Annotated in this window: 48 protein-coding genes (1 of these 48 running past the window's edge); 26 read left to right on the top strand and 22 right to left on the bottom strand. The window is 35.9% G+C overall.

All coding sequences use genetic code 11. The annotated features are described in order from the left end of the window. The first annotated feature begins 212 nt into the window (after window positions 1-212). Complete coding sequence (gene recQ, locus ALGA_RS06700) at window positions 213-2,390, top strand: DNA helicase RecQ (protein WP_096428596.1); 2,178 nt, start codon at window positions 213-215, stop codon at window positions 2,388-2,390. A gap of 48 nt (window positions 2,391-2,438) precedes the next feature. Here the strand turns inward: recQ and ALGA_RS06695 are convergent, their stop codons facing one another. Both ALGA_RS06695 and ALGA_RS06690 read right to left on the bottom strand, forming a co-directional pair. Then, on the bottom strand, window positions 2,439-3,620 hold the full coding sequence (locus ALGA_RS06695) for a hypothetical protein (protein ID WP_096428595.1): 1,182 nt from the start codon (window positions 3,618-3,620) through the stop codon (window positions 2,439-2,441). A 1-nt stretch (window position 3,621) separates the two neighbouring features. Beyond that, entirely contained in the window at window positions 3,622-4,641 is a 1,020-nt protein-coding gene (locus ALGA_RS06690; RefSeq protein ID WP_096428594.1) for a lysylphosphatidylglycerol synthase transmembrane domain-containing protein, read from the bottom strand. Between the two features lie 218 nt (window positions 4,642-4,859). Between ALGA_RS06690 and rsmA the strand changes: the two genes are divergently transcribed. The 8 genes from rsmA (at window position 4,860) to rodA (ending at window position 14,586) form a co-directional block, all read left to right on the top strand. Continuing rightward, window positions 4,860-5,651: a 16S rRNA (adenine(1518)-N(6)/adenine(1519)-N(6))-dimethyltransferase RsmA gene (gene rsmA, locus ALGA_RS06685; RefSeq protein WP_096428593.1), complete on the top strand. Its 792-nt coding sequence runs from the start codon at window positions 4,860-4,862 to the stop codon at window positions 5,649-5,651. A gap of 22 nt (window positions 5,652-5,673) precedes the next feature. Further along, the gene (mgtE, locus tag ALGA_RS06680; protein WP_096428592.1) at window positions 5,674-7,032 is read left to right on the top strand and encodes a magnesium transporter; all 1,359 of its coding nucleotides are present in this window, start codon (window positions 5,674-5,676) and stop codon (window positions 7,030-7,032) included. A 282-nt stretch (window positions 7,033-7,314) separates the two neighbouring features. Then, the gene (purH, locus tag ALGA_RS06675; protein ID WP_173803996.1) at window positions 7,315-8,847 is read left to right on the top strand and encodes a bifunctional phosphoribosylaminoimidazolecarboxamide formyltransferase/IMP cyclohydrolase; all 1,533 of its coding nucleotides are present in this window, start codon (window positions 7,315-7,317) and stop codon (window positions 8,845-8,847) included. A 28-nt stretch (window positions 8,848-8,875) separates the two neighbouring features. Beyond that, a complete protein-coding gene (locus tag ALGA_RS06670; RefSeq protein WP_096428590.1) occupies window positions 8,876-9,898 on the top strand; it encodes a rod shape-determining protein in 1,023 nt (340 codons plus the stop codon). Between the two features lie 46 nt (window positions 9,899-9,944). Next, window positions 9,945-10,769 carry a rod shape-determining protein MreC gene (gene mreC, locus ALGA_RS06665; protein ID WP_096428589.1) on the top strand — a complete coding sequence of 275 codons (825 nt, stop codon included), beginning with the start codon at window positions 9,945-9,947 and terminating at the stop codon, window positions 10,767-10,769. Then, a complete protein-coding gene (mreD, locus tag ALGA_RS06660; protein ID WP_231706073.1) occupies window positions 10,769-11,272 on the top strand; it encodes a rod shape-determining protein MreD in 504 nt (167 codons plus the stop codon). The genes mreC and mreD overlap by 1 nt, the downstream gene beginning before the upstream one ends. Before the next feature lie 18 nt (window positions 11,273-11,290). After that, on the top strand, window positions 11,291-13,147 hold the full coding sequence (gene mrdA / locus ALGA_RS06655) for a penicillin-binding protein 2 (protein ID WP_096428587.1): 1,857 nt from the start codon (window positions 11,291-11,293) through the stop codon (window positions 13,145-13,147). A 14-nt stretch (window positions 13,148-13,161) separates the two neighbouring features. Continuing rightward, window positions 13,162-14,586 carry a rod shape-determining protein RodA gene (rodA, locus tag ALGA_RS06650; protein ID WP_096428586.1) on the top strand — a complete coding sequence of 475 codons (1,425 nt, stop codon included), beginning with the start codon at window positions 13,162-13,164 and terminating at the stop codon, window positions 14,584-14,586. Here the strand turns inward: rodA and ALGA_RS06645 are convergent. Next, the gene (locus ALGA_RS06645) at window positions 14,525-15,163 is read right to left on the bottom strand and encodes an acyl carrier protein phosphodiesterase (protein ID WP_096428585.1); all 639 of its coding nucleotides are present in this window, start codon (window positions 15,161-15,163) and stop codon (window positions 14,525-14,527) included. The genes rodA and ALGA_RS06645 overlap by 62 nt on opposite strands. Window positions 15,164-15,460: 297 nt before the next feature. Here ALGA_RS06645 and ALGA_RS06640 point away from each other — a divergent pair, with 297 nt between their 5' ends. Together ALGA_RS06640 and ALGA_RS06635 are read left to right on the top strand one after the other, a co-directional pair. Continuing rightward, window positions 15,461-16,813, top strand: coding sequence for a cyclic 2,3-diphosphoglycerate synthase (locus tag ALGA_RS06640; RefSeq protein ID WP_096428584.1), 1,353 nt, complete (start codon window positions 15,461-15,463; stop codon window positions 16,811-16,813). Window positions 16,814-17,014: 201 nt separating this feature from the next. Further along, window positions 17,015-19,510, top strand: a complete 2,496-nt coding sequence (locus ALGA_RS06635; RefSeq protein ID WP_096428583.1) for a PAS domain S-box protein — start codon at window positions 17,015-17,017, stop codon at window positions 19,508-19,510. On the opposite strand, the gene ALGA_RS06630 is transcribed toward ALGA_RS06635, so the two are convergent. Beyond that, window positions 19,507-20,409: a DMT family transporter gene (locus ALGA_RS06630; protein WP_096428582.1), complete on the bottom strand. Its 903-nt coding sequence runs from the start codon at window positions 20,407-20,409 to the stop codon at window positions 19,507-19,509. The two genes, ALGA_RS06635 and ALGA_RS06630, sit on opposite strands and share 4 nt — an antisense overlap. Before the next feature lie 103 nt (window positions 20,410-20,512). Between ALGA_RS06630 and ALGA_RS06625 the strand changes: the two genes are divergently transcribed. Continuing rightward, the gene (locus tag ALGA_RS06625; protein WP_188115970.1) at window positions 20,513-20,818 is read left to right on the top strand and encodes a hypothetical protein; all 306 of its coding nucleotides are present in this window, start codon (window positions 20,513-20,515) and stop codon (window positions 20,816-20,818) included. A 34-nt stretch (window positions 20,819-20,852) separates the two neighbouring features. On the opposite strand, the gene ALGA_RS06620 is transcribed toward ALGA_RS06625, so the two are convergent. The 3 genes from ALGA_RS06620 to lysS form a co-directional block, all read right to left on the bottom strand. Next, a complete protein-coding gene (locus ALGA_RS06620) occupies window positions 20,853-22,193 on the bottom strand; it encodes a glucose-6-phosphate isomerase (protein WP_096428581.1) in 1,341 nt (446 codons plus the stop codon). A 223-nt stretch (window positions 22,194-22,416) separates the two neighbouring features. Further along, window positions 22,417-23,412, bottom strand: a complete 996-nt coding sequence (locus ALGA_RS06615) for an NAD(P)H-dependent glycerol-3-phosphate dehydrogenase (protein WP_096428580.1) — start codon at window positions 23,410-23,412, stop codon at window positions 22,417-22,419. Window positions 23,413-23,537: 125 nt separating this feature from the next. Further along, the gene (gene lysS / locus ALGA_RS06610; RefSeq protein ID WP_096428579.1) at window positions 23,538-25,259 is read right to left on the bottom strand and encodes a lysine--tRNA ligase; all 1,722 of its coding nucleotides are present in this window, start codon (window positions 25,257-25,259) and stop codon (window positions 23,538-23,540) included. 524 nt (window positions 25,260-25,783) lie between these two features. Here lysS and lipA point away from each other — a divergent pair. From lipA to ALGA_RS06590, 4 genes are all read left to right on the top strand, one after another. Further along, on the top strand, window positions 25,784-26,662 hold the full coding sequence (gene lipA / locus ALGA_RS06605) for a lipoyl synthase (protein WP_096428578.1): 879 nt from the start codon (window positions 25,784-25,786) through the stop codon (window positions 26,660-26,662). Next, window positions 26,655-27,359: a lipoyl(octanoyl) transferase LipB gene (lipB, locus tag ALGA_RS06600; protein WP_096428577.1), complete on the top strand. Its 705-nt coding sequence runs from the start codon at window positions 26,655-26,657 to the stop codon at window positions 27,357-27,359. Before lipA ends, lipB begins: the two co-directional genes overlap by 8 nt. 23 nt (window positions 27,360-27,382) lie before the next feature. Then, window positions 27,383-29,092, top strand: a complete 1,710-nt coding sequence (recJ, locus tag ALGA_RS06595; RefSeq protein WP_096428576.1) for a single-stranded-DNA-specific exonuclease RecJ — start codon at window positions 27,383-27,385, stop codon at window positions 29,090-29,092. A gap of 251 nt (window positions 29,093-29,343) precedes the next feature. Next, window positions 29,344-30,576, top strand: coding sequence for a uracil-xanthine permease family protein (locus tag ALGA_RS06590; protein WP_096428575.1), 1,233 nt, complete (start codon window positions 29,344-29,346; stop codon window positions 30,574-30,576). A gap of 72 nt (window positions 30,577-30,648) precedes the next feature. Here the strand turns inward: ALGA_RS06590 and ALGA_RS06585 are convergent, their stop codons facing one another. From ALGA_RS06585 to ybaK, 5 genes are all read right to left on the bottom strand, one after another. Continuing rightward, on the bottom strand, window positions 30,649-31,542 hold the full coding sequence (locus ALGA_RS06585) for a hypothetical protein (protein WP_096428574.1): 894 nt from the start codon (window positions 31,540-31,542) through the stop codon (window positions 30,649-30,651). 214 nt (window positions 31,543-31,756) lie between these two features. Further along, window positions 31,757-33,079 carry an NCS2 family permease gene (locus ALGA_RS06580; protein ID WP_096428573.1) on the bottom strand — a complete coding sequence of 441 codons (1,323 nt, stop codon included), beginning with the start codon at window positions 33,077-33,079 and terminating at the stop codon, window positions 31,757-31,759. A 31-nt stretch (window positions 33,080-33,110) separates the two neighbouring features. Continuing rightward, window positions 33,111-33,791 (bottom strand): DUF5020 family protein, encoded by a 681-nt coding sequence (locus tag ALGA_RS06575; protein WP_096428572.1) that lies wholly within the window; start codon window positions 33,789-33,791, stop codon window positions 33,111-33,113. A 57-nt stretch (window positions 33,792-33,848) separates the two neighbouring features. Continuing rightward, on the bottom strand, window positions 33,849-34,487 hold the full coding sequence (locus ALGA_RS06570; RefSeq protein ID WP_096428571.1) for an HAD family hydrolase: 639 nt from the start codon (window positions 34,485-34,487) through the stop codon (window positions 33,849-33,851). Then, window positions 34,484-34,972 carry a Cys-tRNA(Pro) deacylase gene (gene ybaK, locus ALGA_RS06565; protein ID WP_096428570.1) on the bottom strand — a complete coding sequence of 163 codons (489 nt, stop codon included), beginning with the start codon at window positions 34,970-34,972 and terminating at the stop codon, window positions 34,484-34,486. Before ybaK ends, ALGA_RS06570 begins: the two co-directional genes overlap by 4 nt. Window positions 34,973-35,338: 366 nt before the next feature. On the opposite strand from ybaK, the gene ALGA_RS06560 reads away from it, so the two are divergent. Beyond that, window positions 35,339-36,244: an RluA family pseudouridine synthase gene (locus ALGA_RS06560; RefSeq protein ID WP_096428569.1), complete on the top strand. Its 906-nt coding sequence runs from the start codon at window positions 35,339-35,341 to the stop codon at window positions 36,242-36,244. Here the strand turns inward: ALGA_RS06560 and ALGA_RS06555 are convergent, their stop codons facing one another. The 4 genes from ALGA_RS06555 to purE all read right to left on the bottom strand — a co-directional run bounded on the left by ALGA_RS06555 (window position 36,245) and on the right by purE (window position 40,321). After that, entirely contained in the window at window positions 36,245-36,718 is a 474-nt protein-coding gene (locus tag ALGA_RS06555) for a PaaI family thioesterase (RefSeq protein WP_096428568.1), read from the bottom strand. 63 nt (window positions 36,719-36,781) lie between these two features. Further along, window positions 36,782-38,821, bottom strand: a complete 2,040-nt coding sequence (locus ALGA_RS06550) for a ComEA family DNA-binding protein (RefSeq protein ID WP_096428567.1) — start codon at window positions 38,819-38,821, stop codon at window positions 36,782-36,784. Between the two features lie 9 nt (window positions 38,822-38,830). Then, window positions 38,831-39,643, bottom strand: a complete 813-nt coding sequence (locus tag ALGA_RS06545; RefSeq protein ID WP_096428566.1) for a PorV/PorQ family protein — start codon at window positions 39,641-39,643, stop codon at window positions 38,831-38,833. A 171-nt stretch (window positions 39,644-39,814) separates the two neighbouring features. Then, a complete protein-coding gene (gene purE / locus ALGA_RS06540) occupies window positions 39,815-40,321 on the bottom strand; it encodes a 5-(carboxyamino)imidazole ribonucleotide mutase (protein ID WP_096428565.1) in 507 nt (168 codons plus the stop codon). A 293-nt stretch (window positions 40,322-40,614) separates the two neighbouring features. Between purE and hpt the strand changes: the two genes are divergently transcribed. The 6 genes from hpt to ALGA_RS06510 all read left to right on the top strand — a co-directional run bounded on the left by hpt (window position 40,615) and on the right by ALGA_RS06510 (window position 48,100). Beyond that, window positions 40,615-41,157, top strand: coding sequence for a hypoxanthine phosphoribosyltransferase (gene hpt / locus ALGA_RS06535; protein ID WP_096428564.1), 543 nt, complete (start codon window positions 40,615-40,617; stop codon window positions 41,155-41,157). Then, complete coding sequence (locus tag ALGA_RS06530) at window positions 41,158-41,763, top strand: adenylate kinase (RefSeq protein ID WP_096428563.1); 606 nt, start codon at window positions 41,158-41,160, stop codon at window positions 41,761-41,763. It begins immediately after the preceding gene. An 18-nt stretch (window positions 41,764-41,781) separates the two neighbouring features. After that, window positions 41,782-42,771, top strand: a complete 990-nt coding sequence (obgE, locus tag ALGA_RS06525; protein WP_096428562.1) for a GTPase ObgE — start codon at window positions 41,782-41,784, stop codon at window positions 42,769-42,771. Window positions 42,772-43,073: 302 nt separating this feature from the next. Continuing rightward, window positions 43,074-44,906 carry a DNA topoisomerase IV subunit B gene (locus ALGA_RS06520; RefSeq protein ID WP_096428561.1) on the top strand — a complete coding sequence of 611 codons (1,833 nt, stop codon included), beginning with the start codon at window positions 43,074-43,076 and terminating at the stop codon, window positions 44,904-44,906. Between the two features lie 50 nt (window positions 44,907-44,956). Beyond that, window positions 44,957-47,560 carry a DNA gyrase/topoisomerase IV subunit A gene (locus ALGA_RS06515; protein ID WP_096428560.1) on the top strand — a complete coding sequence of 868 codons (2,604 nt, stop codon included), beginning with the start codon at window positions 44,957-44,959 and terminating at the stop codon, window positions 47,558-47,560. Window positions 47,561-47,587: 27 nt separating this feature from the next. Continuing rightward, a complete protein-coding gene (locus ALGA_RS06510; RefSeq protein WP_096428559.1) occupies window positions 47,588-48,100 on the top strand; it encodes a shikimate kinase in 513 nt (170 codons plus the stop codon). On the opposite strand, the gene hxpB is transcribed toward ALGA_RS06510, so the two are convergent. Then, window positions 48,087-48,740 (bottom strand): hexitol phosphatase HxpB, encoded by a 654-nt coding sequence (hxpB, locus tag ALGA_RS06505; RefSeq protein ID WP_096428558.1) that lies wholly within the window; start codon window positions 48,738-48,740, stop codon window positions 48,087-48,089. The genes ALGA_RS06510 and hxpB overlap by 14 nt on opposite strands. Before the next feature lie 172 nt (window positions 48,741-48,912). Here hxpB and ALGA_RS06500 point away from each other — a divergent pair, with 172 nt between their 5' ends. From ALGA_RS06500 to ALGA_RS06490, 3 genes are read left to right on the top strand one after another with little or no spacing between them, the layout of a single operon-like run. Continuing rightward, on the top strand, window positions 48,913-49,842 hold the full coding sequence (locus ALGA_RS06500) for an ATP-binding cassette domain-containing protein (protein WP_096428557.1): 930 nt from the start codon (window positions 48,913-48,915) through the stop codon (window positions 49,840-49,842). A 6-nt stretch (window positions 49,843-49,848) separates the two neighbouring features. After that, a complete protein-coding gene (locus ALGA_RS06495) occupies window positions 49,849-50,568 on the top strand; it encodes an ABC transporter permease subunit (protein WP_096428556.1) in 720 nt (239 codons plus the stop codon). 10 nt (window positions 50,569-50,578) lie between these two features. Beyond that, complete coding sequence (locus ALGA_RS06490; protein WP_096428555.1) at window positions 50,579-52,093, top strand: GldG family protein; 1,515 nt, start codon at window positions 50,579-50,581, stop codon at window positions 52,091-52,093. A gap of 368 nt (window positions 52,094-52,461) precedes the next feature. Here the strand turns inward: ALGA_RS06490 and ALGA_RS06485 are convergent, their stop codons facing one another. From ALGA_RS06485 to ALGA_RS06465, 5 genes are all read right to left on the bottom strand, one after another. Next, window positions 52,462-54,162 (bottom strand): lytic transglycosylase domain-containing protein, encoded by a 1,701-nt coding sequence (locus ALGA_RS06485; protein ID WP_096428554.1) that lies wholly within the window; start codon window positions 54,160-54,162, stop codon window positions 52,462-52,464. A gap of 10 nt (window positions 54,163-54,172) precedes the next feature. Further along, window positions 54,173-54,826 carry a DUF5683 domain-containing protein gene (locus ALGA_RS06480; RefSeq protein WP_096428553.1) on the bottom strand — a complete coding sequence of 218 codons (654 nt, stop codon included), beginning with the start codon at window positions 54,824-54,826 and terminating at the stop codon, window positions 54,173-54,175. 29 nt (window positions 54,827-54,855) lie between these two features. Further along, window positions 54,856-55,734: a ParB/RepB/Spo0J family partition protein gene (locus ALGA_RS06475; protein WP_096428552.1), complete on the bottom strand. Its 879-nt coding sequence runs from the start codon at window positions 55,732-55,734 to the stop codon at window positions 54,856-54,858. Window positions 55,735-55,749: 15 nt separating this feature from the next. After that, window positions 55,750-56,553, bottom strand: a complete 804-nt coding sequence (locus ALGA_RS06470) for a ParA family protein (protein ID WP_096428551.1) — start codon at window positions 56,551-56,553, stop codon at window positions 55,750-55,752. Between the two features lie 213 nt (window positions 56,554-56,766). Continuing rightward, on the bottom strand, window positions 56,767-57,671 hold the 3' portion of the coding sequence (locus ALGA_RS06465) for a bifunctional heptose 7-phosphate kinase/heptose 1-phosphate adenyltransferase (RefSeq protein ID WP_197705718.1). 97 nt of this gene lie beyond the right edge of the window; only the last 905 of its 1,002 coding nucleotides appear in the window; its start codon lies off the right edge, out of view; it ends in the stop codon at window positions 56,767-56,769.

The raw sequence follows: 57,671 nt of genomic DNA, 5'->3' as shown, positions 1-57,671 counted from the left end.
CTGTACTATTCAGTTAAAATCTGTTAAATGCTGATTTCGTTTTGAAATGTACAAGTGTTTAACTAAATTTAAAGTACAAAAGTATAGAAATTTGTAATACGGGAATGAATGGTGATGTGAAAATTGCCATTTAAAAATTTTTAGGTTGTTAGGTAAAATGTTAATTTAGCAAACCGCATATATTTTTGGGGAAAAGCATATCAATTAAAGACATGGGAAAGAACTTTGAATTATCAACTAATTTAAAGAAGTATTTTGGATTCGAGAATTTTAAGGGAAATCAAGAACCAGTAATTCAAAATATTTTAAGTGGTAACGACACGTTTGTGTTAATGCCCACAGGTGGAGGAAAGTCGTTGTGTTATCAATTGCCTTCACTAATGCTGGGGGGTACAGCAATTGTAATATCCCCATTGATCGCTCTGATGAAGAATCAGGTAGATGCAATGAGGAATTTTTGTGAGGATGATGGTGTAGCTCATTTTTTGAATTCGTCTCTGTCCAAATCAGCTACTTTAAAAGTGAAAGAAGATGTTCTGGAAGGTACAACTAAACTTTTATATGTAGCTCCGGAATCGTTAACAAAGGAAAGTAATATAGAGTTTCTAAAACAGGTTAAAATTTCGTTTTATGCTGTTGATGAGGCTCATTGTATTTCTGAGTGGGGGCATGATTTTAGACCTGAGTATAGGAAGATTCGTTCAATTGTTAATGAAATTGGAGCGGGCCCGATAATTGCGCTTACAGCTACGGCAACTCCTAAGGTACAGCACGATATCCAAAAGAATTTAGGAATGTTGGATGCATTGGTTTTTAAATCATCATTTAACCGTCCAAACTTATACTACGAGGTACGTCCGAAAGTAAATGCCACAAGGGATATTATAAAGTTTATTCGCGGAAATGCTGGTAAATCAGGAATTATATACTGTTTAAGTCGTAAAAAGGTTGAGGAATTAACCGAGACTTTGCAGGTGAATGGGATAAAAGCAGTCGGTTATCATGCAGGAATGGATTCTTCGACTCGTTCTGGAAATCAGGATAAGTTTTTGATGGAGGATGTGGATGTTGTGGTTGCTACGATTGCTTTTGGAATGGGGATTGATAAGCCTGATGTACGATTTGTAATTCATTACGATATACCAAAGAGTTTGGAGGGATATTACCAAGAAACAGGAAGAGCTGGTCGTGATGGTGGCGAAGGAAGATGTCTGACTTTTTATAGTTACAAGGATATTCAGAAGCTTGAAAAGTTTATGCAAGGCAAGCCTGTTGCAGAGCAAGAAATAGGACGACAACTTTTGTTAGAAACTGTTTCGTTCGCAGAATCGGCAATTTGTCGTCGAACAATTTTACTTCAATACTTTGGCGAAAAGGTTGAGGATGGGAATTGTGGCTGTTGTGATAATTGCCTGCATCCAAAGAAAGAATTTCAGGGAGAAGAATTTGTTATCAAAGCTTTGAAATTAGTAAAACTCGTTAAAGAACGTTTTAAGATCGATCATTTGGTTAATGTACTTACCGGTGAATCGAACTCCTCAATTAAATCATATAAACATGATGAATTGGAAATGTATGGTTGTGGTAGTGACCGTGATCAACATTTTTGGAATATGGTTTATCGTAGGGCGTTGGTTCATTCTTTAATTGAAAAGGATATTGAGCAGTATGGTGTGATCAAACTTAAACCGCAAGGATATGAGTTTCTCGAAAATCCTGTGCCGTTTATGCTTACTGATGATCATGATTTTGATCTGGTAGATATGGAGGCAACGAAAGCCGCCGGCACTGCAGTTGTTGATACGGCTTTATTATCCATGTTAAAAGATTTAAGAAGACAGGTAGCTAAGAAAAAAGAAGTCCCTCCATATGTTGTATTTCAAGATCCATCATTGGAGGAAATGGCAATTCATTATCCTGTTGATATTGAGGAATTGTCTCATGTTCAAGGGGTAGGTGCTGGTAAAGCAAAGCGATTTGGAAAGGAGTTTGTAAGCCTTATAAGTAACCATGTTGAGGAGAATGGTATAGAAAGACCGCAAGATATGGTGGTTCGTTCGGTAGTTGATAAATCAAAATTCAAGGTTTATATTATTCAAAGTGTTGACCGTAAAATGGATTTAGAGGATATCGCTGAAGCCAAAGGAATGGAGTTTCCTGATTTGCTTAGAGAGATGGAGGCTATTGTATATTCCGGAACTAAATTGAGTCTGAATTATTATGTGGATGAGAAGATTGATGAAGACCGACAGGAAGAAATATTAGAATATTTTGATGAAGCTGAGACGGATAGTATAGAGGAAGCTCTTGAAGAATTAGGAGAAGAGGATTATTCGGAAGGCGATGTTCGTTTAATGCGAATAGTATATCATTCAGAAAATGGATTGTAACACATTCTGTAAAAATATTGAAATGGCTACTCAAATTGAGTAGCCATTTTATTTTATTATTACCGAGCGTTTAAATTCTTTGGTTTCATCAAATAATATTCGGTAAGTGTAATGAGTTTTGTAAATTTTAGCACCAGTATATTCCATTAAATGACTCATTCTTGGGTTGAAATCACCAATCCAATTCAATTCTAAATGTAGAAATGGAAATTTGGAGTCAAATCCTGATCTGGAGAATTCGTAAATCATTGCGGCTTCGATGCCACGCTTTTGAAATTCAGGAACCACCCCAAATATTAAGCCAATAGCATTCTTGTTTTTTTGTATGTGCTTATAGTAAAGGAATCGGACTTTTGCGTAAAGATTCATTTTACCATTTAGATGTTGAAGAAGCTCATTTAGGTCTGGAACCATTATCCAGAATCCGATAGGCTCTTCTTTGTAATAGGCAAACCACATTAGCTTTTCGTGCATAATTGGTTTTAAAGCTTCAAATAGGTCTTTGGCTTGATGTTCTGAAATGCCTTCAATGCCTGGTATTTCTTTTATCCAGGCTTTATTATAGATGTGTACAAAATCCTTTATCAGTTTGTCTGACTTGTTATTATCGAAATGAACTACTTGGTAATCAATATTGTTGAGAAGTCTGGTAGCTTTCCATTTTATGATTTCACTTAAGCTTTCGAGTTCGAATTTCGCACGATAAGTATATTGTTTAAAGTAAACTTGAAATCCGTAGGATTCGAAAAAGTTCTGATAGTATTCAAGGTGGTAAGGCATGCAATAAACAGGCTTGTGATCTCCATCAACATGAAGTCCCCACCATTGATGTCTTTCGCCAAAATTAATTGGTCCATCCATGGCTTCTATTTGCCTTTCTATTAACCAGTTTTTGCAAATATCGAATAGTGCGAAGGCAACATCTTTATTGTCGATGCATTCAAAAAAACCCAAGCCTCCTGTTGGTTGCTCATGTGTGCCTTTTGTCTTGTGGTCGATAAAAGCAGCAACCCTGCCAATGGTTTTCTTATTTCGATCCTGAAGAATCCAGCGAGTACATTCTCCGTGAGTAAACATTTTGTTTCTTTCCGGATCAAAGACTTTTTCAATGTCTGAATCCAGCGGACGAACCCAGTTTTTTTTGTTCCGGTAAAGTCTTACCGGAAGTTCAATAAATTCTTTTATTGAATGAGGGTCGCTAACTTCAATTATTGTAAATTCAATACTCATCTCAAATTTTAGACTTTATTAGTTTTTTTTGCTTTCTGTTCGCTATTGGTAAGGCAATTACCGATAATGAACCAAGAATAATGATCATGGCTGTTTGAGCGCCATGTACAACAAGAGCAAAGCTTTTCGACATGGTTTCAATATTGGCAACTCCGGGAAGGTAAACTAAAAGAGTCCCAATAACCATAAAGTGCCATGCGCCAATTCCACCTTGTACGGGTGCAATCATTCCGAAACTTCCCATTACCAAAACGGTTAATCCGGCAATAGCGGGAAGGTGAGATGTGAAGCCAAAACTAAAGAAACAGATATATGTCATCAAATAGTACATGATCCAAATGAAGATGGTGTGAAAAACAAAATACCATTTGTTATCAAGTTCTTTGATGGCACGAAAACCGGCCATGAAATTGGAAAAGGTTAGGTCTAATTTTTTAAATAAGTTTGTGTTTTTGAATTTTTTTCGAAGAATCCAGATTATCAAAGATATTGCTCCTATAACATACAATGTGGTCGCTGAAGCAAATACGTTGGATAGTTTTGAGCTAACTTCCGGATTGTTAGAGAAGAAATGTGATATCACAGAAAACTGTGTTGATAATGCAATTAATAGAAAGATGAATAGCATGATTATATCCAGTACTCTTTCTAGAACCACAGTTCCAACTAATTTCGAAAAAGAAATGTTTTCATACTTACTAACTAACCCGCATCTCGAAATTTCCCCCATTCTTGGAAGTGCAAGATTGGCAAAATAACCAACCATAACAGCTAAGAAAGTATTTATAGTTCGTGGTTTTTTCCCTAAAGATTCGATTAGCATATTCCATCGTATGGTTCTGCTAATGTGGCTTAAAAGTCCGAAAAATAAGGAAAGAAGAATCCAATAGTAATTAACCTCATTTTTTAAGGTAAAAAGAAGTTCGTTTATATTTTGTCCGCGATATACGTACCAGAATAAAAAGGAACTAATCGAAAAAAAGACTAGGAATTTTATGATATTTATGATGTTTTTCTTCAATTTTAATGGTTTTAGAGTACGTGTATTTGTATAAATACAAACTTAGGTTAAATTTTTCGGCAAGGAAAAGCAATGATTCAAGTATTAAGTCCTAAATTTGCCGAGCAGTAAATTAAGCTACAAAAATAAGTAAATGTTTGAAATCTCCTTTGAAAAGCGTCTATTTTTAATTTTTGTTAATTTGAGATGCTAATATAAAAGGGATTAATTGGAAGGATATGGGATACGTTCGGGCGAAAAAGAATTTAGGACAGCATTTTTTAAAAGATCTAAATATAGCCAAAAAAATTGTGGCAAGTATGACGGCCGAAGGTGTTTCGAAAGTACTCGAGATTGGCCCAGGCATGGGTGTTTTAACACAATATTTGCTTAAAGAAGAGGCGTATGAAACTCACGTTGTGGAAATTGACAGAGAGTCTGTTGCTTATTTAAATGAGAAATTTCCTGAATTATCTGAACGGATAATTAGATATGATTTTCTGAAATATGATTTGTCGAAATTATTTTCAGAACCTTTTGCAATTATTGGGAATTTCCCATATAATATCTCTTCTCAAATTTTCTTTAAGGTGTTGGAAAATCGAGATCAAATTCCTGAGGTTGTAGGTATGATTCAGAAAGAAGTAGCTGAAAGAATGGCTGCTGTTCCAGGAAATAAAACATACGGTATATTAAGCGTGCTTATGCAGGCTTTTTACGATATAGAATATTTATTTACTGTTAGTGAAACAGTTTTCGATCCACCTCCAAGAGTTAAATCTGCGGTCATCCGTATGGTTAGAAATACGACTGATAGGTTGGCATGTGATGAAAGACTATTTTTCCGAGTCGTCAAATCCGGGTTCAATCAACGCCGGAAAACTTTACGGAATTCTTTAAAATCAGTTTTGGGAGATCTTAAACTGGATGATGATATTATGGCTCAAAGGCCAGAACAATTATCTGTTGAACAGTTTGTGTATCTTACCAATAAAATTGAAGAATTAATAAACACGGAATTAATAGAATAAATCACAATTAAAACATTTTGTTATGCAATTTGAATTGACCCGTGAATATATCGATAAACTAAAGAAAATTATCGACGAGAAGAATGAAGCGGAGGCAATTAGCTTAATGGGTGAATTGCATCCTGCTGATATTGCTGAAATTTACGATGAGCTTAACACCGAAGAAGCAAAGTTTCTTTACTTGCTTTTGGATGGGGATACTGCGGCAGGTGTTTTAGCGGAATTGGAAGAGGACGACCGAGAGCGTTTTTTGAAAGTTCTTCCCATTGAAGTAATTGCAAGACAATTTATGGGTAAGATGGATTCTGATGATGCTGCCGATATTATTGGTGGAATGTCTGATGAATGGCAAGAGGAGATTCTTTCCCACATAGCTGATATTGAACAAGCTGGCGATATTGTCGATTTGCTTCATTATGATGATGATACAGCAGGTGGATTGATGGCAAAAGAGATGGTGATTGTAAACGAGAACTGGACTGTTCTAACATGTTTACGAGAGCTGAGTCGCCAAGCGGAGGATATTGATGAAATTTACTACGTATATGTTGTTGACGATGATGGGATCTTGAGAGGTACTATTTCTCTGAAAATAATGATATTAAGTCCTACTTCTGCAAAAATCAGTAATATATATCAACCTGATGTCATGTCCGTTCATACCGATGAACCAGACGAGGAAGTTGCTCGAATCATGGAGAAGTATGACCTTGTTGCTATACCCGTAATTGATAGTATTGGACGATTGATGGGGCGGATTACCATCGATGATGTTGTGGATGTAATTCGTGATGAGGCTGAGAAAGATTATCAAATGGCATCTGGTCTTACCGAAGATGTTGAGTCGAATGACTCAGTTTGGATTCAGACACGAGCACGTCTTCCGTGGTTGTTAATCGGTTTAGCTGGCGGACTCGTTAGTGCTTTTGTAATATCAACACACGAAAAAAGCTTAAATATTGATCCTGCTGTTGCTTTTTTTATTCCTCTGATTACCGCAATGGGAGGAAATGTTGGTGTTCAGTCGGCTGCGATTATTGTGCAGGGATTAGCAAGTAATTCATTGGGCTTTGAAAGTGTATTTAGTCGATTGTTGCGCGAATTAACAGGTGCATTCGTAAATGGTGTGATCTGCTCGGGCTTGGTTTTTCTTGTAAATTCATTTATTGGTCGATCTTACGATTTAACTATTAGCGTATCTATTGCATTATTCTCAGTTATTATTTTTGCTTCTATTTTTGGTACCTTAATACCATTAACCTTGCATAAAATGAAAATCGATCCAGCCTTGGCCACTGGTCCTTTTGTAACGACCTTAAATGATATGGTCGGACTTTTTATTTACCTGTCAATTGGAGCATATTTTTTAGGACTTGTATAGTTCTTATTTTTTGGGATCTGCTCGCATTTGAGCAGAATTTAGAATAGAAAACAATTTGTTTTTATATTAAATAATTGGAGCCATTATGATTCAACGAAAAAGTTTGATAAAAATCTTTTTCATTCGGCGGATTTTTTTAGGTTTTTCTTAACTTTGTAGGAAGATTTTTGAATCCACGTAAGTCGCTGTGGTTGAAACGTTTGCGAAAAGCATCACTATTGCGACTTGTTCAGAGGAAATTAAATCAGACCATTTTATAAAAATTACCACAAAAAGAGAATCATGAAGAGAGCGCTTATCAGTGTATTTGATAAAACAAATGTTGTTGAATTTGCCAGAGAATTAACAAACTTAGGATGGGAAATCATCTCAACGGGAGGAACATCTGCAAAGTTTAAGGCAGAAGGGATTCCTGTTATGGATATTTCTGATTTAACTAAATTCCCAGAATGTTTTGATGGACGAGTAAAAACCTTGCATCCAAATGTTGAAGGTGGAATTTTAGCGATACGCGATAACCAAAGCCATATCGCTCAAATGAAAGAGTTAGGAATTGAACCGATCGATATCGTTGTTTGTAATTTGTATCCTTTCAAAGAAACAATATTAAATCCTGAGGCTGGTCATGAAGAAATTATTGAAAATATAGACATAGGAGGTCCAACGATGTTGAGAGCTGCTGCTAAAAATTACAAGTTTGTTAATGTAATAACTGACCCTGAAGATTATTCAAAAGTAATTGAAGAATTAAAATCAGGCAAAGAGACTAGTTTAGAAACAAAAGAATATTTAGCGGCTAAAGTATTTGAGCATACAGCTCATTACGATGCATTGATTTCTGGATATTTTAATAAGAAATTAGGGATTACATCACCAAAAACATTAACTCTTACATACGAAAAGAAACAAGATCTTCGTTACGGAGAGAACCCTCATCAGAATGCGGCTTTTTATAGTCAAATTCAAGAAACGGAAGGAACTTTAACTGCGGCTAAGAAAATCCATGGTAAAGAACTATCTTACAACAATATTGGGGATACCGATGGAGCATTGGAGGCCTTGAAAGAGTTCGAGGAACCAACAATTGTTGCAACTAAGCATGCAAATCCTTGCGGAATTGGTAGTGCTGAAACAATTGCTGAAGCTTTTAAAAAGGCTTACGACGCTGATCCTGTTTCTATTTTTGGAGGTATTGTTGCTGCAAATAGAGAAATTGATAAGGCTACAGCCGAAATAATGAGTGGTATTTTTCTTGAAGTAATTGTTGCACCATCTTTTAGTAAAGAAGCTTTAGAGGTACTGACAAAAAAGAAAAATTTAAGATTATTGGAATTACCTGAAATCTTGAAATCAGATTATTCCTCGTTTAAAGGGAAAACTGTTTTAGGTGGTTTCTTGATTCAGGAATTGGATAAGGAATTAATTGGTGAAAAATTGGAGGTTGTTACTGAAAGACAACCATCAGAAAAAGAAATGGAAGATTTGATGTTTGCTTGGAAAACAGTTAAGCATACAAAATCAAATGGAATTGCCATAGCAAAAGATAAAACTACAAGTGGTGTTGGTCCAGGACAAGTTAGTCGTATTTGGGCTTTAGAGAATGCCATTCGTCAGGGAGCAGATAGAATTGCAGGAAGTGTTTTGGCTTCGGATGCATTTTTCCCGTTTTCTGATTGTGTAGAAGCGGCTCATGCAGCTGGAATTACTGCTATTATTCAGCCAGGTGGCTCAATAAGAGATAAGGATTCTATTGAAGCAGCTAATAAATTTGGAATTGCTATGGTATTCACCGGAATGAGACATTTTAAGCATTAGAATATAACAGAGAAATTATAGCTACCATATGGGATTTTTTTCATTTTTAACTCAGGAGATTGCGATTGACTTGGGGACAGCAAATACAATTATTATCTGCAATGATAAAATTGTTGTTGACGAACCTTCAATTGTAGCTATCGATCGTCGCACCGAAAAAATGGTTGCGATTGGCGAAAAAGCTCGCCAAATGCAGGGTAAGACGCACGGCAACCTGAAAACAATTCGTCCACTTAGAGATGGTGTAATTGCCGACTTTAATGCGGCGGAGCAAATGATTCGCGGGATGATCAAAATGATCAACAAAAAACCTCGCTTGTTTCCACCATCATTACGAATGGTAATCTGCATTCCATCTGGAAGTACGGAAGTTGAAATGAGAGCGGTTCGTGACTCTTCTGAGCATGCAGGAGGACGTGATGTTTACATGATTTACGAACCTATGGCTGCGGCAATTGGAATTGGAATTGATGTAGAAGCTCCTGAAGGAAATATGGTAGTAGATATTGGAGGTGGAACGACAGAAATTGCAGTTATTTCTTTGGGTGGAATTGTAACTAATAAATCAATACGTATCGCTGGCGATGACTTGACTTCTGATATTCAGGAGTATATGCGTCATCAGCACAATATCAAAATTGGTGAACGAACTGCTGAGGAAATAAAAATTCATGTTGGATCTGCGTTGTCAGAATTGGAAGAGCCACCAAATGATTTCCGTGTTCAAGGACCTAATCAGATGACTGCGCTTCCTATTGAAGTTCCTGTATCTTACCAAGAAATTGCTCATTGTCTTGAAAAATCGATATCAAAAATTGAAATCGCAATTTTGAGTGCATTGGAACAAACACCTCCAGAGCTATATGCCGATATTGTAAATAGAGGTATTTATCTTGCTGGTGGAGGAGCATTGCTCCGTGGTTTGGATAAGCGATTGACAGATAAAATAAATATTCCGTTTCACATTGCAGAGGATCCATTAAGGGCAGTTGCACGTGGTACTGGAATTGCATTAAAAAATGTAGATAAGTTTTCGTTCCTGATGAGATAATCAGGAATGAAACTTATTTTGGTTTAACCGGGATTTGATTTTTTGAATGAAGAATTTGTTGCATTTTATCGTAAGGTTTCATTTTACGATCCTATTTGTTATAATCGAAATTTTTTGCATGTTATTGTTAGTCAGTTACAATAATTATCAAAAAAGTGAATTCCTGAATTCCAGCAATGCTGTTGCCGGAAATCTTTACAAGAAAGTATCATCTACAACCGATTATTTGGCTTTAGCTGAAATCAACGAACAATTAAATAGGGAAAATGTCCGCTTAAAAAATATTTTGGCGGATTCTTACAAGATGTCAGTTGATTCATCTATCCTGTATAATGATTCTATTTATCAGCAACAATACATATACCGAACCGCCAAAATCATCAATAATTCAATAAATAAGCAGCTGAATTATATTACTCTGGATAAGGGTAGAATACATGGTGTTAAACCAGAAATGGCTGTTGTAACTGACAATGGTGTTGTTGGTATTGTGAAAAGTGTGTCAAAAAATTTTTCAACTGTAATTTCTTTATTGAATGGTCGAATAAGTGTTTCCGCTAAAATTAAGAAAAACGATTATTTTGGTTCATTAACTTGGGATGGGAAAAATTATAAAACAGCGCGTTTGCTCGAAATTCCTATTCATGTATCGATTCAACCCGGTGATACAGTCGTTACCAGTGGGTTTTCATCTATTTTTCCGGAAGGCTTGTTACTGGGCACAATACAGGAAGTTCTACCAAGTTCTGGGGGTAATTTTCATGAAGTGATTATTGCCCTTACCAATGATTTTAAAAGCTTATCGTATGTTAAAGTTATTGGTGATTTGATGAAGACTGAACGAATAGAACTTGAGAAGGAGGAATTATAATGAATCGACTTGTAAAAAATATTGTGAAATTCGTGGTTCTTGTATTTATTCAAGTTGCCATTTTAAATAATATACAGATAAGTGGTTTTTTAAACCCCTATATGTACATCTTATTTATATTACTACTTCCATTTGAGACTCCAAACTGGATTTTGCTGGTCTTGTCCTTTTTTCTTGGTTTAAGTGTTGATGTTTTTTCCAATACTCTTGGTATGCATGCTTCGGCATGCGTTTTTATGGCTTATTTACGACCATATATTTTGAATTATTTATCGGTTAGAGATGGTTATGAACAAGGAACAACACCAAGTATTAAGCATTATGGTTTTGCTTGGTTTTTTAAGTATTGCATGATTCTGGTAATAGCGCATCATGGGTTTTTGTTTTTTATAGAAGTGTTTTCATTTACCAATCTAAGTGAAACCCTTATTAGAATCATTTTTAGTACCTTTTTTACCTTAACTTTACTGATCACATCTCAATACGTATTATTTAAAAAATAGATTATTTAATAAAACAAAATGAATAATTTCTCAAACCGAAAATACGTTATTGGCGGAATATTCATTCTCGTTGTTGTTATTTTTATTTTGCGTCTGTTTAATCTTCAAATAGTGGATGACACCTATAAACAATCCGCTGAGAATAACTCCCAACGGCAGGTAACTCAATATCCAGCAAGAGGATTAATATATGACAGAAATGGAAAATTGTTGGTTTACAATCAGGCCGCTTATGATTTGATGGTGATTCCTAGGCAGTTATCGGTGTTTGACACAGCAGATTTTTGTCATTTATTAGGAATTGAAAAGTTTCAATTAATTGAGGGAATTAGTAAAGCAAAAAATTATTCGTATCGGAAGGCATCCATTTTTTTAAAGCAATTATCATCGGAAAGATATGCCGTTTTGCAGGAGAAGCTCTATAAATTTCCCGGCTTCTTTGTTCAGACCAGAACATTGCGGAAATATCCATTTAAAAGCGCTGCTCACGCATTAGGATACCTTCGAGAAGTAACCAACCAGGAAATTAATAGTGATCCATATTACCGACAAGGAGATTATATTGGGAAAAGTGGAATAGAACGGACATATGAAAAAGAACTTCGTGGAGAAAAAGGAGTAAATATCTATTGGGTAGATGTTTTTAATAGATTAAAAGGATCGTTTAGAGATGGAAAGGCTGATAAACAGGCTGTGTCGGGTAAGAATATAAAAACGAGTTTAAATATAGATTTGCAGCAATACGGTGAGTTATTGATGCAAAATAAAAAAGGAGGAATAGTTGCAATTGATCCTCAGACGGGAGGGATTTTGGCGAAAATATCAAGTCCTGGCTATGATCCTGAAATGTTCGTTGGACGTGCTATGAATAAAAATTACCAAATGATGGTTCAAAATGACTCATTAAAACCTTTGTTTGATCGTACCATGTTGGCACTTTATCCTCCCGGATCAATATTTAAATTGGTAAATGCATTGGTTGCACTACAGGAAAATGTAATTAGTCCAGCTACGCGATTTGAATGTCAAAATGGTTATCATGCTGGGAATTTTACCATGAGATGTCATTCTCATGCCTCTCCTTTGGATTTACGACATGGTATTCAGCAATCATGCAATGCCTATTTTGCAAATGTATTTCGTTACATTTTAGAAAGTCCTAAGTTTGGTTCTGTTCAAAATGGATATGTTGCATGGAGAAAAGATGTTACATCATTTGGTTTTGGAAGTGAGCTAGGTATTGATTTGCCAAATGAAAAAAGTGGTTCGATTCCAACAAACGAATATTATCAAAATAAATATCGAGAAAATTGGAGGGCTTTAAATGTAATTTCGCTTGCTATTGGGCAAGGAGAATTGCAGATAACGCCAATGCAAATGGCGAATATGGTGGCTGCTATTGCTAATAGAGGATATTACTATGTTCCTCATATCGTGAAATCTTTAGGAGATGATGAATCAATTGATAAAAAGTATTTGGAGAAACATTATACGAGCATTGATTCCTCTTATTTTACACCTGTGATTGATGGTATGGAAATGGTTATAACTGGAGGTGAGGGAAGTACAGGGACTTTAGCCGCAGTGCAAGATGTTCGCGTATGCGGGAAAACGGGCACAGTTCAGAATTATGATGAGGCAGATCATTCTGTTTTTGTGGCATTTGCACCAAGAGACAATCCGAAGATTGCTATCGTAGTATATGTTGAAAACGGAGTGTGGGGAGGGCGATATGGAGCACCCATCTCAGGATTGATGATAGAGAAATATTTAAAAGGAGAAATATCAGAAAATAAAAAATGGTTAGAGAAAAGAATGATTGAAGCTGATTTGATTCATCAAGTTAAGCCTATAAGTACTGGAGTTATTGAGTAAATTATTGAGTTGGAATGATACGAAAAATAAGTTTGATAAAGAATCTGGATTGGTGGACTGTATTCATGTATGTTCTGCTTATTTTTCTTGGATGGATAAATATTTATGCTGCTGTTTATAACGAGGAGCATCATAGTATTTTTGATATAACTCAGAGTTATGGAAAACAATTGATGTGGATTGGAGCTGCATTTTTTCTTGCTATTGTAATTCTGATTATCGAAGGTAAATTTTTCTCGGCTTTTGCGTATCCCACTTATTTGTTCATGATTTTTCTACTTATTGCGGTCCTTATATTTGGTAGGGAAGTTAATGGTGCCAGATCATGGTTTCAGTTAGGTGCAATTCGTTTTCAGCCTGCAGAATTTGCAAAATTTGCTACTTGTCTGGCTATTTCCCGATACATAAGTCAGTTCAATTTTAAAATACACAAATTTAAGTCGCTTGTAGTTTCTGGAGTAATCTTGTTTACACCGGCAGTTCTAATTATTTTGCAGCGAGATGCGGGATCGGCTCTGGTTTATACTGTATTCTTATTGGTTTTATACAGAGAAGGTTTGTCTGGGGTTGTTTTATTTATTGGTTTTTTATCTGCGGTACTGTTCATTATAACTCTACTTTTTGCCAAACTGTATGTGCTTTTAACTATTATAGGGTTTTCTTTTGTTTGCCTAAAATTTATGGGCATTCGATTTAAACAAATATTAATAGGGTTATCATTTATTTTTATTGGGTTTGCTCTGGTTTGGGGTATTGGTAAGCTATTGCAAGTGGAGGTGTCTGTTTACGCGATATTATTAATATCAATTGGTTTAAATATTTTACCATTCCTATACTACATTTATAGGGAGCGATTGAAAAATGCAATATGGGTACTTCTTATTGCTGTTGGTAGTTTGTTCTTTACATTTTCGGTGAGTTATTTATTCGAGAATGTTTTGGAATCACATCAGCAAGAGCGAATTAATGATTTGTTAGGAATTGAATCCGATCCTTCTGGGGCTGGTTACAATGTAGCTCAATCTAAAATTGCAATTGGTTCTGGCGGATTTGCAGGAAAGGGATTTTTGAATGGAACGCAAACAAAATTTAATTTTGTACCCGAGCAAAGTACCGATTTTATTTTCTGTACGGTTGGCGAAGAGTGGGGCTTTATTGGTTCAACTGTTGTTTTATTCCTTCTTCTCACACTAATCCTCCGACTGCTATTTCTTGCCGAACGGCAACGATCTCCATTCAGTAGAATTTACGGATATGGTGTAGCTTGCATCTTGTTTTTCCACTTGGCTGTAAATGTAGGAATGACAATCGGATTGGCTCCGGTTATTGGAATACCTTTGCCTTTTTTTAGTTATGGAGGATCATCTTTATGGGCATTTACAATTTTGTTATTTGTTTTCCTTCGTTTAGATGCCAATCGTTTGGAGTTGCTACGGTAATTTCATGCTTTTTGCGAACATATGTAATGAGGTCATTCAAAAAATTGTCAAATTCATTCTCAAAACCATCATATTCGTTCAAAAGCGTTCTAATTGCATAATCTGTTTGATCAGGTAAGCTAGTTCGTCGCGACATGATTTCCAAGGTAGCTTGTAAACCTTCTATGGTAGAATAACTTTCTAATCTACGGCTTTGAATAATAAAGGGAAGAAACAGCTTTACTTTATACGGAAGAATTAAATAATTTCTTACTAATATTTCATGAGTGTTAGCAACAAATTTAGAAAGGGTTTGAGTATGATATTCGTTCCATTTTTTAGCAAGGAAATGATCATATATCACATCAATCACAACACCGGAATATCTTTTATATCCTTCTTTAAGTCTGTTTGAGCTCTGCAAAAAAGCAGGGTGGTGATCTGTGAAGTAATCTATGTTTCGATGGAGGAGAATGCCTTTCTGAACTTCAGCATGATAATCCTGGTATTTCTTACCTTTAATGTAATCACCAATAAAGTTTCCAATTTTGACTTTTTCCGACTCTCCTGAAAGATATTGATGTGCTAAAAAATTCATACTTCACAAATCTGGTTTGTCGAAAGTAAGGAATTAATAACAATCCTGATTCGATTAATGTAATTTTTATCTGATTTATTCCAGCGATTTTGTATCACGTTTACCGTATAGTTTATCTGATAAAGGTAAAACTATATAAGTTATGACAGTTTTATGACAAAGTCAACTTTTCACTTCGTGTTAAGCAACAGACTCATAATCCGCAACTTAAAGTCTGAAAAATTAGTAGATTTCTTTTAAAATTTTTATTTTAAGTATTCATACCTAATACTAATTTTAACTAAAGAACAAGAAGTTATGGCTAAAAAGAATGTCATTATTATTGGTGCTGCAGGTCGTGATTTTCACAATTTCAACACCTACTTCAGAGACAATTCAGAGTACAATGTGGTTGCATTTACTGCAGCTCAAATTCCTGATATTGATGGACGGAAATATCCCGCTGAGTTGGCTGGATCTTTATATCCGGAAGGAATTCCTATTTATGTAGAGGCAGATCTGGTTAAATTAATTAAAGAACATTGCGTAGATGATTGTGTTTTTTCTTATTCAGACGTTCCGTATCAGAAAGTAATGAACGTTAGTGCGATTGTTAATGCTGCGGGTTCTAACTTTAAACTGTTGGGCCCTGGTGATACGATGATAAAAAGTCATAAGCCGACTATTGCGGTAGTTGCTACAAGAACCGGTTGTGGAAAATCACAAACGTCGAGAAAAGTGATTGAAGAATTAATGGATAAAGGTTTAAAGGTAATTGCCATACGTCATCCTATGCCATATGGTGATTTGGTTGCTCAAAAAGTACAGCGTTTTGCTACTATTGAAGATTTAAAAAAGCACAATTGTACTGTTGAGGAAATGGAAGAATATGAGCCTCATGTAATTCGGGGCAACATTATTTATTCAGGAGTTGATTATGAGGCTATTGTTCGTGCTGCAGAGGAAGATCCTGATGGATGTGATGTTATTTTGTGGGATGGCGGTAATAATGATTTCTCTTTTTACAAGCCCGATTTAACAATTACGGTGGCAGATCCTCATCGTCCGGGAGCCGAGATGAATTATTATCCAGGGGAAGTTAATCTTCGAATGGCCGATGTAGTCGTTATTAACAAGATGGATTCAGCATCGCCGGAAGGAATTCAAACTGTTCGAGAGAATATTGCATTGGCAAATCCAAATGCTATCGTTATTGATGCAGCTTCACCAATAAGTGTTGATCATCCTGAATTGATTCGTGGTAAACGAGTATTGATTGTAGAGGATGGACCTACTTTAACTCATGGTGAAATGAAAATTGGGGCCGGCACAATTGCTGCCCGGAAATTTGGAGCTATTGAAGCTATTGATGCTCGACCATACCTTGTTGGTAAGTTGAAGGAAACCTATGAAATTTACCCAAACATTGGTAATATTTTACCAGCAATGGGGTATTCGGATCAACAGCTTACCGATTTGGAAACAACCATAAATAACAGTGATTGTGATACCGTTATTATTGGGACTCCAATCGATTTGAATCGAATAATCAAAATTAAAAAACCAACAACACGTGTTTATTATGATTTAGAGGAAATAGGTTATCCTAAGTTGTCGCAGGTAATCAACCAATTTGTTAAAAAACATCATCTCAATAAGGAAATGGCTTAAACTGTTAATTGATTTATTTTAATTGTAAAAGAGTAGATTTTGTCTACTCTTTTTTTTGCTTTCAACCGTAAGCAATAGTAAGGTTTTTTGCACTAAAAGTTAAGGTGAAAACATAACTTTATTTACAAAATGATGTATACAATGTTTGTTATCAAGACGTAAGTAATTACTGTGTTGATTAAAACTTCTACTTCATTATCTATGAATAATTCCATATTTTTAAGTCTGATTCAGAATACTGCAATATTGCTGACATTTAGTATGTTATATGATTACTTGTGGGTGAAACGAACAGGCTTGAAATCTATCTGGGATCAATTGTTGGCAGGAGGAACGGTGGGTGCTATTGGTATTGTTCTTATGCTTTCGTCATGGGAAATGGCTCCGGGAGTCGTTTTTGATACGCGTTCAGTTATCCTTTCCGTTTCAGGCTTATTTTTTGGCGCAATTCCTACTATTGTTGCTATTTTAGTTACAGGTACCTATCGTTTCATTATAGGTGGAGAGGGAATGCTTATGGGAATTGCCGTTATAATCAGTTCTGGTGTAATAGGTATTTTTTGGCGACCGTTATGGTCTAAAATCAGCGGGAAATCTAATTGGCTTAAATATTTGCTCTTAGGAGTAGTCGTTCATTTGGCGATGATCAGCAGCACTGTGTTTTTACCTTCAGAGAAAGTCGTGCCAACTTTATTGAATATTTCATGGCCTTTATTAACGATTTATCCATTTGCCAATATGTTGTTGGGATTATTCATGAAACGACAGTTGCAAAATAGAGATAATAAAATAGCATTAAGTAGAACAGAAGAAAAATATTCACGCTTGTACGAAAGCATGAACGATGCATTTGTGGTTTTGGATATGGATGCGAATGTTATCGAATTTAATACAGCATATAAAGAAATGCTTGGCTACTCTGCGGATGAACTTTTGTGTATGAATTGTCATGAATTAACTCCTGAAAAGTGGCTTGATGTTGAACAGAAAATTATGGAGGAGGAAGTTCTGGTTACTGGAAGTTCACGTGTTTATGAGAAGGAGTGTACACGAAAGGATGGAAGCTTAATTCCTGTAGAACTCCGTATTTACTTATTGAAGGATGAGAATGGTATTCCAACTGGATTTTGGGCTATGGTACGTGATATTTCGTTGCGGAAGAAGGCCGTGGCGCTCGTTGAAAATGAACGAAGTCATTTGAAAATATTGATAGAAACTGTGCCCGATATGATTTGGCTTAAGGATCCGAAGGGAATTTATATATCCTGTAACCGGAATTTTGAAAAGTTTAATGGTTTAGATGAAAATGTTCTTCTAGGTAAGTCTGACTATGATTTTTATCCAAAAGAGGTTGCTGATTTTTACTGGGGAAAAGATTTGGAGGTTTTAAATAGTGCGAAGAGTGTTCGGTTTACCGATTGGGCCGTTTCTGCAACCAATGGAAAACGAATACTAACAGAGACAATTAAAACTCCAATGCATGATGCAGAGGGTAATCTTCTTGGAGTTTTAGGTGTTTCCAGAGATATTACAGATATAAAAATGGCCGAAAAAGAACTTTTAAAGGCTAAGGAAAAGGCGGAGGAAAGTGATAAGTTGAAATCAATATTTTTGGCCAATATGAGTCATGAAATACGTACTCCTATGAATGCAATTATGGGGTTTTCTGAATTGCTTATTGATTCAGAACTTGATGATTCGGAAAAATCTCAATACGTAAATATTATTCAAAATTCGGGAAATAGATTATTGCAGATTATCGATGATATTGTCGATATCTCTAAACTGGAATTGGATCAGGTTGCGGTAAATAAAACCGAAAGCAATTTGCATGAATTATTAGAGAGTAGTATTGAGGTGATTAGAAGAGGGGCTTTATTGGAACAAAAAACCAATATTGATTTAGTCTTGAACCTGCCCAAACAATATAAAAGACTTTCTGTATTCACAGATTCTAATCGTTTTCACCAAATTCTAGATAATTTACTTAATAATGCAATAAAATTTTCAGTAACGGGTAAAGTGGAAGTTGGTTATGATTTTAAAGAACATTTTTCTCAGACAGTAGTCGAAGTATATGTGAAAGATGAAGGTTGTGGGATTCCACAAAACAGGTATGATATTATTTTTGAGCGTTTCAGACAAGGAGATGAAGAGAGTTTTACTGATGGAACTGGATTAGGTTTAAGTATTTCGAAAGGTCTTGTTGTCCTTCTTGGAGGTGAAATTTGGTTCGAATCGGAAGTTGGCAAAGGGAGTACTTTTTATTTTACACTTCCTTATTCTCAAACGGAGAAGCGAGATTCTAAATTTTCGGAGTTCCCTAAACAGAAGCCTTCTCTTGATCGGAAATCTATCTTGATTGCTGAAGATGATTATAATTCTTTTCTCTATTTGCAAAAGTTATTTGATGGGGAAAATGTTTCGATTTCTCACGCGCAAAATGGACTTGAATTGATGAATATGCTGGGTGTTGTAGAACCGGATTTAGTGATATTAGACATGAAAATTAGAGGAAAAGCTTCGATGGATTGTTTGCTTGAATTACAAAATAGAAATACGAAAGTAATTGCTCAGGCAGCATTCAAAATAATTGGAGAAGAAGAAAAATGTTTAAAAGCCGGTTATAACGGTTATATTTCGATGCCTGTGGGCAAAGAGGATCTGTTGTGTGAGGTTCGAAGAGTGCTTAATTAGGTTTGTTTGTTGGTAATATCTGCAATGGAGATTATTACTATTCCTACAATGGTAAATATACCTCCCCAAAGCTGATATTCAGTTGGGAATATATTCATAAATATAAATGCTCCCAAAACAATAAAAAGACTTCTCGAGGTTCCTATTAACGTGGTTACTGAGGCATCTACATATTTTAATGAGCCAAAGGTAAGTGTAATCCCCAGAAATGGACCTAGAATAGATCCTATCCCAGTGTATATTATTGAATTAGTAGAATAGTATGGAATTTCCCATATTATAAGGTTGTAAAAAACAAAACCTAGAAATAAAAATAGCGTACGACAAATGGTTATCATCAATAATGGAATTGTTTTCACTGCTGATCGGGTTAAAACCAGACTTAATGCATAGAAAAAAGCAAAGATCAATGTTGCTACGCTCGAAGGAGTAAGAAACTGATTCCAGCTAAACCGAGAATCGCTGTAGTTTATTAAAAAAACACCAGCAAGAGTTACGATTATTCCAATTATAGCAAGAAGATTATATCTGGTTTTTAAGAATATAAAGCTTATAAATATTACGAAGATTGGGCTTGTGTTGGCTAAAAAGGAAACGATAGCCGGATTTTCTGATAAGCTGATGGCAAGAAAAAAAGCAGATACTGAAATAAGTTCGGATATTCCTATGAGAAATAAAATCCCTTTAGATTTAGGCGAAAGTTGATTAGGTTGTGTTCTTTCAGAAAAAAAGTAATAGTACAATGAATTGTAAAATAATGCAAAGCCGAACCAAAGAATACCAAATGATGCCAGGCTAATGTCTTGCAGTGCCATCTTGCTAAAAATATATACATTCGAATAGCTGATGGTTGCAAATAGAGCTAATAAGCTTCCTTTCAGTTTAGAGGAGTACTGCATCGATTATGGCTTTTGTTATCGTGACAAATGTATATAAATTAGTTAGGTTATATTAAAGAGGTTACACTCCGTTTTATTAGATATTATTAATATATTCGCCTACATGGAAATTAATTTACTATTTGCTGCTCTCTCAACTTTTGTTTTGAATGTACCATTTGGATTTATTAGGCACGGGTTTAAAAAATTCTCCGTAATGTGGTTTGTCTGCATTCATGTGCCAATTCCATTTGTTATTTTATTTCGACATTTGTTTGGGTTGGGTTTTCAGTTATACACATATCCAATAATGGTGAGTGCTTTCTTTTTGGGACAGTTTGCCGGGAAAAAAATACGAATTAGACGAGAGGCAAAAAAAATACTTGCACAAGAACTGCACGCAAAAGACATAAAAAAAGACCAACTCTAAAGTTGGTCTTTCATTTATCGTATTGAAATTTAGACTATAATTTCTCTTTAATCTTTTTAGTTTCCTCTTCGAAACCTGGTTTCTCAAGCAATGCAAACATGTTGCTTTTGTATGCTTCAACACCTGGCTGGTCAAATGGATTTACATCCAAAATATAACCACTAACACCACAGGCAATTTCAAAGAAGTATATTAATTCTCCCAAGTAGAATTCGTTCAGCTGAGGCATTTCAATTCTTAAATTTGGAACGCCACCATCAACGTGAGCCAGTTGGGTTCCTAATTCTGCCATTTTATTCACCGCATCAATGCGTCTTCCAGCCAAAAAGTTCAAACCATCAAGGTTGTCTTTATCTTTAGGAATAGTTACGGTATGGTTCGGTTTTGCTATTGAAATAACAGTTTCGAAAATAGTACGCTGTCCTTCCTGAATGTATTGTCCCATTGAGTGTAAATCACTCGTGAAATCAACACTGGCAGGAAAAATGCCTTTGTTTTCTTTTCCTTCACTTTCTCCGTAAAGTTGCTTCCACCATTCTGCTACATAGTGCAATTTTGGGTTGTAATTGGCCAAAATTTCAATTCCTTTGCCTTTTGCATAAAGAGCATTCCTAGTGGCTGCATATAATAATGCCGGATTTTCTTCAAAAGCTGTTGCTGATGAATATTCCTGCATCGATTTAGCCCCTTTTACCAATTCCTTGATATCGTGACCTGCTACCGCAATAGGAAGCAATCCAACTGGAGTTAAAACAGAGAATCGACCGCCTACATCATCAGGAATTACAAAAGTTTTGTATCCTTCCTGAACTGCAAGAGTTCTAAGAGCACCTTTAGATGCATCAGTAATAGCGATAATTCTTTCGCGAGCTTCCTCTTTCCCAACATTTTCTTCCAATAATTCTTTTAACAGACGGAAGGAAATAGCAGGTTCTGTAGTCGTTCCCGATTTAGAAATAACACAGATTCCAAAATCGAGGTCTTTTAAAATATCCAACAATTCGAATAGATAATCCTCGCTAATGTTTTGGCCAGCATACAATACAAGTGGATTTTCATCACCAGTATTTAGTTGATCAAAACTATGAGCCAAAGCATCATTAACAGCTTTTGCACCCAAGTACGATCCACCAATACCAATAACTACTAGTACTTCTACTTTTTCCTTAAGAGATAAAGCAGTTGCTTCGATGTCATTTAGCTCTTCTTCAGTAATCTGAGAAGGTAAATCTACCCAACCAACATAATCATTTCCCTTACCGGTTCCTTTTTGAAGAGCAGTTAAATGTTTTTGACTCTCTTCTTTAAATTTGAAAATCTCTTCCTTGCTTACGAAGTTTAAAGTCTTTTCAAAGCTCAACTTGATGTGTTCCATTATTTTCAAATTAAGATGTAAAATCCAGATCTGTCAGAACCGATACCCCCTCAGAGCGAAAGACAGAAATGGTTTTTAATGTGTATAATTAATAAATGTATTTCAAACTAAAATTAATGATGAATGCTTAAAAGTCATTATTGTTCATTCAAACAATGAGTTACTTTCGCTTTGTGAAATTGAAAGATTTTTCAAAAGACAAATTTACAACTGAAATATAACTTTAACGTAAATCTTCTGTTAATAATTTAATTTCCATAGCAGGAGATATTTTTTCGTATAGGATATTATAAACGGCCATTGTAATTGGCATGTGAACCTTGTATGTATCATTAATTTCCTTGATACAACTAACGGCATAATATCCTTCGGCAATCATGTGCATCTCTAATTGAGCAAATTTTACAGAATATCCTTTTCCAATCATGGTTCCAAATGTTCTGTTTCTACTAAACTGAGAATAGCAGGTAACCAACAAATCACCTAAATAAGCTGAGCTTTTAATATCTCGGGTGATGGGATGAACCGTATCTACAAATCGTTTAATTTCCTGTATTGCATTAGAGATCAGTACGGCTTGGAAATTATCACCATAACGAAGGCCATGACAAATACCCGATGCAATCGCAATTACATTTTTTAGAACAGCAGCATATTCTGTTCCGTAAATATCATCCGAAATGGTTGTTTTAATATACGCACACTCCAGTTTTAGCGCCAAAGCTCTTGCCTTTTTTGTCTCCTGACATGAAATCGTTAAATATGACAGTCGTTCCAATGCAACTTCTTCTGCATGACAGGGGCCGGAAATTACCCCAATGTTGTTAATTGGCACGTTGTATTTTTCGATAAAGAATTCACCAATAATCATGTTTTCATCGGGAACAATACCTTTAATTGCTGAGACAACAAATTTATTTTTGATGCTTACAGTAAGATTTTTAAGTGCATTTTTTAAGAATGCGGATGGTATTGCAAAAATGATGATGTCTGAATTTGTAACGACTTCGTCAATATTATCAGAAAAATTTATTTTATCGATGTCAAATTCGGCACTTGTAATGTAGCGTGGGTTATGGCCTAATTCTTTGAATTGTTCTATCGTATCCGGATTACGCATGTACCAGTTAATTTCTGCTACATTTTCCATAAGGATTTTTGCAATGGCTGTTGCCCAGCTACCACCTCCAATTATGGCAATTTTTGACGATTTGTTCATGGATTTGTTGATAAGTCTGCGTGATTAGAGAAATATTTCTGTAACTGTCAGATCTCTAATTTACTAAATATCGGAGGAAGGGAGAAATTCCCGACCTCCGATATGTAAATATTTTTAAGAGCTGGTTACGATAACCATGCTGCAACTTCTTCCTGACTTGGGTTTTTCAATCCCATTTTTAGTTTTTTATTCCAGCCACAAATATCTTGGTGAATTTTTGTTGACTTCTCTTCTTTTAGAGATCCTACAGTTAGAAATCCTGCTTTACGAATAATTGGCATCCATTCCGGAGCAATTCCAAGAGCAATGAATTTTTCATCGCTGTCAATAGCAACCTTTTTCTCTGGTCTCATTTGAGGGAAAAATAATACATCCTGAATAGAGTGAGAGTTAGTCATCAACATCGTTAGACGATCGATTCCAATTCCCATACCCGATGTAGGAGGCATACCATATTCAAGAGCACGAACAAAGTCCATATCAATAAACATGGCTTCATCATCACCCTTTTCACTTAATTTATTCTGATCCTGGAAACGCTCTAACTGATCAATTGGATCATTTAACTCTGAATAGGCGTTACAAAGCTCTTTTCCATTCACCATCAACTCGAAACGTTCGGTTAATTCAGGATTGTCTCTGTGTTTCTTACAAAGAGGAGACATTTCAACAGGATAATCAGTAATGAAAGTTGGCTGAATGTAATTTCCTTCACATTTCTCACCAAAGATTTCATCGATTAATTTTCCTTTACCCATGGTTTCATCCGTTTCGATATTCAGTTTTTTACAAACTTCTCGAAGTCGAACATCATCCATTCCATTGATATCAATTCCTGTAAACTCAAGAATCGAATCCATCATTGAAATACGTTTATACGGACGTTTGAAATCAATCTCCTTATCACCAACCGGAAGTTTGGTTTTTCCGTGAAGATCCATTGCAACCTTTTCAATCATTTCTTCAGTAAAGTCCATCATCCAGTTGTAATCCTTATAGGCAACATAGATTTCCATTACTGTAAACTCAGGATTGTGAGTACGATCCATTCCCTCGTTACGGAAATCTTTCGCAAACTCGTATACACCATCGAATCCACCAACGATTAATCTTTTCAGATACAGTTCATTCGCAACACGCATATACAATGGGATATCCAATGCATTGTGATGTGTTTCAAACGGACGAGCAGATGCTCCGCCAGGAATTGCCTGTAAGATTGGTGTTTCCACCTCTAAATAATCCTTGCTGTTGAAAAGCTCGCGCATCGAATTAATGACCTTCGATCTTTTCAAGAAAACATCCTTAACAGATGGATTTACAACCAGATCAACATATCGTTGACGGTAACGCATTTCCGGATCGCTAAAGGCATCGTAAATTTTCCCATCTTTTTCCTTCACGATAGGCAAGGGACGAATAGATTTTGAAAGCACAGTCATTTCGGTTGCATGAACCGAAGTTTCACCAACCTGAGTAACAAATACGTATCCCTTAATCCCAATAAAATCACCTATATCCGTCAGTTTCTTGAATACTGTGTTGTATAGAGTTTTATCTTCACTCGGGCAAATATCATCTCTGGTAATATATACCTGGATTCTTCCTTTTGAATCTTGAATTTCAAGAAAAGAAGCTTTACCCATAATTCTTCTACTCATGATTCTACCTGCAATACAAACCTCTTGAAGGTTTTTCTTTTCAGGATCGAAATCTTTCAGTATATCTGAAGAGAAGTTGTTTACATGATATTGTGCTGCAGGGAATGGATTGATACCCAAAGACTGCATTTCTTTAAGGGAATTCCTTCTAATGATTTCTTGTTCACTAAGTTCTAACGCATTCATCCTAATCTCAATAAAGTTTATTCGGATGCAAAGATAATATAATCTGTACAAATAATTAATTTCAGCAGCTTTACTTATTGGTTTTGATGTCAATCGAACAAGTAAATTACAAGATAATTCGCTGTATGTAGTTATTCGAAGCAAGTAGAATATTTTAAAAAAAGCAATTCATCTTTTCTGATCGATCAAGCTGTAATTTTCAAGTTGAAAAAAGTGTATCAACTGATGCCATTGTAAAGCGAAATATATTTGTTAACATTGCAAGATGTTAATCGTATTTAGATTAAATAAAAATAAGCAAGTACTCAAGTAAGAACCAAAAATATGAGGTATTTCATGAGAAATTAAATTGTTTCGAATACCTTTGCACTGTTTCTTATTTATTGGGAAATTTAATTTTATTGTAGTGTTTTATTGTTGGAAATCAGTTAGTTCGACGCTGTTTTTTGTTGGTTGAAAATCATCCGGAAAAAACTAAAGGGGTAAGGACATTGAATCATCAGGAAAAATTAAGGAAAAGTTAGATGAAGACAAGAAGAAAGCCAGATTGGTTGAAAATACAGTTGCCTAAGGGTGACGATTATGCATATATTAATGGAATTGTAAAGGAGAATGGCTTGCATACCATTTGTTCAAGTGGGAAATGTCCGAATGTTGGAGAATGTTGGGGAAACGGTACCGCTACATTTATGATTTTAGGAAATATTTGTACACGAGCCTGCAAATTTTGTAATGTTCCTACAGGAAAGCCTCTTGAGGCCGATTGGAAAGAACCCAAAAGATTGGCTCGTTCTATTAAGTTGATGAGCCTAAAACATGCCGTAATAACTTCTGTTGATCGGGATGATTTGGAAGATGGCGGATCGGGAATTTGGGCAGAAACCATTAAGTCTATTAAAGAAACGACTCCGGAAATCACACTTGAAGTTTTAATTCCTGATTTTAATGGAAAAGAGGAAGATATTCAACGAGTGATTGATATGAATCCGGAAGTGATTTCTCATAATTTGGAAACAGTGCGTCGATTATCACATGAAGTTCGAAGCAAAGCAAAATATGATTTGAGTCTTGAAGTCTTAAAACAAATTGCTGATTCAGGGATTGTTGCTAAATCAGGAATTATGCTTGGTTTGGGTGAAAAAGAAGAAGAGATCTATCAGGTAATGGACGACTTGATTAAGGTTGGAGTTAGAGTGATGACAATTGGTCAGTATTTGCAACCAACAAAAAATCATTTGGAAGTTCAGGAATATATAACTCCCGAGGTATTCAAAAAATATGAAACTGTTGGTTTGGAAAAAGGTTTTGCATTTATAGAAAGTTCTCCTTTGGTGCGTTCTTCCTATCATGCCGAACGCCATGTAAATGCGATAAACTTAAAACAGAGTTTAAAAGATGATTAAGACTATATTTCGCGATCTGCGATCAATTGATTATAAGGAAGCATGGGATTATCAGGAGGAATTGTTTAATGAGGTTTTAGCTTCCAAACAGGCTAATGCTGATCTTCCTACTGAGCAAAAGAATTTATCGAATAACTACCTGTTGTTTTGCGAACATCCTCATGTTTATACGCTTGGGAAAAGTGGGAAAGAACAAAATATGCTTCTGGATTTGCTCCAGTTGCAAGCAAAAGAGGCAACCTTTCATAAAATTAATCGTGGCGGTGATATAACCTATCATGGTCCGGGACAGATTGTGGGTTATCCAATCTTAAATTTGGAAACTTACGATATGGGAATAAAAAAATACATCGAAACATTGGAGCAGGCTGTAATTGACTGTATTGCCGATTACGGAATTGTAGGAACCCGATTGGATGGAGCAACCGGGGTTTGGCTAGATGTTGGAAAACCTACAGTTCGTAAGATTTGTGCTATTGGTGTTCGAATTAGCAGATGGGTAAGTATGCATGGTTTTGCATTCAATGTAAATACCGATCTTAAATATTTTGAATACATTAATCCATGTGGATTTGTTGATAAAGGAGTGACATCATTAAAAAAAGAATTGGGCAAAGAGCTTGATATTGAAGAAGTAAAACATAATTTAAAGGGCCATATCAGCAAATTGTTTGATATGACGCTTGAAATTGACTAATTTAGCTAGCCAAATTCTAGGATATGGAAAAGAGATGGGTAATCAATAAGCCGGGAGATGAAGAGACGGTGACAACACTTATGGAGTCACTTGGGGTTGACCGTTTAGTCGCTGACTTACTGGTACAACGAGGGATTACTACATTCGGTATGGCGAAGAAATTTTTTCGGCCTAGTCTTGATGATCTGCACGATCCTTTTCTAATGAAGGACATGGATAAGGCTGTTGAAAGAATTGAGACAGCAATTCAGAAGCAGGAAAGAGTCATGATTTATGGTGATTATGATGTGGATGGAACGACCTCTGTTTCTCTTGTTTATACCTATCTGAAAAAACATTTCGATTTTATAGATTATTATATTCCTGATCGTTATTCCGAAGGATATGGAGTTTCGAAAGCAGGTATCGATTATGCTGCTGACAACAAATTTAGCTTGATTATTGCCTTGGATTGTGGTATTAAAGCTGTCGATAAAATAGCTTATGCCAAAGAAAAAAATATTGATTTCATAGTATGTGATCATCACACGCCGGGTGATACTTTGCCCGAGGCTGTTGCGGTTCTGGATCCTAAAAGATTGGATTGTGATTATCCTTGTGATGCCTTATCGGGTTGTGGTGTTGGCTTTAAGTTAATGCAAGGAATGGCTCAGAAAAAGGAATGGCCATTTGAGGAGTTGATCCCATTACTGGATTTAGTGGCCGTTAGTATAGCTTCGGATATTGTTCCTATTACTGATGAAAATAGAGTGCTTGCTCATTTTGGTTTGATACAATTGAATAATTCTCCACGCTTGGGTTTAAAAACAATTTTAAATTTAGCTGGTGTTGATAAAGACTTAACTATAAACGATATCGTTTTTAAAGTTGGGCCAAGAATTAATGCTGCAGGAAGAATTCAATCCGGTAATAGAGCTGTCCAATTATTGATTGCTGACACCGAGGAATCGGCAATATTAATTGGTGATACCATTAATGTGATGAACGAAGACCGCAAGGAATTGGATCACAACATTACTGATGAAGCACTGGAAAGAGTAGCAAAAAGTAGTGTGTTGCTTGCCAAAAAAAGTACTGTTCTTTACGATCGCAACTGGCACAAAGGAGTAATAGGAATTGTTGCTTCACGAATGATTGAGAACTATTATAAGCCAACGGTAATTTTAACCGAATCGAATGGTTTTGCTACAGGTAGTGCTCGTTCTGTTGACGGATTTGATTTATACAATGCTATTTCGGAATGTAGTGATTTGCTTGAAAATTTTGGAGGTCACAAATACGCAGCAGGTTTAACCATGAAGATTGAGAACGTTGGTGAATTTCAAAAACGTTTCGAGGATTATGTGGTGAATAATATTTCGGAAGATATGTTAGTGCCTCAGGTTAAGATTGATGCAAATATAAAATTGTCTGATATTACACCTAAATTTTATCGGTTAATTAAGCAGTTTGAACCTTTTGGTCCAAAAAATATGACTCCGGTATTTGTGAGCGAACAAGTTTTGGATTACGGTTACAGTCGTCCCGTAGGAAGAAATAAAGAGCATCTCAAGCTTTCTGTTGTTGATGATATTCGCGAAGGAGACGTTAAAGCGGGTATCGCTTTTTCAATGGGTGATTTATACCCTAAAATTTCAAGTGGAGTCCCTTTTGATGTTTGTTACTCGCTTCAGGAGAATGACTATATGGGGAAAGTAGAGACCCAGTTAATGGTTCGGGATATCAAATTCTAAAAAATATATTTAATCCTGAATTTGAGTTTCTATTTGTAAGAAATGACTTCTGTTTATTCACTCTCAATAATTTTTTCCATTTCAATAAAGTTTTTTATTCGGATATCTTGAGTGTTTGACATGCTTAGGGTTATCACCTATTGTATTTGATTATAATGAGGGAGCTATCTCTCATTATCACTATTCGAATTTGTTCTTAGGGTCATCCTGATTATATTTGCGCCAATTTGTAAAAAATCTAAACCTATTTTATGATCCTATCTCAAAAAACAAGCGCACCGAACTTTGACAATCCCGCGAAAAGAATTATTATCGGGATTCAGTTCTTATTTGTTGCATTTGGCGCAACAGTACTTGTCCCGTTATTAGTTGGTATTGACCCATCAGTCGCATTATTTACAGCAGGAATCGGAACCTTGATTTTTCATTTAATCACAAAAGGTAAAGTTCCTGTTTTTTTAGGCAGTAGTTTTGCATTTATTGCCCCAATTGTAGCAGCTACAGAATTGTATGGATTACCAGGAGCTCTTTCTGGTTTGATCGCAGTAGGTGTGGTATATGGCGTTGTCTCTGCTGTTATTAAAGTATGGGGATTACGTGTTATCGAGAAAATTTTCCCTGCTATCGTCGTTGGGCCGGTAATCATGATTATTGGACTTTCATTGGCACCAGTAGCTGTGGACATGGCAAAAACAAACTGGATAATTTCCTCTGTCGCTTTATTAACGGCTGTTGTTATCGTTGTTTATAGCAAAGGAGTGATTAAGCTTATCCCAATTTTTGTGGGGATAATCGTGGGTTATATCCTTTCTGTCGTTATGGGTAAAGTTGATTTTGCTCCAATTCAAGATGCGGCATGGTTTGCACTTCCGGAATTTGTTCGTCCGGAATTAAACTGGGGTGCTGTGTTGTATATGCTTCCTGTGGCTTTTGCACCAATTATCGAACATGTAGGAGATATGTACGCAATTGGGGGAGTAGCAGGTAAGAAATTTGTAAAAGATCCTGGTTTGCACAGAACGCTTCTTGGTGATGGTGTTGCAACAGCTTTCGCTGGATTTTTTGGTGGACCGCCTAATACAACTTACTCTGAAGTAACTGGAGCTATCGCTTTAACTAAAGTAACTGATCCCAGAGTATTGAGAATTGCAGCAATTACTGCGGTTGTATTTTCTCTTATCGGAAAAGTAAGTGCATTCCTTAAAACAATCCCTCAGGCTGTTTTAGGTGGAATTATGCTATTACTATTTGGTATGATTGCCAGTATTGGAATCAAAACATTGATTGATGCCAAGACAGATTTTACCAAAACTAGAAATCAGGTGATTATTTCTATTATATTAACTGTAGGAATTGGAGGAGCACAAATTTCATATGGAACTTTCTCTTTGGCAGGAATTGGTCTTGCTTCTATGGTTGGAGTTATCTTGAACTTGATTTTGCCAGATACTTCTAAGCCGATTAAAGGAAGTAAGGAAAAATAGTGATGAATCTCATTATCATATAGATAAAAATAAAAAGCCCCAATTTGGGGCTTTCTTTTTGTCTAATACTAACTAATGCATCAAGAAACTGATTGGGTTATTTTTTTGTCTGAAAGAATATCTTCCAAATTCGAAATTGCTTATCTCGTTATTGCGAGTATAAAATCCTTTATTGTCGCACATTCCATCGCCAAAATTATAGAATACGGTTTCATCTTCAACTTGAAATTCGATTTCACCGGATAAAATGAACTCGCAAGAGCGACTTATTAACAAGGGTGTTGATATCTTTGAATTGTATTCTCTATTTTCAGAATTGATTCCATGAAATTCACCGGAAATTAAAAATTGATCATCCCAAGGGTTTTCGGGTGTAGAAAATCCTTCTACCCAGTCTTTGGTTTTTGTACCTGAAATACTGTATTCTAAACCATTTTCAGAAGTGAAAATAATACTGTCGTATGAAATAGTAAAGCTTAGCTGATCAAACTCGTTGAAGCCATTCGAAATAATTTCAATGCTACCCTCTATCTTCATATCATTAATACAAAATTCCTGAAATTGAATGAATTGGCGAGCCTGACTCGTAGTAAACTTCCCTGAAATTTCGTTGCGAATTTGTCCGCGTTTTAATCTGCCTAAATGATCGGTATGATTGCTCGATCCATAATCGATACTTATGATTTTTGTGGATGTTTGAGATTCTTCGTCAACACTTACTTCTATAGCTGGAATTGAATCTTGTTTAGTGTTATCCTTACTATTTGCGCCATAATCGGCTGCGATTACATTTTTCTCTACCTCGCAAAGTAGGTCTTCTAAAATGCAATTGACCATGGCATTTTCTTCAATATTCACCGCGTTGGTAATTTGAATATCCATATTTATTTCATCTTCAGATGTTGAACATGACAATGTGCCTAGTAAAATAAGAAATCCCCAACCTATTAATCTCTTCGCTCTCATATCTATCTTCTTACTTGTTTCAATACATATTCTTAAACGAATAAAAAACAATAAAGTTTGGATGAAGTGACTATTAACGACTGCTAACGGCCTAAAAACGATGACAAACTGGTATCTGGAATTGACCTCGCCTCTCTGTGGTATAGGTCTGGATGGCAAAAAAAATCCCTCATACATTGTATGAGGGATGGGGAATATTTTGTGAATAGATTATTTACTCGCCGATATTGTAAACGTACTTCAATACAAATATAAAGGCAATGCAAACCATCGCAACATTTAGTTCTTTGTAACGACCTGTTAGTACTTTTAAGATTACATATGAAAGCATACCGAATGCAATACCTTCCGCGATGCTGTATGTAAGTGGCATCATGATCATGGTAAGGAAAGCTGGAATGAATTCTGAGTAATCATCAAAGTTGATTTTGGTGATTGGGCTCATCATGAAAACACCTATGATTACAAGAACTGATGAACTTGCAGCAGCAGGAATCATAGTGAATAGAGGTGTGAAGAATAAGGCCAGGAAGAACATGAATGCTACAACCAATGAGGTCATACCTGTTTTTCCACCTTCAGCCACACCAGCAGCACTTTCAACGTAAGTTGTTACAGTTGATGTTCCTAAAACAGCACCAGCAGTGGTACCAATTGCATCAGCAAAAAGAGCTTGCTTAACGCGGGGAACTCTTCCTTCTGCATCCAAAAGATCTGCTTTTGAAGCTACCCCTACAAGAGTTCCAACTGTGTCGAACATATCAACAAAAAGGAAAACAAATAGGATAGAAACAAACTTCAAGGAAAGAATTTCGTCGAATCCAACAAATTTGAAAAATATAGGCTCTAATGATGGAGGAAGACTTACAAGACCACCTTCTTTTGGAAGACTTGTAACATCTAATCCAGGAATTAATCCAACAACAGTTACAGCAAGAAGGCCAATCAGAATTGCTCCTTTTACATTACGTATTAAAAGAACACCAATTATGATGATCCCTAAAATACAAAGCAATGCACCTGGAGAATGAAGGTTACCCAAGTGTACTGGAATTCCTTGTCCTGGAACGATGATTGCAACATCTTTATGAGCCAAGCCGATAAAAGCAATAAACAAACCAATACCTACAGAAATAGCGTGCTTAATGTTGGTTGGAATTGAATTAATAATGGCTTCGCGTACATTAAAGAAAGTAAGCAAAAGGAAAATGATACCTTCAGCAAATACTGCTGTAAGTGCCAATTGCCAGCTGCATCCCATTACACCGCATACAGTGAATGCGAAAAATGCATTTAATCCCATTCCTGGAGCTAAAGCAAAAGGAAGCTTAGCAATCAAGGCCATAACTAGGGTTGCAATAACTGCTGATAATGCAGTTGCTGTCATTACTGCACCGTAATCCATACCTGCAACAGATAGGAAATATGGGTTTACAGCAAGAATATATGCCATTGTAGCAAATGTGGTTAAACCAGCGATAATCTCTGTCTTTATGGTTGAACCTTGCCCTGTGATATTAAAAAACTTATCTAACATGATTGTTTGTTTGTTTTTAATTCGGTTTGAATTAGAAATTCCATTTTAGAGCTAAAGTAGGACGAATTTTAAAGTCGTCACCAGCAAAATTGTTTGAGATCTCTACCTCGCTACCGATTGATAGGTTTTCTGTTGCGTTGTACCAGATTTGAGGCTCTGTTAAGAAAACCAGTTCGTCAGAAACACTACCAGCAGCAATAGCTTCATCGTCTCCATTTTCCGACCAAAGGTCAGCAAATCCAGAGAAAGTCATTTTTCCATCGAAGAAGTTTACATACCAAGTACCTGTGATTTGGAAGTTAGCTTCACCAGCATCTTTAATTGCTTTGTAACCTGCATAAGTTGAGAATCCAGATTTAGCACCACCTTTAGCGTAGTTAAGACCGAAAATCCAAGCATTATTAATTGTGTAACCGAAATCGCCAAAATCAGTTTCTGCGTTTCCAACACCACCATTGTACTCAACGTGAATACCAATTGGCATTTTTTCCGTCTTCAATACACGTGCAATCTCGAAATAACCTTGGTTGATTCCATTTTCCGCATCATAATCAAAATCTACGAAAGTAAAAGTGTTACCCCATTTGTCCATTTTAAACATTTCGAAAGTAGAAGTAAATTGATCTCTGTCGAAATCGCGGTGCAACTGGAAATTTTGTGCATTCACTGCGAAAGAAGCTAGAACAGCGAAGATTACAAGTAATTTTTTCATCTTAAAATGATTGTTTAGGTTTAAAAATAGTAGTTACTGAAAAATAAAAATGGTTGTTTAATTCTTTATAATATCGTTAAGATGATTGACCACAATGGGGCAACCTGTCTGTTTTAATTTTGTAATAGATTGATGTCCTGCCGCAATTAATATGCAATAACAGCCTAATTCCTGAGCAACCTCGTAATCGTGGGTTGTGTCACCTAAAAGACAAACATCTTTGGGTGCTAGCTGATTATTTTTAATCATTTGTATTCCATTCTCAATTTTCGAGCTGGCATATATGTTATCAATTCCGGAAATTTCAGAGAAAAAATTGCCTATGTTTTCAGTTTTAACCGAATGAGTTAGCATATTTTGCTCCATCGCCGATAAGATAAATTGCCTTTTACCTAAAGATGAAAAGTGAGAGAGAAGCTGTATGGCTTCAGGAAATATATTTGATTTTGGCAATAGTGATGAGTACAGAGAAATAAATTCTTTAGCGACCACATCCCATTCTTCTTTTGCAAAATCGAAGCCAATAGATTCGTAATAGTTCTTTACCGGGAAAGTAAAAACCTCTCTGTAGCTTTCCTTACTAAGTAATGGAAGCTTTCTTTTCGATAGCATTTCATTAATGCTCTGAAGACCTATTGACAGGTCGTCCAAAAGAGTTCCGTTGTAATCCCAAATTATAGCTTTGCTGTCTATCATGCTGTTTGGGATTTAAGGGTAGATATTACTCCGGTTGTTGCACCAGATACTTTAAGTAAATCTTGTGGACTTAGTTTAAGTTGTTTGCCTCTGATACCGGCGCTAATCAGGATGTTTTCGAGCTTAAGTGCACTCATATCCATAAAGATAAGGTAATCTTTTTTCATTCCTAATGGAGAACATCCACCACGAATATAGCCAGTGAGTTCCTGAATGTTTTTCATGGGAACCATAGCACATTTTTTATTGCCACTAAGAGTTGCGAATGCTTTAAGATCAAGTTCGGAGGCTCCGGGAATGCAAGCGACAATGGTGCCTGTTTTATCTCCGGTAAGGACAAGAGTTTTAAAGATAGATTGAATGTGTTGACCTGTTTTTTCGGCTACGCGTTCGGCACCCAATTCTATTGGATCCACATCATAATCGATAATCTCATATTCAATTTTCGCCCGATCTAAAATGCGGGCTGCATTTGTCTTCTTCATCCTTTTGTTTTTTGGCCGGTTCAAGAGAACAATTGTTTTTCTTGACCGGAAACTACCAGTTTCCCAGATGATACTTTACTAATAAGTCGCAAAAGTAGTAAAATTTTTAAATTTCAAGATTTTAAGTTTCTTTGTCTGCATATTGAAAAACTGATATTTGTCAGGAACAAAGGTTTGCAGGAGAGGGTAATGTTATTGTTTTAATTCAGTAAGAATTAAAATTAGATGCTGAAATGAAAGGAAATCAAATCTTTGACGTGTTTTGTTACAAAATAATGACATTTTTTTCTTGAGAATAGAAATGAATCGAATACGGTCCTGAATTTTGTTTTACCTTACATGTATAGAAACTCAAACTAAAGTATTGTGAAAGTAATTGAATCGCATATTGTTCCAGAAGGCATAGGAGAGATTCGTCTGCAGGATTATGCTCCGTCCATTTTTATTTCTATTTCATCTCATCAGGGAATGAAAAAAGCAATAAAGAAGAAAGCGGTTCTTGTTGATGGTGTTTCGGCATCAACTGGATTGTGGGTAAAACAAGGACAGCGAATTGAATTGTGTGATTTAGAGTTGCCTCCGGCAAAGGTGTATGAATTACAACTCGAAATTGTTTATGAAGATGAGCACATTGCGGTGATTAATAAACCTGCAGGGATTTCAGTAAGTGGAAATTTATTTCGTACCATACAGAGTGCTTTGCCATTTAGTTTGAAGCAATCACAACGTATTGATGCATTGCCTGTTTTTCGACCGGTTCATCGTCTGGATAATCCTACTTGTGGCTTGTTGTTGATTGCGAAAACATCTCAGGCAATTGGAGCCTTGGGAGCACAGTTTGAGAATAGGATTATCAGTAAACGCTATACCGCTGTGGTTATAGGTAGTTTGCCTGATAAAGGAAAAATTGATATGCCTGTTGATGATAAGGAAGCCGTGAGTTCATTCGCGGTAATTCGTCGAAATAATTCAATTCGTAATCAAAGCTTGAGTATGGTACACTTGTTTCCCGAGACAGGCAGAACTCACCAGTTAAGGATTCATATGGCAGGAATGGGAACTCCTATTTTAGGGGATAAATTGTATGGAAGTGAAGGTGAGATTTTGCGTAAGAAAGGAATGTTTTTATGCGCAACAGGCTTGCAGTTTACTCATCCATTTACAAACGAAAAGATGGATCTGTCGATAGATCCACCCTATAAATTCGGACGTTTTATGGAAATGGAAGAAATGCGTTGGGAGAAATACAAAGATGACATGAATCTTGTGTAATTACTCATAGAATGCTTCTATTCCTGGATACCCAAATCTTTTCTTGGCCATTTCGGTTGGGAATATCATGTATTGCACCTCGGCTTCAGAGCAAATTTTGCCGTCTTCGTCTAGTATTTCAGCATGAATGTTGGCAAATTTCTTTTCTTTAGAAATCAAGTGTGCCCGCACTGTCAGTAATCCTTTGTCAGTAAATGCAGCACCTCTGAATTTAGCATTTAAGGCAGTTGTTACACCACTGGTTTCACATTTTACAAATACCACCCAGCAGGCAATTTCATCTAGAATTGTGGTTTGAATTCCTCCGTGCAACACATTTTTAAATCCAGATAAATGAGCTTTAGGATTCCATTTTGAGATGATGAAATCACCATCTTCCATGAATTCCATTTGCAGGCCTTGTTCGTTCTTTGGAGAGCAACCGAAGCAATTTCCGTTTTCGGTCTCGATGTAAGGGTTGAGTATTTTTTTCATAATTCTTGATTTTCGGATTCGAATGTAAGAAAGGATTCTTGAATTCCGAAATTATCTTAACATTTAAAAACGAAATTTGAGCAGTAATTTAATCTCTGATTTTGAATCGCCATTGATTTCTGAGTTGCTGGAACCTATACTTGTTTGGTTTGAATATTTTGTTTGAGCGTATTTTACGTATAATTTTAAATTCCTGTTTACTTTCCAGTTGAAGTTCAAATAAAAACGATTTCCTTTTAGATAGTAAGCAGGAACTGAGTAGCCATAAAGAATATCATTTTCGTATGCGTATATTCTCGAATTATAGGATTCGGTGTCGAATAAAGCGTAACGAAGATTTATGGATATTGGTTGCTTGGTAAAATGATAGATTAAATCCTGATAAATCAGATAACCATTCTCATTTGTATTTTCTTTTTGGAAATGCGAGACTTCAATTCTGTTTCTTATTTCCCAATTCTCATTTATTTTTGCAGATAAATGCAGACGATATTGATTTTTCTTCTGAATTTCAAGACCTTTTATGATGTCGGAGCTATTGTTTACAGGTTTGTTTTCCTGTTTATATCTGAAATAAACAGAAACTAAATTGCTGGGTGTAAATTCGAGTTGAGAGAAATACTCATGTCCTTCGCTTGGCGAATTGGCGGAATATCTTAGCCAAGGGAATTTAAACTGATCGTAGTAAGCTTTTACTGTCCATTTTGGATATGGATGAAATTCAACGCCCATATAGAAACCTTCTTCATTTTGAGTTTTGCTTTGTTCTGAAAATGAATTCGAAAAAAGGGCGTGATAATCTGGGTCGTATTTTCGATAAATCAGTTCAAAATTTAATTGTGGATGAGCCTGTATGTTTGCGCCCTGCAATATTGCTCTGCCGCCAGATTTGCTTTGCGCGATTTCTCCGTATAAGTGTATTGATCGATACTGGCTTTCGTAGTAGAAACTAAGGTTTTGGTTTTTATTCCCTTTGTAATTGTAATAATTGTAGGGTGCATCTGTTCCTCTTATTTCTGGAGAGTATTTAGTTTGCAGGAATGATATTCCCATCTCAATTTTATTCAAATTGACTGATAGATAGGATCCCAATACCATTTCTTTCAAATTGTGTTTTTGATTAAACTCATTACTGTTCCGATGAAATCCTGTATTTACAATGCTGGAAATAAAGGGTGTGATTGAATCCGAATCAAGACTGCCATCTTTCTTTTTGTAGGAAGAAAATAGTGCAAGGTTCACATTTTTAAGTGGCTCTAGCAGTACTGATATCCCACGATAGAATTGATTCTCATCAGTAGATTTATAGCTTTTTATTCCTTGAGATTTGTACGCATTATGGGTTGTTAGGGAGGATTTACCACCACCTAATCCTGCCCAAAGACTTAATCCTTGTCCAAATTTCACCTGATAATCACCAAGGTTTACTTGTTTTAAAATGCTTTTGGAATTGTATTGAACGAAAGCTGTGTAGAAATCGAAACCGTTTTTGTTTTCTCCCTCAAAAAATGGTTCTCCTTTGTCTTTCTCTGATGTAAAACCAAAGGAAATTTTATTTTGAGCTGAAGTATATTGGTAGCGTGAGTAGTATTTCCATGGACTCCCAAGATATCTTGAGTTTGTGTTCTCGGTACTATAGCCTTTCTCTTTTTCAATTGTTTTTTCTGATTTTAGAAGCAGAATATGTTTTGCCTTTTTTCTTGTGTTGAGAGTATCTCGTGATATCTGTTTTAGGTTAACAAAAGGAGCGATATTTCTTATAACCGCAGACGAAAACCCGGGTATTAACTGTAATTCGTAAAGACTAAATATTTGCCCTGTGCTTTCTCTGTATTTAATGAAATTAGTGATTTGATTTTTATTGAGAATAAATAGTTTGTCCAGATCACTTTCGTTCGCATTATTTAAATTGATAGGATCAATTAAAAGCTTGTTCAATTCGTCCAATAGATTGGAATAGTCTAATTCTTCCTCGCTTTGTTCTGCAATCTCTTCAATTAAATTTTCAATTAAATCGTTTTGCGATGCAGTGTTCTGCGATGTGGATATCAGCGTAAGGCTGAGTAAACTCAAGAGAAGAATGACTTTTTTTGAGAGAATCATAAGAACAAATTAAAATGATATATTGATATCAGCAGAAGGAGAATAGCCCAATACCGGATGTCGGGAAAATGAAATGTTTGATTTTACCAATTTGTAGGAAAATCCCATTCCCATGCTAATGGAATTAGGATGATTACTCACGCCAGCTCGTAAGGATATCATTTCGCTTATTCCGTATTCGATACCAAATTTGGTTCTTATGTCGTGATCCAAATCTTTTTCAACCTCAGAAGTGATTATGGTTTGATCAGATAATTTCCACGAAAGACCAAGTCTTGCAATGCAAGGAATTTCATCTTCGTAATCTAAAGTTGTGAAATTTGTCTGGCTTGGATTGAAGATATGAAATCCCAAATGGATATCGGGGAATATTTCTGCGAGAATTCCTGCTTCAAAAGTGTATTTACTTTGAGAGCCATAAGATTGATTCAATTCTTTTCGAATTTGATCAAATTGCAATCCGGCCCAAAAGTGTTTGCCTAAAGCACGGGAATATGCAATACCAATTTTAGATTCTTTATAAAGATTGAAACCAAATTGCTTGTAAGTCATGCTAAATGTTCCAAGCTTGGTAGGATAGTTAAAGTGAAAAGCTTTGGTACTTAATTCTTTTATTTCGAACCGATTTTCGTAGTAGGCCCCAAAAGATATTTGATCCAATTTGGCCAATATTGCCTGATTGTGAAAGCCTGCCCAATTATCTAATAATGCAACACTGGAATTTCCCATGGCATGAGAACGAGCACCTGCTAAATGATTTTCATTTGTTGCGAATAAATGAATTGGGAATAATAGAAAAATTAGGAAGTAAGTTTTTTTCATTCGGTTTTTATTGATTTGGTCACATAGTTAAGGTGCGTTAGTTGTGTGTGTTGAGATGAAGCTGCAATTAGGTAGAGTAAACAAAATCATTCCAGTGTTAAATGTAATAAAAAAACCACAAAACATTATTATGTTTTGTGGTTTTTTGAAGTAAAATATTCTATCGTATTGTTAGTTGGTCTTGAAGTCGTATTTAATTGAAGCTAATTCTTCGTTAGCTTTCACCATTTTTTCTTTAAGGCTCTCTTTAAAGGCGATAACCACTTTTTGTAATTCACTATCACCAATAGCAAGTATTTGTCCGGCAAGAATACCTGCATTCATGGCTCCATTAATACCAACTGTTGCAACAGGAATTCCAGGAGGCATTTGTGCAATACTCAAAAGTGCATCCATTCCATCTAAAGATGCATTAATTGGCACTCCAATTACAGGAATAGGTGTCATAGCAGCAATTACACCAGGTAAGTGAGCTGCCATTCCTGCACCGGCAATAATCGCTTTTATTCCTCGGTCGAATGCACCTTTTGCGAATTTTTCAACTTCTTCAGGTGTTCTGTGAGCAGATAGTGCGTGAATCTCAAAAGGGATTCTGAAGTCGTTTAAGACTTTGGCGGCTTTTTCCATAACCGGAAGATCGGATGTGCTTCCCATTATGATACTTACTTTTGCTTTCATATGGTTTTATTCGTGGATTTAATAAATAGAATGACAAAAAATCGTACTTTTGCAGCAAAATTGACGGAATGGTTTTAATTCCAATATTGCTTACAACAGTTATTGTTTTTCAAGTGTAAATTTGAAAAAAAAAAATGTATGTAACACTGTGGAGTTGAAACATTTTTTATTTCTATATTTTTAGAGAGATACATATTTTATTAAGGATACTTTAGGGCATTGCCTTAAACGCCCGATATTTCAAGGGTTTCCTTGTTGGGGGAGATCGGACAACTAAGACAAAAATTGAATCAATGAAAACTGTAAAACTTCTGGATCGAGAATTTAGAGTGTCTATTCCTGCTGAGGAAATTGACAATGTAATTGCTCAAATGGCTGAAAAAATGAATAAGGATCTTGCGGGAACGAATCCTTTATTTATTTGTATTTTAAACGGATCTTTCATGTTCGCTTCGGATTTAATGAAGCAAATAACTGTTGAAAATTCTCAAATCACATTTATGAGATTGTCTTCCTACGATGGTATGGGAACAACAGGTAAGGTGAAAAAATTAATGGGTTTTACTGAGGATTTAAAAGACAGAACAGTTGTTTTGTTGGAAGATATCGTTGATACTGGAATTACCATTACAAATACATTGGATCAAATAAAGGATTACGAAGCCAAAGAAGTTTTAATCGCTACAATGTTGTTTAAGCCTGATGCTTTAATACGTGAGGTGAAGTTGAACTATGTTGGTATGGAAATACCAAATGATTTTATTGTTGGAAGAGGATTGGATTATGACGGAATGGGTAGAAACCTTCCTGATGTATATACTGTAATCGAAAAGTAAATGTTGAATATTGTTTTATTTGGACCTCCAGGTTCTGGAAAAGGAACGCAGTCCAAATTGCTTCAGGAAAAATATGGGTTGATTCATCTTTCTACGGGTGATGTGTGCCGAGAAGAGATTAAATTGGCAACACCAGAAGGATTGGAAGCAAAAAGATTGATTGATGGAGGTAATTTTTTCCCGGATAAATTGGCATATCGAATTGTTGAGAAGTTTTTAGACAGCAATATTGATGCTAAAGGCTTTGTGTACGATGGAATGCCGAGGCACGAAGGACAAATTGATGTGTTTGATGGAATGCTTGCCAAACGAAATAGTGTTGTTGATGTTGTTATTGAATTAAAAGTGGAAGAAGAAGAATTAATTCAACGACTTTTGAAAAGAGGCGAATCATCTGGGCGACCAGATGATGGAGGAAGAGAAGTGATTGAAAAGCGCCTTGGAATTTATGAAGATGTTACTGCTCCAATTGCAAAGAGATATAAAGGAAAGGGTGTTTATCACTCAATTGATGCAATCGGAACATTAGATAATGTACTTGAACGAATAAGTGTCTTGCTTGAGAAATGTATGGCAGAGAAATTGGTTTCGGTTGAAAGACAATAGAAAGAAAAATATAATATTATGGCTGGGTCTAATTTTGTTGATTACGTAAAAATATTTTGTCGTTCGGGTGGCGGAGGAACTGGGTCTACTCACCTTTTCAGAGATAAGTTGACCATGACCGGTGGTCCTGATGGTGGAAATGGTGGTCGTGGAGGACATGTTATTATACGTGCAAACAAACAGCTTTGGACTTTGGTGCATTTGAAGTTTAGTCGTCACGTTTTCTCGGGTGATGGTGGTGATGGTGGCGCAAGCCGAAGTACGGGTAAAGAAGGAGCGGATAAGGTGATTGAAGTACCATTGGGTACAATTGCCAGGGATGCTGAAACTGGTGAAGTTATTTTTGATGTAACAGATCATGGTGAAGAGAAAATATTGGTGAAAGGTGGTCGTGGAGGTTTGGGAAACTGGAATTTCCGATCTTCAACAAATCAAACACCACGTTATGCTCAAACTGGAGAAGATCGAGTTGAACGCCCTGTGATATTAGAATTAAAAGTTCTTGCTGATGTTGGTTTAGTTGGTTTTCCAAGTGTGGGTAAATCTACTTTGCTTTCTGTTGTTTCTGCAGCCAAGCCTAAAATTGCCGATTATCCTTTTACCACATTGGTTCCAAATTTAGGTATTGTGTCTTATCGTGATAATCAGTCATTTGTAATGGCCGATATTCCTGGAATTATTGAAGGTGCGCATGAAGGTCGTGGACTTGGATTGCGATTTTTGCGACACATTGAGCGAAATTCTGTACTTCTTTTTATGGTGGCTGCCGATAGTGAAGATATCCACAATGAATACAAGATTTTGTTGAACGAATTAAAGGAATTCAACCCAGAACTTCTTGACAAACAGCGTTTGTTGGCGATAACTAAGTCGGATATGCTGGATCAGGAATTGATTGATGAAATGAAGCAGGATTTACCTAAAATACCACATGTGTTTATTTCTTCAGTAGCTCAAAAAGGTCTTATGGAACTAAAAGATATGCTTTGGAAAGCGATCAATCAGTAAGAATTTTGATGGAGTACTTCCATTGAGAGAATATTTGCTTATCACACAAGCGATATTTATATAGAGCCTGCTAAATTAAAGTATTAATGTTAAGCATGATTAATTTTTTTTAATCATGCTTAATTTGTGTTTATTCTGAATTACTCCTATTTCCATTGTCTTTTCTCATTGATTTTTAATGCAATAGGAATTGTATTGGCTCTTGAATTATTCTTTAAATAAGGAGTATATCAACAGGCTGTTGATAAACTCCTTCCAAATGAATCGTTCTTTTAGCTATATTTGTAAAAACGCGATTTTTCATGACTGCAAAATATTCTGAAGACTCAATCCGTACATTAGATTGGAAAGAACACATTCGCAAACGCCCGGGTATGTATATCGGGAAGCTTGGCGATGGATCTTCTCATGATGACGGTATATACATTTTAGTGAAAGAAGTATTAGATAACTCTGTTGATGAGTTTGCTATGGGAATTGGCAAATCAATCGAAGTTAGCATTACTGATAGAATGGTGACTGTTCGTGATTACGGACGAGGTATTCCATTGGGTAAAGTGGTAGATGTTACCTCGAAAATGAATACCGGAGCAAAATACGATTCTGAAGTATTTAAAAAATCAGTAGGCCTTAATGGAGTTGGAATTAAAGCAGTAAATGCTTTGTCTGATCAATTCATTATTGAATCATTTCGCGAAGGAGAGGTGAAAAAATCTGTTTTCTCGCGAGGTGTTTTGGTTGAGGACAATGAAATTCAAGCCAGTGAGGAAAAAAACGGTGTCAAAATCGTATTTCATCCTGATGAAGAGCTGTTTTCAAACTATCGATTTATTTCAGAATACATCGATTCGCTTCTTAAAAACTACGTTTACTTAAATACAGGTCTTTCCATTTACTTTAATGGACAAAGATTCTTTTCAAAAAATGGATTGCTTGATCTTCTGAATGAAAATATGAGCACCGAAGGTTTGTATGATATTATTCATTTGAAAGGTGAGGATATTGAAGTAGCGATGACTCATGGCCGACAATATGGAGAAGAGTATTATTCTTTTGTAAATGGACAGCACACAACACAAGGAGGCACACACCTTGTAGCTTTTAGAGAAGCATTGGTTAAAGCAATTCGTGACTTTTTCAAGAAAGATTTCGATATCTCGGATATTCGAACTTCAATTATTGCGGCAATAAGTATTAAAGTTCAAGAGCCGGTTTTTGAATCTCAAACAAAAACAAAACTAGGTTCTAAAGATATTGGCCCGGAAGGACCATCAGTTCGAAATTTTATAATGGATTTCGTGACTTCAAATCTGGATAATTATCTGCATAAAAATCCAATTGTTGCAGAATCTATTTACCAGAAAATTATTGAATCGGAAAAAGAAAGAAAGGCTATTTCCGGTATTAAAAAAATGGCTAAAGATCGTGCTAAGAAAGCGAATTTGCACAATAAAAAACTTCGCGATTGTCGGGTTCACTTTAACTCAACGCACGAACAAAAGTCTGAAGCCTCAATATTTATTACCGAGGGAGATTCTGCAAGTGGATCAATAACAAAATCGAGAAGTGTAAATACACAGGCTGTTTTTAGTCTGAAAGGAAAACCATTAAATACTTATGGTCTTACTAAAAAGATCGTGTATGAAAACGAAGAATTCAATCTTTTACAGGCAGCTTTAAATATTGAGGATGGCTTAGAAGGCTTACGATACAATAATGTGATTATTGCAACGGATGCCGATGTAGATGGAATGCACATTCGTTTACTCTTAATCACCTTCTTTTTGCAATTTTTTCCTGATGTAGTTCGAAGCGGACATTTGTATATATTGCAAACCCCTTTGTTTAGGGTTCGAAACAAAAAGAAAACGATATATTGTTATTCTGAAGACGAAAGAGAAAAAGCAATGAAGAGTGTAGGTGTTAATCCTGAAATTACCCGATTTAAAGGTTTGGGTGAGATTTCTCCGGATGAATTCAAAAATTTTATTGGTAAAGAAATCCGCCTTGATCCTGTTGTGATGAAAAAGGATGATTCTGTACCCAAGATGTTGGAATTTTATATGGGAAAGAATACACCTAACCGACAAGAATTTATCATCAGTAATCTTCATATTGAAAGAGATGAAGTATAAGTTGATGCTATCTAACTCAAATTAAGAATAAAATAAACCGAAATACCTCTATGAGTAACGACGAGACAAACGGTATGGAAATCCCGGAGGAAATGGAAGATAAAGTGAATGGAGTTCCTTCTGAAACTTTGAGGAATGTAGTCTACCTTTCCGGGATGTATCAAAATTGGTTTCTGGATTATGCATCCTATGTGATTTTAGAGCGAGCTGTACCTTACTTGAATGATGGGTTGAAACCTGTTCAGCGTAGGATATTACACGCCATGAAGCAGTTGGACGACGGACGATACAATAAGGTTGCCAATATTATTGGTAATACTATGCAGTATCATCCTCATGGAGATGCATCTATTGGAGATGCTCTTGTTCAGCTCGGACAAAAAGAGCTGTTGATAGATATGCAGGGAAACTGGGGAAATATCTTAACTGGTGATTCCTCTGCAGCGCCTCGTTATATTGAGGCCAGACTATCAAAATTTGCTTTGGAGGTTCTTTTCAATCCAAAAACAACGAATTGGAAACAATCTTACGATGGTCGAAATAAGGAACCAATCACTCTTCCTGTAAAGTTTCCTCTTTTATTAGCTCAGGGAGTTGAGGGTATTGCTGTTGGATTGGCATCAAAAATACTACCGCATAATTTCAATGAATTAATTGATGCTTGTGTAGCTTATTTACAAGGAGAAGAATTTCAACTTTATCCGGATTTCCCTACTGCAGGTATGGTAGAGGTTAGCCGTTACAACGACGGCTTACGGGGTGGAACTGTTAAAGTAAGAGCAAGAATTGAGAAGTTTGATAACCGAACCTTAAAGATTACTGAAATTCCTTTTGGGAAAACAACATCAACTTTAATAGAGTCCATTATCAAGGCAAATGATAAAGGGAAAATTAAGATTAAAAAGATTGATGACAATACCGCTGCTGATGTTGAAATATTGATTCATTTAGCGAGTGGTATTTCTTCAGATAAAACCATAGATGCTCTTTATGCATTCACCGATTGTGAAACATCTATTTCACCGAATGCCTGTATTGTTGAAAACGACAAGCCAAAATTCATTGGTGTTGCTGAAATTCTGCGTCGTGCTGCCGATAATACGGTTGGATTGCTGAAATTGGAGCTTGAAATTCGAAAAAAAGAACTTGAAGAGGCGTGGCATTATGCATCCTTGGAGCGAATCTTTATCGAAAATCGAATTTATCGTGATATTGAGGAGTGTGAAACCTGGGAGGCCGTTGTTAGTACTATCGATGAGGGATTAAAGCCTTACACTGAGAATTTGATGCGTGCTGTTACCCGAGATGATGTTGTTCGATTAACAGAAATTAAAATAAAGAGAATTTCTAAATTTGATATTGACAAAGCCAAAGATTTTATTCAGGCGATAGAGGATGAAATTGCAGAAATTATAGTGCATCTTGCGAATATCATTCCATTTACAATCAGGTACTTTAAGGCCATAAAGAAAAAGTATGGCAAAGGTCGTGAGAGAAAAACAGAGATTAGAAATTTTGAAAATATTGTAGCAACTAAGGTGGTTGTTGCGAATGAGAAGCTATATGTAAATCGGGAAGAAGGTTTCATTGGTACCGCCCTGAGAAAAGATGAGTATTTGTGCGATTGTTCCGATATCGATGATGTTATTATTATCAGAAAAGATGGAACATATTTGGTGACGAAAGTTGCCGATAAATCTTTTGTGGGTAAGAACTTACTTCATATTGCAGTGTTCCGTAAAAACGATAAACGAACTATTTACAATGTTGCTTACCGTGATGGGAAATCAGGAAGTAATTACGTAAAACGTTTTTCAGTTACAAGTATTACAAGAGATAAGGAATACAATATTACGAAAGAAACAGGTGGCTCCCGAATATTGTATTTTAGTGCCAATCCGAATGGAGAGGCTGAAGTGATTCGAGTTGTTTTAAAGCCAAAAGCACGTTTGAAGAAAACTGTTTTTGAATTCAATTTTGCGGAATTAGCAGTAAAAGGCCGTGCTTCCATGGGTAATATTCTTACTCGTAACGATGTGCACAAGATCACGCTGAAGCAGGAAGGTGTTTCTACTCTAGGAGGTCGTAAAATTTGGTTTGATACAGATGTATTGCGTTTGAATACAGATCACAGAGGTGATTTTATTGGCGAATTTTCTGGTGATGATCGAATACTTGTAGTTTCAAGACCTGCATCGTTTCATTTCACCAGTTTTGATTTAAGCAATCATTATTCCAATAGCATAAGTGTTATTGAGAAGTATGATATGGATAAGATCTGGTCGGCAGTATTTTTTGATGCAGATCAGAAATTCTATTATATGAAGCGTTTTATCATGGAAGGAAATGGCAAAGAAGTGAACTTTTTGGGTGAGAATCCGGAAAATAAACTGATTTGTTTGACCGACGAGCAATACCCAAGATTTGAAATTGCTTACGGTGGTAAAAACGAAGATAGGCCAAATGAAATTGTGGATGGAGAAGAATTTATCGCTGTAAAATCATATAAGGCGAGAGGGAAAAGATTATCCATCTATGACATTTCAAAAGTAAAAGAAATTGAAGCGCTGCCACGTGAACAAGATGCTGATATGGATGGTCAGGATGTTATAGACGATGATTTGGCAGAGGATACTGAAAATAGTCAAGAATAATTTTCTTTCGTATTTTAAAGTTTAACAATGAAGATTTTTCTGATTGGATATATGGGATGTGGGAAATCACTCTGGGGTAAGATTGTTGCTGAGCATTATGGCTTTCGGTTTATCGATCTGGATACCCTTATTGAAGAAAGGGAGAAGTTAAGTGTTCCTGAAATTTTTGCGAAATACGATGAATTGGGTTTTCGCGAACGGGAGCATGAGGCATTGCAATCAATTTCTGATGCGGGAAATTTTATCGTAGCAACTGGTGGTGGAGCTCCCTGTTTCAATAAGAATATGGAGGAAATGAACCGACGGGGAACTACATTATTCATAGAATGTAGTCCGCAATTGCTTCGCGACCGAATTACTGAGTCAGATACGGAGCGTCCTTTAGTGAAGAATTTTTCTCAGGAGGAACTATTGAATTACATTGTTAGTCACCTGCAGCACAGAATCCCTTTTTACGAGCAATCACATTATAAATTGGTGTCTGGGAATTTAGAATTGGATGATTTTACCGCAATTCTAGATCCTGTTATAAATTCGTGAATTGAACAATTTCAAAATCGTTTAAGCTATCCAGAACCTTATTCGAAATTATAAATTTGTTCCGGTTAAAAGCATTTTTTTCAGGTACTGCGATGCATTTCATTCCGGCAGCAAGGGCTGATATTACGCCATTTAAAGAGTCCTCAAAAACAACACATTCCGAAGGGTGGATACCAAGCATATCAGCAGTGCTAATAAAAACTTGCGGATGAGGTTTTCCATATTTTTCAAATTCGGCAGAATGAATAACTTCAAAATACTCGCGTAGTTGTAATTTATCCAATACCGCAGAAATAATCTTCATTCTCGAAGATGAGGCAAGTCCGATTTTAAAAGATGCTTTTTTAAGATCCTTTAAAGTTTTAGTTACACCGGCTAAACACTCACCTTGTTCCAATACTAATCGAATAACATTTTCAACAATATCTTCCGCAACCTTTTCCTTCGAAACATGATTCCAGGGTGTCATTTTATACATGCCTTCAACGACCTCATCTATTCTCTTACCCATGAACTGTTCAAACATTTTTTTGTTTACATCAAGTCCAAGGGAATTGAACACCTTTGCTTCGCTCTCTTGCCAGAATGGTTCGGAATTTATCAAAAGACCATCCATATCAAAAATTACTGCTTTAATCATAGTTCTGTTGTGACTTTAAGGCATAAAAGTACCTATTTTCATTAAAATGATAAGGGATTCACAAAATAGCATAAGACTATTAACTGTTAATAATTGTTAAATCATGGATAGGTCAGTTAGATAGGTAAGCTTTTTTCTAAATTTGCTAGAAAGCAAACAGATTTTCTCGTATATGGATATTGTAGTGGAACATTTAACCAAAAGATATGGTCCTCAAAAGGCTGTAGACAATGTGTCTTTTCGTGTAAAAGCTGGCGAGGTACTAGGTTTTCTTGGTCCTAACGGAGCTGGGAAAACGACTACAATGAAGGCAATTGCTTGTTTTATTAAACCTGAAGAAGGAGATATATTGGTTGGAGGTTACTCTATTCACGAGCACCCCGAAATCATTAAGAAAAATATTGGATACCTGGCTGAAAATAATCCATTGTATCAGGAAATGAATATTATTGATTTTTTGGAGTTTATTGCTAAAATTCACGGGATACCAAAATATTTAATTCCTGAACGGATTTTGGATATGATACGAACGTGTGGATTGGAGGGAGAAAAACACAAATTGATAGGGGAGCTTTCCAAAGGTTATCAACAAAGAGTTGGATTGGCTCAGGCTTTAATCCATGATCCGGATATTTTAATTCTCGATGAACCAACAACAGGACTTGACCCAAATCAAATTGTGGAGATTCGGGAACTAATAAAACGAATTGGCAAGGAGAAAACAGTTATCTTAAGTTCACATATATTGGCAGAGGTGGAGGCTACCTGCGATCGGATTTTGATCATTAACAATGGTCGGATTGTGGTAGATGGAACAGCTGCTGAATTAAGAAAACAGGCTCAAGGAAATGAAATATTGAAATTAGGTGTGCAAGGAGGCTCTGTAGATGATATTTTTGAGCATCTATTCGAGATTGAAACAATTGATTCTATTGATTTGCTTGATGTTGAGAAACAATTGTTCGAGATTCAATCTTTACCCGACACCTCCTCTGTTAAAGCAATATTTGATTCTTGTGTTCGAAATAATTATTACATCACCGAGTTGACTCCAACAGAAACAAAATTGGAGGATATATTCAGGGATTTAACCCTTCATTAGATCTTTATGAAGCAAATTATACACATTGCCAGCCGAGAGCTAAGTACCTTTTTTGATTCACTAACAGCCTATGTACTGATTGTGATTTTTTTAGGCTTTAGTGGGTTCTTTACATGGGTTTATGGGGCCGACATCTTTTTTGTCGGACAAGCTAACCTGAATACATTTTTCATGGTGGCTTATTGGAGTTTATTCATTTTTATTCCTGCACTTACGATGAAGTCGATTGCCGGAGAATTAAAAGCAGGAACCCTTGAGCTCCTTCTTACAAAACCTGTGAGCGATTGGCAGTTAATTCTGGGAAAGTTTCTGTCCACTTTGCTTTTAATTGTGATTGCCCTGGCTCCAACAGTTATTTATTATTTTACATTGTGGGCAATTGGTCCGGTTGATCATTCTGCAATTTTATTGGGATATGTGGGTTTATTGTTGATGAGTATGGTTTATATTAGCATTGGATTACTTACATCTTGTATTGCTTCAAATCCGATCATAGCATCATTAACAGCATTGTCAATTGGTATTTTCTTTCATATAATTTTTGATGTTCTGGCAGCAAATTTTGTGGGATTCTTAGGGAGTTTTTTCAGTTACATGAGCCTTTCAACTCATTTTGAATCAATATCCAGAGGCGTTGTGGATACAAAAGATCTGATTTATTTCTTATCAATTGTGTTTTTCTGCCTTTTTACGTCAAAAATGATACTGTCAAATCGCAACCTATAAATCCTGATTCATGGCTAAAAGAAAGAATTTAATATATACTAGTATAGTTGTCGCAGGGATTTTAATAATCTTGAATTTTATTTCTTCCATTTTTTTCTTCCGAGCAGATTTTACTGAAGATAAGAGATATACATTGGATCGTTCAACTAAACGTATTCTGCGTGAGGTTGAATTGCCAATTATTATGACTTTGTATGTGTCTGAGAATTTGCCTCCTGATGTTAATAGAACTGTTCAAGACCTAAAAAATCTTCTTACAGAATATAATAATTACAGTAAGAGAAAAATTGATTTTGAGTTTGTAAATCCAAATGCGAATGAAGAATTTGAGCAGGAAGCAATTGAAGCAGGAATCAATCCCGTTCCTCTCGAAGTGCGGGAAAAAGATCAAATTAAAGTGCAAAGAGTATTTCTGGGCATGTCTATCCAAGTAGGAGATAAATCTGAAATTATACCTTTAATTAAGCCTGGTATTGTGATGGAATATACACTATCAACTTTAATTAAGAGACTTACTATTAAAGATAAGCCTAAAATTGGTTACATAACAGGACACGGTGAACCTTCACTGGATAAGTTGGGGCAGGCCATGACAGAATTGTCTGTTTTATACGATGTAGAGCCAATTCATTTGCTAGCTGAACCTAATCTGTCTGATTATAAATCTTTGCTTCTTATTGGCCCTATGGCGACTATTTCTGGCTCACAATTAAGACGCTTGGATGCATACTTGGCTGAAGGAGGTAACTTGTTTATTGCCATTGAACGTGTGAATGGAATGTTGAATGATGGTATTGGAGTGACGGTGAATACTGGTTTAGAGGTTTGGCTTCAAACAAAAGGCTTGTATGTCGACGACTCCTTTATTGTGGATAAGAAATGTGGAACAGTAACTGTACAGCAACAAGGATATTTTTCCTATCCTCAGCAAATTAATTTCCCTTTTCTGCCCGTTGTGTCAAAATTTGCAGACCATACCATTACTGATGGAATTGAAACGGTTGTATTTCAATTTGCAAGTCCAATAAGTTTTACGGGTGATAGTACCTTAAATTATCAGCCACTTGCTTTCACGTCTGATATTTCGGGTAAATTATCAGCACCCATTAGTTTTAATATTGGCCGAGTTTGGCGGGCACAAGATTTTCTTCACCCAAATTTAACTGTCGCAGCTGCGATTAGTGGAAATATGGGAGGAGAGAAGGAAGCTCGTATTTGTATTGTGGGTGATGGGAATTTTATTGTAAATGGTTACGGGGCAAGTAAAATCGCTATCCAGAGGGATAATATTAATTTTTTAGCAAACGCGGTGGATTGGCTTAGCGATGATACTGGATTGATGTCCTTGAGAACAAAGGGCGTTTCGTCACGTCCTTTAAGCGAAATTACCGATGGCAGGGTATTTTTCTTGAAATACCTTAATTTTTTACTTCCATTAGTGTCGGTAATTGCCTACGGTTTATTTCGATTTGAACGCAGAAGAAGTAAACGAACTAAAAGAATGAAGCCTGGTTTTATTAAGTAGGAATTGTGAAAGAGAGAGGTTTTATCCCGGCTTCTGGCAATTCCGGGAAAGAATTAACCAGAAGCTTATTAGCATATCAATAAATCGGGATAAATAAATCAAGTCAAGCTTGATGTTATTTATTGAAAGCAATTTAATTATATATTTCTTACTGATCAAAATTATTTGATTAACAAAAGGTTATTTGTTGTCTTGAATTAGTCGTCCGTCAGTAAAATCAGGATGTACAACACATTTCGCTACTGTTATTTAAATAGAATAAAAATAAAATAATTTTAAATTGTTAATAAAATTGAATCGATTGGTCATAAAAGCACAAAAAAAAACGAGGCAATTGCCCCGTTTTTTTTATCTGCTTATGTGATTTTTTAGCTTTTGGGTTTAATTCTTAATTTTTGTCCTACTTTCAAGCTTCCATCATCTTTAATATTATTGATTTTCATGATGTCGGAGTTCGAAATTCCAGGAAATTTTTTAGCAATAGTCCAAAAATTGTCACCTCTTTTAACCGTGTAGTACAAGTAAGATCCATTACTGGCAGTTGTCGGAGTTGATTTCGTACTTGACTGGGTTGGTGTAACTGTTTTCCCTACTGTTGCTTGTTTCTGGGTGTAATTCATTGTGTTGAAACTATCATAGTAGGAGTCTTTTCCTTTAGGAACATATATTACTAGTTTCTGACCGACCTTAATCAAGTTTCTTCTTACATTATTCCAGTATCGAAGTTCTGATGTTCTCACGTGAAACCATGAAGCAATAAGACCAATAGCATCACCCGATCTTACTTTGTAGTAGACCTTAGCTTTATTTTTAGGTGTAACATGAGCAAACTTTTGGTAGCGATCATGCGGATTTACCACCTTGTCTTTCATGCTAAAATAATACTCCTTTTTGTACGCAAAAATAGAGTCTTGATTGTCAATAAATCTAGCCGTATACTCTATGGGAATTTTTAATGCATAGCCATCTTTATTTGTAGGAATAATATCTACTCTGTATTGAGGATTTAATTCTCGTAATTGTTCTTTCGGAATGTTAATTACATTTGCAACCTGATCAAAGTGAAGTTGTTCACTAATTAGCAGTGTGTCGCAGGCAACAGGCAAATTAGATGGTTGTGGAAATAGCTGATGCTCTTCGTGATAATTAAAAGTGTAAAGAGCTGCTATAAATGCTGGTACATATCCTCTTGTTTCTCTAGGTAGGTGATAGTAAATGTCCCAGTAATTTTTCTTGCCACCACTTCGTCTAATTGCTTTATTTACATTCCCAGGTCCACAGTTGTAGGCGGCAATTACCAGTTGCCAATTCCCGTAAACCCGGTACATGTCCTTCAAGTATTTTACGGCAGCATAACTGGCTTTTACAGGATCTCTTCGTTCATCTACGAAAGTGTTAACGTCTAACTTATACATTTTGCCTGTAGGATACATGAATTGCCATAAACCACTTGCTCCAGCTCTTGACAGAGCTTTTGGATTTAATGCAGATTCGATAATTGGCAAGTATTTTAATTCTTGAGGCAGTCCTTCTCTATCAAGAATTTCTTCGAAAATAGGGAAGTAGTATTCCGACAGACCCATCATCATTTCTACCTGATTTCTTCTTCTTTTTGAGTATAGTTCAATGTAGTTTCGAACAATTTTATTATACGATAAATCGATTAAAGAAGGGATTTGTTCCAATCGTTTAATGTAAATCGAATCAGGAATTCTTTCTGTTTGAACCTGAATTGGGGCCTGATTGTATGTTCTTGTTTTAACGGTGTGTTTTGCATACCAAGAGTAAACTAAACTATCCAGATTATCCGAGAATGTTTTGTTGATATCATCATCTAAATCGTATCGAACATCAACTTCATTTACTTTTAAAAAAGCCAAAGAGTCTTTTTCAACTTCCACAATTGCATTATTATCTGCTACTGCGACTGTGTCAATTGCCGAAAGAGTAACTTGTTCAATTACCGTTTCCGGATTTGAAATTTGTTCTGAATTGGTCTGCTTGGTTGTACTGCAAGCGAATGTTGTCCCCAGAAAAATAAGGGGTAAAATATATTTGTTTTTTTTCATGCTTGTTTAGTTAAAAGGTTATTTGGCATCTAAGGCCGAGAGAGTTGCCTGAAAAGGCCGAATAGCTAACTGCTGGTTCTACCCGAATAGTCAGGTCATCGTTCACATTAAAATTGGAAAAATGTGCATCCACAGCAGCGTCAACTATATTTAGTACGTAAACTCCGACCAAAATGATATAGGTAAGATCACGATCGTGCTTATAGGAGTCTTTTCCATTTTGAAAAACGGTCTCGTAATAAGTATCATCAGATTGGCTTGTGGTCTCAAAATCTACAGTTTTAAAGAGGTCCTCATAACTCTTAGAAGTTGGTTCTTCAAGTGTAGATCCTTCTGGTCGATATTTCCAATCAGTGTACAAAGAGAGATCCTGATATGCAGACTTATATTTTTTATAATTCTTCGTATTCCAGTTAATTGCGTAAACATCCAGAGCGATTCCTAAATATAAGATAGGAATCTTCCAATACTTTTTGTTGTAAGCCTGACCTAAACCAGGAAACATTAAAGAGTACATGCTTGCTTTATGTGCAGAGCGAACTTTAACATTCGATTCAACAGATACTGTATCAGCTACTATTCGCTGAGAGAGTGCATTTTTACTTCCTCCAAGCAAAATAAGAGAGATCAGCCCAAGGAAAATAACCAGGCGCAAATTATTCAATGTTTAATTTTTTTAAAGTTTCAGCTAACTTATGATTTCATTTGATCCAATACCGCAAGGATACGTTCTAAATCATCATCAGATTTAAACGGAATAATGATTTTTCCTTTGCCGTTTTTGGTGCGTTTAAGATCAACTTTTGCACTAAAATGATCGGCTAAGTGATCTTTTAAAGATTCGTACTCTTTAGGAAGCGATACAGCTTTTTCGGGAGCCGGTTTTTCTTCCGTTTTTTTGTTGAAATTACGAACCAATTCTTCCACTTTTCGAACTGAAAAATCATTTTCAACGGTTACTTGAAAAATTTCAAGTTGAGTTCTTGGATCGTCAACATTGACCAATGCCCTCGCATGGCCCATAAGTAGTTTCTTCTCGCGAATTCCTTTTTGGATTTCAGCAGGTAGTCTAAGTAGTCGTAAATAGTTGGAGATGGTAGAGCGTTTTTTACCAACACGGTCAGACAAACTTTCCTGTGTTAGCTTGCACTCATCAATTAATCTTTGGTAACTAATGGCAACCTCGATGGAATCAAGATCCTCGCGTTGGATGTTTTCAACCAATGCAAGTTCCAGCATTTTATCATCTTCAGCCATTCGAACGTAAGCAGGAATCCTGGTTAGTCCGGCAATTTTTGCTGCACGTAAACGTCTTTCCCCGGCGATTAGCTGGTAGGAGTTACTATGAATTTTCCGAACCGTGATCGGCTGAACAATTCCTAATTCTTTAATAGATTGGGCCAATTCATTTAACGATTCCTCATCAAATTTCGTTCTTGGTTGATAGGGATTTGATTCAATTTTGGTGATCTCGATTTCGTTACTCAAATCTTTTTCAGGTCTCACCTGAACCTCATCTATATCATTAATTAGGGCTCCTAATCCTCTTCCTAATGCGCTTTTCTTTGCCATCTTACCGTATCAATATTAATCGCTAGTGAGTTTTGCTTTGACACCTGATTTTGTCAGGTTATTATTTTTCAATAATTCACGAGCCATGTTTAAGTAATTAATTGCTCCAGCTGAATCTGCATCGTAAAGAATTGCAGGTTTTCCATAACTTGGAGCTTCACCTAATTTCGTATTGCGTTGAATTATTGTTTCGAAAACCATATCCTGAAAGTGCTTTTTAACTTCACTAACAACCTGATTTGATAATCGCAAACGGCTATCGTACATTGTTAAAAGAAATCCTTCAATTTCCAATTCAGGATTTAAACGATTCTGAATGATTTTAATTGTGTTCAGAAGTTTACCTAAACCTTCTAGTGCAAAATATTCACACTGAACAGGAATAATAATTGAATCGGCTGCCGTTAATGCATTCACAGTAATTAAACCGAGTGAAGGCGAACAATCAATTAGAATAAAATCATAATCAGGACTCAATTGCTCAAGAACTTTCTTTAAGATTTGTTCACGATTTGAAAGATTCAACATCTCAATCTCAGCACCTACCAAGTCTATATGGGAAGGAAGAATATCAAATCCTTCAATCTCACTATGTAGAATCGCTTCTTTGGGTTCTATTCCATCAACAATACATTCGTAAATGCTTTTTTCGATGTTTCGAACATCAAAGCCTATGCCTGAGGTGGAATTTGCTTGAGGATCTGCATCAACAATCAAAACCTTATACTCCAAAACAGCAAGACTTGAAGCAAGATTTATTGCTGAAGTGGTTTTCCCAACCCCTCCTTTTTGGTTTGCCAGAGCAATTATTTTAGCCATAAATAGTTCTAGTTACAAGGTTTTATTTTTTTATAATGATCTTGTTCCAAAGATACTATTTTAAAGCACATTTAAAATTTTGAGGCTATCTAAAATAGTAACAAAGACAAGTGAATTATCAACATATTTATTGTTGATAAGATAAATCCCGAGGAAATTAAAACTCCCTAAGGATAAGGGTTTTTCATAATTAGTAGATCGCTTGATCAATATTTAAAGCTTGTCGACGATCTTACTGCTTTCGGCTAAAAGTTGATCCTTGTCGATTGGAACAACTACCGGAATTTCGCAAACAATTCCTCCGGCCAGATTCGATATCGCCGCAATTCCTCGTGCATTCATACCAGCCGCCAAACACAAAGTTGCAACACTAATTACAGTGTCCCCAGCTCCTGAAACATCAGCAATTTGTCTAACTACGGCAGGAATATGTTCATATGTTTTTTCGTTGCTGATAAAAACGCCCAACTCAGATAAGGTGATGAAGAGTTTTTTAATGCCCATTTCGTTCTGAAACTTTTTGGCTTCAACAAATAATCCCTGAATATCTCCTTTTTCAAGAAGAAGATTGGAACCTTCTACAAATTCTTTGAAATTCGGCTTGAAGAGACTTACGTTTTTATAGTCGCTGTAATGACGTTTTTTAGGATCGACAGCTACGGGAATTTCTCTTTTATTAGCAAGATTGGTGATCTCCTCAATCAGATTTTTGGTGATTACACCTTTGTCGTAATCTTCAAAAATAATCGCATGAATCTCATGTTTATCAATTACACTTTTAATGTGATTGATGAACTCAGTCTCTATTTCATCCGCCAATTCATGTGTGTCTTCTTCATCAACTCGAATAAGATGTTGATTATCGCTAATAAAACGGGTTTTTACGGTTGTTCTGCGTTTGTTGCTAACAACGATACCATAGTGTTCCTCTTGTATCTCTGTTAGGAGATTTAGGAATTCTTTGCCTTTGTCATCGTCTCCAATTACGGAACAAAGAATCGGTTTTGCACCTAATGATTTGATATTTAAAGCCACATTTGCCGCTCCGCCTAATCTGCTTTCGCGCCTAACGCAAGAAACTATTGGTACCGGTGCTTCTGGTGATATTCGATCTACTT

Origin of the sequence: Labilibaculum antarcticum (assembly GCF_002356295.1) — a bacterium.
Taxonomy (GTDB): Bacteria; Bacteroidota; Bacteroidia; order Bacteroidales; family Marinifilaceae; genus Labilibaculum; species Labilibaculum antarcticum.
This window is presented reverse-complemented; position numbering and strand designations above follow the sequence as displayed.

Excerpts from the sequence above, each read along its gene's own strand:
- hpt (WP_096428564.1), top strand. The coding sequence starts at position 40,615 with ATGAAAACTGTAAAACTTCTGGATCGAGAATTTAGAGTGTCTATTCCT.
- mrdA (WP_096428587.1), top strand. The coding sequence starts at position 11,291 with ATGAATAATTTCTCAAACCGAAAATACGTTATTGGCGGAATATTCATT.
- obgE (WP_096428562.1), top strand. The coding sequence starts at position 41,782 with ATGGCTGGGTCTAATTTTGTTGATTACGTAAAAATATTTTGTCGTTCG.
- ALGA_RS06475 (WP_096428552.1), bottom strand. The coding sequence starts at position 55,734 with ATGGCAAAGAAAAGCGCATTAGGAAGAGGATTAGGAGCCCTAATTAAT.
- lysS (WP_096428579.1), bottom strand. The coding sequence starts at position 25,259 with ATGAATGCGTTAGAACTTAGTGAACAAGAAATCATTAGAAGGAATTCC.
- rodA (WP_096428586.1), top strand. The coding sequence starts at position 13,162 with ATGATACGAAAAATAAGTTTGATAAAGAATCTGGATTGGTGGACTGTA.
- mgtE (WP_096428592.1), top strand. The coding sequence starts at position 5,674 with ATGCAATTTGAATTGACCCGTGAATATATCGATAAACTAAAGAAAATT.
- mreC (WP_096428589.1), top strand. The coding sequence starts at position 9,945 with ATGAAGAATTTGTTGCATTTTATCGTAAGGTTTCATTTTACGATCCTA.
- ALGA_RS06695 (WP_096428595.1), bottom strand. The coding sequence starts at position 3,620 with ATGAGTATTGAATTTACAATAATTGAAGTTAGCGACCCTCATTCAATA.
- rsmA (WP_096428593.1), top strand. The coding sequence starts at position 4,860 with ATGGGATACGTTCGGGCGAAAAAGAATTTAGGACAGCATTTTTTAAAA.
- ALGA_RS06670 (WP_096428590.1), top strand. The coding sequence starts at position 8,876 with ATGGGATTTTTTTCATTTTTAACTCAGGAGATTGCGATTGACTTGGGG.
- hxpB (WP_096428558.1), bottom strand. The coding sequence starts at position 48,740 with ATGATTAAAGCAGTAATTTTTGATATGGATGGTCTTTTGATAAATTCC.
- mreD (WP_231706073.1), top strand. The coding sequence starts at position 10,769 with ATGAATCGACTTGTAAAAAATATTGTGAAATTCGTGGTTCTTGTATTT.
- ALGA_RS06645 (WP_096428585.1), bottom strand. The coding sequence starts at position 15,163 with ATGAATTTTTTAGCACATCAATATCTTTCAGGAGAGTCGGAAAAAGTC.
- ALGA_RS06555 (WP_096428568.1), bottom strand. The coding sequence starts at position 36,718 with ATGAAAAAAATACTCAACCCTTACATCGAGACCGAAAACGGAAATTGC.
- ALGA_RS06485 (WP_096428554.1), bottom strand. The coding sequence starts at position 54,162 with ATGAAAAAAAACAAATATATTTTACCCCTTATTTTTCTGGGGACAACA.
- purH (WP_173803996.1), top strand. The coding sequence starts at position 7,315 with ATGAAGAGAGCGCTTATCAGTGTATTTGATAAAACAAATGTTGTTGAA.
- ALGA_RS06470 (WP_096428551.1), bottom strand. The coding sequence starts at position 56,553 with ATGGCTAAAATAATTGCTCTGGCAAACCAAAAAGGAGGGGTTGGGAAA.
- ALGA_RS06630 (WP_096428582.1), bottom strand. The coding sequence starts at position 20,409 with ATGCAGTACTCCTCTAAACTGAAAGGAAGCTTATTAGCTCTATTTGCA.
- ALGA_RS06570 (WP_096428571.1), bottom strand. The coding sequence starts at position 34,487 with ATGATAGACAGCAAAGCTATAATTTGGGATTACAACGGAACTCTTTTG.
- ALGA_RS06530 (WP_096428563.1), top strand. The coding sequence starts at position 41,158 with ATGTTGAATATTGTTTTATTTGGACCTCCAGGTTCTGGAAAAGGAACG.
- ALGA_RS06515 (WP_096428560.1), top strand. The coding sequence starts at position 44,957 with ATGAGTAACGACGAGACAAACGGTATGGAAATCCCGGAGGAAATGGAA.
- ALGA_RS06545 (WP_096428566.1), bottom strand. The coding sequence starts at position 39,643 with ATGAAAAAAACTTACTTCCTAATTTTTCTATTATTCCCAATTCATTTA.
- purE (WP_096428565.1), bottom strand. The coding sequence starts at position 40,321 with ATGAAAGCAAAAGTAAGTATCATAATGGGAAGCACATCCGATCTTCCG.
- ALGA_RS06510 (WP_096428559.1), top strand. The coding sequence starts at position 47,588 with ATGAAGATTTTTCTGATTGGATATATGGGATGTGGGAAATCACTCTGG.
- ALGA_RS06620 (WP_096428581.1), bottom strand. The coding sequence starts at position 22,193 with ATGGAACACATCAAGTTGAGCTTTGAAAAGACTTTAAACTTCGTAAGC.
- ALGA_RS06625 (WP_188115970.1), top strand. The coding sequence starts at position 20,513 with ATGGAAATTAATTTACTATTTGCTGCTCTCTCAACTTTTGTTTTGAAT.
- ALGA_RS06520 (WP_096428561.1), top strand. The coding sequence starts at position 43,074 with ATGACTGCAAAATATTCTGAAGACTCAATCCGTACATTAGATTGGAAA.
- ALGA_RS06585 (WP_096428574.1), bottom strand. The coding sequence starts at position 31,542 with ATGAGAGCGAAGAGATTAATAGGTTGGGGATTTCTTATTTTACTAGGC.
- ALGA_RS06575 (WP_096428572.1), bottom strand. The coding sequence starts at position 33,791 with ATGAAAAAATTACTTGTAATCTTCGCTGTTCTAGCTTCTTTCGCAGTG.
- ALGA_RS06550 (WP_096428567.1), bottom strand. The coding sequence starts at position 38,821 with ATGATTCTCTCAAAAAAAGTCATTCTTCTCTTGAGTTTACTCAGCCTT.
- ALGA_RS06500 (WP_096428557.1), top strand. The coding sequence starts at position 48,913 with ATGGATATTGTAGTGGAACATTTAACCAAAAGATATGGTCCTCAAAAG.
- lipB (WP_096428577.1), top strand. The coding sequence starts at position 26,655 with ATGATTAAGACTATATTTCGCGATCTGCGATCAATTGATTATAAGGAA.
- ybaK (WP_096428570.1), bottom strand. The coding sequence starts at position 34,972 with ATGAAGAAGACAAATGCAGCCCGCATTTTAGATCGGGCGAAAATTGAA.
- ALGA_RS06590 (WP_096428575.1), top strand. The coding sequence starts at position 29,344 with ATGATCCTATCTCAAAAAACAAGCGCACCGAACTTTGACAATCCCGCG.
- recJ (WP_096428576.1), top strand. The coding sequence starts at position 27,383 with ATGGAAAAGAGATGGGTAATCAATAAGCCGGGAGATGAAGAGACGGTG.
- lipA (WP_096428578.1), top strand. The coding sequence starts at position 25,784 with ATGAAGACAAGAAGAAAGCCAGATTGGTTGAAAATACAGTTGCCTAAG.
- ALGA_RS06580 (WP_096428573.1), bottom strand. The coding sequence starts at position 33,079 with ATGTTAGATAAGTTTTTTAATATCACAGGGCAAGGTTCAACCATAAAG.
- ALGA_RS06615 (WP_096428580.1), bottom strand. The coding sequence starts at position 23,412 with ATGAACAAATCGTCAAAAATTGCCATAATTGGAGGTGGTAGCTGGGCA.
- ALGA_RS06490 (WP_096428555.1), top strand. The coding sequence starts at position 50,579 with ATGGCTAAAAGAAAGAATTTAATATATACTAGTATAGTTGTCGCAGGG.
- recQ (WP_096428596.1), top strand. The coding sequence starts at position 213 with ATGGGAAAGAACTTTGAATTATCAACTAATTTAAAGAAGTATTTTGGA.
- ALGA_RS06640 (WP_096428584.1), top strand. The coding sequence starts at position 15,461 with ATGGCTAAAAAGAATGTCATTATTATTGGTGCTGCAGGTCGTGATTTT.
- ALGA_RS06495 (WP_096428556.1), top strand. The coding sequence starts at position 49,849 with ATGAAGCAAATTATACACATTGCCAGCCGAGAGCTAAGTACCTTTTTT.
- ALGA_RS06635 (WP_096428583.1), top strand. The coding sequence starts at position 17,015 with ATGAATAATTCCATATTTTTAAGTCTGATTCAGAATACTGCAATATTG.